Origin of the sequence: Nocardia transvalensis, from assembly GCF_015477765.1 — a bacterium.
Lineage (GTDB): Bacteria > Actinomycetota > Actinomycetes > Mycobacteriales > Mycobacteriaceae > Nocardia > Nocardia transvalensis_A.
Genome location: NZ_JADLQQ010000014.1, coordinates 114851 through 170618, shown reverse-complemented (window position 1 = coordinate 170618; position 55768 = coordinate 114851). Strand labels below are relative to the sequence as shown.

Here is a 55768-nt window from a genome sequence, read left to right as displayed (position 1 = left end):
CCGAAAAACGGGCCGAGGGCACCGGCGAGCGCCGGGCCCTGCGCGCCGACGCCCGCCGCAATCGCGAGCGGGTTCTCGCCGCCGCGCGGGAAGCCTTTGCCGCCGAAGGTATTTCGGTCCCCCTCGATGAGATCGCGCGGCGGGCGGGAGTCGGCCCGGGGACCGTCTACCGCCACTTTCCCACGAAGGAAGCGCTGTTCCACGCGGCCATCGTGGACAACATCGAGCGCATGATCACCTACGCCCGCGAGCTGACCACCGCCCCCGACCCAGGCGCGGCCTTCTTCGACTTCCTGGACCACACGGTCACCGAGGGCGCCGTCAAACGCGACCTGGCCGAGGCCCTCGCAAGCCACCACACCCTCGAAATCTCCACGCCCACAAAGCAATTACACGCGGAGATCGAAACCCTCCTACGCCGCGCCCAACAGTGCTCCGCGGTTCGCCCCGACATCGACATCGAGGACCTCCTCCGCATCCTCAAGGGCGTCATGCTCACCACCCACACCCCCGACATCGACGACCGACAACGCCGCCGCACCTTCGCCATCGTCTTCGACGGCCTGCGCCCGGTGATCCGGCAATGACGCAATCCGAAACGACAAGGCCGCCCGATCCATGCGGATCGAGCGGCCACCGTCATCCCGGTGTGCCTCCACCGTCATCGGGCGTGCTTCCACCGTCATCCCGGCGTGCTTTTGGCCGGGATCAGTTGTTCAGCAGGACCTCGGCGATCTGGATCGTGTTGAGCGCCGCGCCCTTTCGGAGGTTGTCGCCCGAGACGAACAGGGCCAGGCCGCGGCCCTCGGGGGCGCCCGGGTCCTGGCGGATGCGGCCGACGAGGGAGTCGTCGATGCCTGCGGCCGCCAGGGGGGTGGGGACGTCGGCGAGCTTCACACCGGGGGCTCCGGCCAGGATCTGCTGGGCTCGCTCGACCGAAAGGGGTTGGGCGAATTCGGCATTGATCGACAGCGAGTGGCCGGTGAAGACCGGGACGCGGACGCAGGTGCCGCTCACCAGCAGGTCGGGGAGGCCGAGGATCTTGCGGCTCTCGTTGCGCAGCTTCTGATCCTCGTCGGTCTCGCCGGAGCCGTCGTCGACCAGCGAACCGGCCAACGGCAGCACGTTGAACGCGATCGGCGCGACGTACTTGTTCGGCGCGGGGAAGGTGGCGGCCGACCCGTCGTGGGTCAGCTTCTCCATCTCGGGAGCCACCGCGCGGACCTGCGACGCCAGCTCCTCCACCCCGGCCAGCCCGCTCCCCGACACCGCCTGGTAGCTGGACACGATCAACCGGCGCAGGCCCGCCTCGTCGTGCAGCGGCTTGAGCACCGGCATCGCGGCCATGGTGGTGCAGTTCGGATTGGCGATGATGCCCTTGGGCAGGTTGCGGGCCTGCTCCGGATTGACCTCGGACACGATCAGCGGGACCTCGGGGTCCTTGCGCCACGCCGAGGAGTTGTCGATGACGGTGACACCGGCGGCGGCGAACCGCGGCGCCTGCACCCGCGACATGGTGGCGCCGGCGGAGAACAGCGCGATGTCCAGCCCGCTCGGATCGGCGGTCTCGGCATCCTCCACCACGACCTCGCCGCCGCGCCACGGCAGCGTCTTGCCGGCCGACCGCGCCGAGGCGAAGAACCGCACCTCATCGGCGGGGAAGTTGCGCTCCTCCAGCAGTTTCCGCATCACGGCGCCGACCTGTCCGGTCGCGCCGACAACGCCTACGCGTACACCCATGACTCAACGCCCCGATCCGGCGTGCACGACCGCCACCTCGTCGCCGCCCAGGTCGAAGGCCTTGTGCAGCACCTGCACCGCCTCGTCCAGTTCGGTGTCCTTGACCAGCACCGAGATCCGGATCTCGGAGGTGGAGATCAGATCGATGTTGATGCCCGCGTTCGCCAGCGCCTCACAGAAGGTCGCGGTGACGCCCGGGTGGCTCTTCATGCCCGCGCCCACCAGCGACACCTTGCCGATGTGGTCGTCGAACAGCACCTGCGAGAAGCCGATCTCGTCCTGACGCTTGGTCAGGAACTCCACGGCCTTGGGGCCGTCGGTCTTGGGCAGGGTGAAGGTGATGTCGGTCTTGCCGGTCTCGACCTTGGAGATGTTCTGCAGCACCATGTCGATGTTGATCTCGGCATCCGCGATGGCGCGGAACACCTTGGCGGCGTAGCCCGGGGAGTCCGGCAGACCCACCACGGTCACCTTGGCCTCGCTGCGATCGTGCGCGACGCCGGTGAGGATTGCTTTCTCCAAGGGGATGTCCTCCATCGATCCGTAAACGTAGGTGCCCTTCTTGTCGGTATACGAGGAGCGCACATGCACGGGCACGTTGTAGCGGCGCGCGTACTCCACACAGCGCAGCATGAGCACCTTGGACCCGCAGGCCGCCATCTCCAGCATCTCCTCGAAGGAGATCTGATCCAGCTTCTGCGCATCCGGGACGATCCGCGGGTCGGAGGTGAAGACGCCGTCGACGTCGGTGTAGATCTCGCAGACGTCGGCACCGAGCGCCGCGGCCAGTGCGACCGCGGTGGTGTCTGAGCCGCCGCGACCCAGCGTGGTGACGTTCTTGCTGTCCTGCGACACGCCCTGGAAACCGGCGACCAGCACGATCGTGCCCTCGTCCAGGGCCTGCTGCACACGCGACGGCGTGACGTCGATGATCCGGGCGTTACCGTGCGCCTCGGTCGTGAGCACCCCGGCCTGCGAGCCGGTGAACGAGCGCGCCTCCGCACCCAGGGAATGGATGGCCATGGCGACCAGCGCATTCGAGATCCGCTCACCCGCGGTCAGCAACATGTCCAGCTCACGGGCGGGCGGCGCGGGGGCCACCTGCTGGGCCAGATCCAGCAATTCGTCGGTGGTGTCGCCCATCGCGGAGCAGACGACCACCACATCGTGGCCCTGCTTCTTCGTCTCCACGATCCGTTCAGCGACGCGACGGATACGCTCGGCTGATTCGAGCGAGGATCCTCCGTACTTCTGAACGACGAGAGCCACGACGGGGTCCTCCAAGATCGACTAGCTGCTATTACCGGTTCCCAAGCGTACCGACCGTCGTCCGGCCTTATCGATGCACCTCCTACCGCCGCTCAGTTCTGTGACATCGGTGATAAACAGGTTTGAAATCAGGCCAGCGGCTTCGGATCATGCCGAGTGGTCAGCGCGGTCAGCAACCAGTTCTGCTTGGTGTTGTGAAAGGCCGCGAACCTCCATTCGCCGTCCTGCCGGACGGCCACATGGAGAGTGACCTTGGTGTTGAAGCGGTTGCGGCGCTTGCGCCCCTTCACCACCGCGCCCCGGCCGTGCACGAGCGCGACATCGGGTGTGAGGAACCGCAGCGAGACGATCTCGCCGTCGAGATGCGACCCCTTCTGCCACTTCTCGAACAACGGCCGATGGACGGCCTCGATGTCCGCCCGGCCCTTGTAATGCGGGCCGAAGAAGGTCACGTAGTCGGCGTCCTCGGTGAACGCGGACGCGAAGGCATGAGCGTCCGCATCGGCCCAGGCCCGGCTGGTCCGGTCGAACAACGCGCGGATAGCGGCCTCGTCAGTGAGCTGGTGAGTGGTCACGACATCCTCCAATAATCTGATCTACTCATTATCTGCATGATCTAATAGTTGCTTGAGTAAGATATTGAGGGAGTGAGATAGGCTTGTCAAGACGATGAGCGAGGTGACCATGGACGACAAGGCGGACCTGGGGGAACGACTCACCCTGGCCGCGCAGCGCAATGCGACGGACGCGGTGATGATGCATCAGGCCGTCGCCGACAAGCTGGGCCTGCATGTGACGGATCTGCGCTGCCTGAACCTGCTGCGCCTGGGCGGTCCCGCCACGCCGGGCGAGCTGGCCGCGCGCACGGGGCTCACCACCGGAGCGGTCACGCGGATGATCGACCGGCTCCTGAAGGGGGGTTTCGTCCGCCGCGAGCACGACGAACAAGACCGTCGCCGGGTGATCATCACGCCGACCGAGGATCGGGTGGCCGAGATCGGGAAGCTTTACGAGCCGCTGGCCCGCGAGTTCGGCAAGGCTCTGTCCGATTACACGACCGAACAGTTGGAGCTGATCCTCGATCTGTTCAATCGCCTCCACGAGACCTCGCAGAAGGTGACGGTGATGCTGCGCGAGGACGACTGATGCGGGGCACCATGGGGGTATGGAGAGCACGGTTATCGAGGTGAAGACCGGACGCAGCGAAGTCGTGCACGATCTCACCGAAGAGTGTGCGAGCTTCCTGCGCGAGGTCGCAGGCGGACGGGACGGTCTGCTGCACGTGTTCGTACCGCATGCGACAGCGGGCGTGGCGCTGATCGAATTGGGCGCGGGCAGCGACGACGATCTGCTGGCCGCGCTGCGTGATCTACTCCCGGCCGACGACCGCTGGCGCCATGCGCACGGCTCGCGCGGCCACGGGCGCACCCACGTCATGCCCGCATTGATCGCGCCCTACGCCACCGTCCCGGTGCTGGGCGGCGATATGGCGCTGGGCACCTGGCAATCGGTGGCGATGGTCGATCTCAACGTCGACAACCCGGTGCGCAAGGTCCGGTTGTCGTTCCTCGCGGGATAACGACGAGCGCCCCCGAACCCGAGTCCGGGGGCGCTCGAAAGGAAATTCAGGCGCGGGTGAACCAGGTGACCTGAGCGCCGCTGTCGAATTCCTGCCGCTGCGTGGGCCGCAACAGCGTCGGTCGGAAATTGCCGGTGAAGGCCGGGATGCCCGCCCCGGCGATGACCGGATAGCTCTTGACGATCAGCTCATCGATCTCGTCGATCAGCGCGCCGGCCAGCTTTCCGCCGCCACACAGCCAGATGTCCTTGCCTTCTTCCTTCTTCAGCCGCCGCACCAGCTCCACCGGATCTCCGGCGAACACCTCCACCTGCGGATCGTCGACCGGCTCCAGCGTCGTCGACACGACGTACTGCTTCATATGCGCGTACGGGCTGGCCACTTCGACGGCGAGCGCCGGTTCGTAGGTGCCGCGTCCCATCACCAGCGTGTCCCACTGCTTGTTCGGGGTGTCCACCGCCATACCGACATGCGGCCGAATGTGGGTCGGGACCGCCTCGGGGTAGCGCTCACCGATCCACGCCGCCATGTCCTCGGACAGCGGGTAGAAGTCGAACTCACCACCAGGCCCGGCGATATACCCGTCGAGGGAGACACCGACGTAGTAGACGAGCTTTCGCATCTTGTTACCGCCTAACCTGTTGTACTCTGAGCGAAGTGGTTTAAGCGTAGTACTACAGATGGAGTGGTGTCAACATGCGAACCAACCCCGAACGCCGACAGGCCCTGCTCGACGCGGCCATCGAGGTCCTGGCGCGCGACGGCGCGCGCGGCCTGACCTTCCGCGCGGTCGACAAGCAGGCCGAGGTCCCCCCGGGCACCGCCTCCAACTACTTCACCAACCGCGACGACCTGCTCACCCAGGTCGGCATCCGCTTCTACGAGCGCCTGCAGCCGAGCGATGCGGTGATGGCCAGGCTCACCGAGGGCCCACGGACCCGCGAGACCGTCCTCGAACTGCTCACCGAGACCGTCGACCGCGTCGCGGGCTTCCGCACCGGCTACCTCGCCCTGCTGGAACTGCGTCTGGAGGCAACCCGCCGCCCGGAACTGCAGGCCACGCTCACCGAGCGGGTGCGCGCCGATATCGACGCCAACGTGCGCTACCATGTCGAGTCCGGACTGCCGGGCGACGAAACCTCGGTCCTGCTGCTGTATCTGGCCCTGAACTGGCTGATCGTCGAAAGGCTCACCCTGCCCGGCATTTTCGGGGAGGACGACAGCCGCGCCCTGGTGCAAGCGGCGATCGAGCGGATCATTCCGGAGCGGATCCCCGGCTAGCACTCGACCGTCTTGTGATGCAAGTCACTCCCGGCGGATAATTCGGTCATGCGCGCGAATGTTGGTGACCAACTACTCGTCCACACCCATGCGGTAGGACTCCGAGAACGAACCGGGGAGATCCTCGAGGTGCGCGGTGAAGACGGCGCGCCGCCGTACGTGGTCCGGTTCGACGACGGGCACGAAAGCCTGGTCTTCCCCGGTCCGGACTGGGAAGTCCGGCCGCGCTGAATATTTCGGTGGGACAACCCGCGAAATTTTCGGACCGGCACAGTGCCGGGCGAATCGGCTGTCAGACTGCACAATTCGGGGCGGACTGGACGGTACATACACTACTGTGAAACAAACCACACGGTTGACGTGGCGTTGTGACGCTGGAGACAATCGGGCGTGTAACGATTCGGGGGGTGGAGGACACAGCATGCGCACGAAGACCGACCACCGATTTCTTGTCGACGTCCATCCCGAGCAGGTCATGGAGGCGTTGCTAGCGATCGAGCGGATCCCGGAATGGTCACCGTGGCACAAGGATGTGCGCGTCGCGACCCGCGACGACTACGGTCGGCCCAAGCGGGTGTACGCGACGGTGACCCCGATGGGCAACTCGGATCGGCAGGTCCTCGAATACGACTGCGGCACCTACCGTATCGCCTGGGAGGTCGTCGAAAGCGGCGCCGGCGGGGGCGGCAAGGGCTGGTTCGAGATCGAGGAAACCGACGACGGCACCGAGGTCTGGTACCACACGGAAGTGCATTTACCGATCCCGGTTCCGGGGATTCTGATGAAGCGCACGCTCAATCGCGTCAATGACGAGGCGGTGCAGAATCTCATCGAGTTCATCGAGAAATTTCGGTTCGAAAACTACAACGTAGGCTGACACCCCGGCCGCATGACGCGCCAGTGGCGCCGACTGCTGTCACGATGTGTCCATGACCGGTGTCGGACGTTCGCGCCTGCAGGCCGTTTCCGAGAACGCTTCGGTGACGCAGCTCGAACTGTTCTTCGATCTCGTGCTGGTGTTCGCCTTCACGCAGGTCACCGATCTGGCCGCGCACGAGACCACCGCAGCGAATCTGCTCCGCGCGTTCCTGGTGCTCGCGGTCATGTGGTGGGTGTGGATCGCCTATGCGTGGCTGGGCAATGTGATCAAGGCCGACGAGGGCATCGCGCGGGTGGCCTTGTTCGTGGCCATGGGCGCGGCGCTGATCATGGCCCTCGCCATTCCCGAGGCATTCCACGACCTGCCCGGTGGCTGGTATGCGCCGCTGGTGTTCGCGATCGGATATCTGGTGATCCGGATCGTGCATCTGATCGTGTTCTGGCTGGCGAGTACCGAGGACACCCAGTTGCGCGGGCAGGTGACCCGGTGGGCCGCGGGGTCGATCACGATCGGGACGGTGCTGCTGATCATCGCGGCGCTGAACTCCGGCACGGCCCAGATCTGGTTGTGGATCGCCGCCATTGCCGGTGACATGGTGTGGACGCTGTTCGCGGGCAACGACTGGCGGCTGAACTCGGCCGGGCACTTCGCCGAGCGGCACGGGCTGATCGTGATAGTGGCGCTGGGCGAATCCATCGTCTCCATCGGTGTCGGCGTCGCCGGTCTGCCCATCTCCTGGCCGATCGCCGTGGGAGCGCTGCTGGCCCTGGCGGTTTCGGCACTGCTGTGGTGGGCGTACTTCGATGTGGGCGCGACGGTGGTGGAACACGCGCTACAGCAGGCCCGCGGGGAGCGGCGCGTCCAGATCGCGCGGAACTGCTACACCTACTGGCATTTCCCGATGGTCGTCGGCATCATCGCGCTGTCGCTGGGCCTGAAGAAGGTGTTGAACTATCTGGGCGGCGGCGCCGACCACACCCTGCACGACCGATTGCAGGGGATTCCGCTGTTCGCGCTGTACGGCGGCGTGGTGCTGTATCTGATCGCGCTGGTGGGATTCCGGCAGTACGCCACCGGGGTGCTGCTGTGGCCGCGGGTGCTCACGGCCGTGGTCCTGGTCGCGCTGATCCCCGTCGCATCGAATCTGCCCGCGATGGCCGCGCTGGCACTGCTGTGCGCGGTGCTGCTCGCGCTGATCGTCTGGGAGGTGGTGCGCTACGCCGAGCCGCGCGAGGCCATCAGGCACGGCGAGGCTCACTGATCGGCGGAACCTCCTTGTGGTCCACCGACTCCGGGACCCGCACGCCGTCGCGCATGGCGATGCGCATCTGATTGACGTTCTCCCGCAGGACGTCACCGATGAGTTCGTCGATGCGCGGGTCGGCGAGGGCCTGGAAGAGGATGCGGAAGCTGGTGTTGGCGATTCCGCGGATGACGTCCTCGTGGAACGGCAGGTAGCGCACCCGGCCCATCTGCGGATCGTTCTTGATCAGCTCCACGATCATCGCGTCGAGTTCGTCCCGGTTCTCCTCCAGCGCGGCCGCGATATTGCGGGTGTAGTGGCCGGTGCGCAGCACCTGCGCCACCTCTTCCAGCACGGCCATCGTCACCGGGCGCTTGATGGTCTCCACGACCGTGCCGATCGATCGGTTCAACACCGCCGCGGTCACCCGGTCGCCGAAGGCGCGGTCGGCGACGCGGGCCAGCCGCACGATGATGACCACCATCCGCAGCAGCCGGAATCCGCGGAAGAACGGGCTGGTCACGGGGATCATGCCCAGGACCTCGTACCAGTACACGAACGGGAACGACCACGACCAGTCCGATCGCCGCCACCGCCACAGGAACTCCGCGGCGAAGACCGCGCAGATCGTGTAGTCGGCGATGACGATCCACCGCATCGCCGTCGGCCCGACCGGAAAGAACGTGATCCAGACCAGCAGCACCACCGACGCCACCGCCAGCGCCAGCATCACGAAATCGGTCCACAACGCCGGTGGCTTGCGCGGATACTCCTCGACCTCCGGCGCCGCCACACTGCGGTACTCCGACACGGCCATCCCTTTCACCTCGAACGATTCCGCCGAGGGTAATAGGTCCCCGTCGCCCCGGCCTGGGGGCCGTGGCGACGGGGAATGGGGAGCCCTCTGATCCCGGCATGCCCCGACCTCTGATCCCGGCATGCTGTTGGCCGGGATCAGTGGCCCGCGCGGATGATCGCCTCGATATTCCGCTCGGCCAGGGCGGTGATGGTCAGCGAGGGGTTCACCGCGCCGGTGCTGCCGGGGATCGCGGCGCCGTCCATGACGTAGAGGCCGGGGTGGCCGATGACCCGGCCGTAGTTGTCGGTGGCCCGGCCGAGGACCGCGCCGCCCAGGGGATGGGCGGTGAAGACGGCGTTGGCGTCGTAGCCCAGCGGGGCGTAGTCGAACAGGGACCCAGCTCGCTCGGCGATGCGGCGATCGACCGCACGGCAGGCCGCGACAACCCGATCCTGGGCCTGCCTCGGCCAGGTCAGTGTCGCGCCCTTGCGGGCCGGGTCGTAGGTGAAGCGGGCCCGGGTCGGGTCGAGGACCATGCCCAGCGACGCCAGCGCACCGGTTTCGAACGGGAATCCCGGGAGGTACCAGCTCTCCAGGGTCAGCGGCATGCCGGAGTCGTCGAAGATGCGGCTGGCACTGGGGACGCCCTGCCCCAGACCGGCCAGCGCACTCTCCCCGCGGCCGAGCACCACATCGCCGTTGGTGCCCCAGCCGTCGCCGACGTGCTCGTTGAGATGCGGCAGCGCGCCGGTGGCCTGCGCGGTGACCAGCAGATCGGAGGTGCCGACCGATCCCGCGCCGAGGAATAGCTTGTCGCAGGTCAGGGTCCGCGTGGCCAGGACCGCGCCGGTCGGATCGAGCTTGGTCACCGAGACCACGTAGCGGCCGCTCGAATCCTGCCCGATCGCATCCACCCGATGCCCCGGGTATATCCGCGACTTGCCGGTGGCCTCGGCGTATTTCAGATAGTTCTGGTTGAGATCGAATTTCGCGCCGTTGGAGTTGCCCAGATTGCTGCGCCCGACGGTGGCCGACGGCCTGGTGGCACCGGCCAATTCGCCGCGCACGACATCCCAGTTGAAGATGGAATCGTTGGCCTGCGGCTGGTATCCGGCCCTGCGCACCTGCTCGTCCCACATCCGGGAGTGGGTGAACGGCGCCGAGCCGTAGACGTCGGGCGGCATCGGGCTCAGCCGCAGCATCTGCCGTACCCGCGGATAGTAGATGCGGTCCAGTTCATCGAAATCGACTGTGCCGCGGAAGATTTCGTCGAAGAACCGGCGTTCGGGAACGGGCATGGCGCCGGTGAAGACGATCGATCCCCCGCCCACCGCCGCCGCACGCCAGACATCGATGCCGCGCAGTTCGGTGACGTCGAGGACGCCGCCGAAGTCGGCGAAATGCATGGGCACCTTGGTGACACCGGTGAAGCTGGTGCGATGCCAGAAGCCGCGCCCGTCGGGCAGATCGTCGCCGGTGAAGATCTCCCGCCACGGATCGTTGGGCCAGCGCGACCCGCGCTCCAGGACGGTATTCGGCACGCCCGCCTCGGCCAGCCGCAGCGCGGTCACCGCCGCGCCGAAACCCGACCCGACGATGACGGCCTCGGTGTGCTCCGGAGGATCCGGCAGCGGCGCGAAGATCTCGGGCACCCAGTTCCGGAACAACTCATTCCACACGATGTCGGCCGAGGCCGACCCGCGGCCGAATCCCGTGCTCGCCGCACCCAACAGCGCCGCCGCTCCGGCGGCCTTCAGCAAGGCGCGTCTGCGCACCGGCCACCTCCCTCATCCACGCATGGCCGCGCGCGAGACTACCGGCCCGCACCCCACCCCCTCAACAGATCCGCCACACCTGTCACATCTCACGAATAGCGTTCTGCTATAAGACGAGCCAGAGGGTCTCCCCCTCCCCCCGTTCCCGACGTCTCCCCCTCTTCTTTTGTTCCCGGCACCTCCCCCCTCATTTGTTCCGGCGTCTCCCCCTCATTTGTTCCCGGCATGTTTTCGCCGGGATCACGCGCGCAGGCGTTCGCGGCGGAGTTGGTCGACCTCGGGGAGGTGCAGGGGGGACAGTTCATCGACGCCGAGGGCGCGCTGGAGCAAGTAGTCGGCGAGTTCGGGATTGCGGGCCAGGGCGGGGCCGTGCATGTAGGTGCCGATCGCCGAACCCTGCACGACGCCTTCCAGTCCGTCGCCGACGCCGTTGCCGACGCCGCGGGTCACCTTGGCCAGGCCGGTGGCATCTCCGCCGAGTTTCGTTCCGCCGCGGTGGTTTTCGAAACCCGTGAGGGCCTGGGACAGGCCGGGGATGAGCGGAGTCGTGGCGACCTCGCCGATGGCGCGCTTGGCCTGCGGGGAGGTGGTGACGTCGATGAGTCCGACACCGTCGACGCGTTCGCCGCCGGAGGTCTCGTACCAGTGCCCGAGCACCTGGATCGCGGCGCAGATCGCCAGCACCGGAGCGCCTTTCGCGGCCGCGCGCTGCATACCGGGATACCGCTGCAGGTGCCGGGTGGCCAGCCGCTGCGCCGAATCCTCCGCACCGCCGAGGGTGTAGATGTCCAGCGACTCCGGCACCGGATCGCTCAGCGTGATCTCGACGATCTCGGCGTCGTAGCCGCGCAGGCGCAGCCGCTGCCGCAGCACCACCGCGTTGCCGCCGTCACCGTAGGTGCCCATGACGTCGGGCAGCACCAGCCCGATCCGCACGGTCGACTCGCTCATGCCTGCACACTCTCCAGATCGCGGTTCAGGTCCCGGAATGCGGTGTAGTTGGCCAGCACCTCCACCCGGCCGGGGGGACAGGAGGCGATGGCGCGCAACGGGTTCGCCACCGTGGTGTGGTCGACGCCGGCGTAGGTCAGGCGCACGGCCAGATCGGTGGCGCGCTCACCGGAGGCGACCACCTGGGTGCCCTCGAAATGCTCGAATCGCACATCCCACAGCCACGACAGGTCCTCGCCGTCGGGCACCTGACCGTTCACCGCGATCACCAAACCCGTTGCGGCCGGGTCGATCATCGACAGCGCCTCCTGCCAGCCCGCCGGATTCTTCGCCAGCAGCAGCCGCGCCGAATGCTCACCCACCTGGACCGTCCGGTACCGGCCCGCGATCTCGCGGACCGTCCCCGCCGCATCCACGGCCGCCTGCGGCTCGGCACCCAAGGCCACCGCCGCCGCCACCGCCTGCGCCGCGTTGCCGCGGTTGGCCCGCCCCGGAAGGGCAAGGTGCAGCGGCAGTTTCGCCCCGTCGGGCCCGTACAGGAATTCCTCGTCCACCCACCAGTCCGGTTCCGGGCGCTGGAAGTCCGCGCCCGTACTGCGCCAGTGCGCCCCGTCCCACACGATCGGTTCGCCGCTGCGCGGGCAGCTGGTGGCGTCCAGCGACCAGCCGCTCCCGGCGGCCACCCACACGACATTGGGGTGGTCGTAGGCGATGGAGGTGACCAGCACGTCGTCGCAGTTGGCGATCAGCACGGTATCGGGATGGCGGGCCATGCCCGCGCGCAGCTTGCGTTCGATCATGTTGATCTCGCCGACCCGGTCCAGCTGGTCGCGGCTCAGATTCAGCAGCACCACCGCCGCGGGATTCAGCGCGTCGCTGACGTGGGGCAGATGCAGTTCGTCGACCTCGATGGCGGCCAGCGGCGCGGCCCGGTGCGCGCTGAGCGCGGCGACGATACCCGCGTCCATATTGGCGCCGTCGGCCTGGGTCGCGACCCGCCCCAGCGTGCCGAGGGCGGCGGCGGTCATTCGGGTGGTGGTGGATTTGCCGTTGGTGCCGGTCACCAGCACGGTGCGCCGGTCGCGGCCCAGCTGGGTCATGATCGTGGGATCGATCCGCAGCGCGATCAGCCCGCCGATCATCGACCCCTTACCGCGCCCCGCCTTCTGCGAGGCCCACGACGCTGCTGCCGCCGCTCGCAGCGCCAGCCGCCCACGCACCGAGATGTCTGCCACGACGCGAGTTTATGTGGTCGCCCGATCGCCCACTCCCCCCGCTCGTGCGGCGCACACCACATCAATAGAGCATCTTCTGATAATTCTCCGGAGCGCAGTAGGCCTCCAGCTGCTCCACCGACTCGGTGACCTTGGTCTGCACCTCTTTGACCAGGCAGGCAGTGCTGGGCAGGCGGTCCTCGGGCCAGCGTTCCGGCCGCCAGAGATCGCTGCGCAGGAACGCCTTGGCGCATAGCCGTCGGCACGCCTGTTGCCCGGGCGCTCCGGGATGGCGATGGTCGTATCGTCGAGCACCTTCACGAAACCGGCGGGATCGCCCTTCGGCGAGGCATCGCAATTGCCGTCGGCGTCGCTGGTGGCAGGCCAAACGTCTTACTTCCTCAGACCGGAACGTCGAAGACGTTCGGTTGTCCGGCGGCGTAGCGGGCCGCGTCCAGCTGGCGCAGCGGCTCCAGCTGCGGCGCTCGATACAGCGGGAACAGCCGACAGCGTTCGGCATTCGACCCCGCGACGTCCAGCACCGCATTCACCGCCGTGCGCGCCGATTCGCTGGCGCCCTCCATGGTGGCCAGATCCACGTTGGTGCGCACGTAATCGCCGGCCAGGAAGAGATTTTCCAGCGCGCCGTGCGCCTGCGGGCGGGCCGCCCAGGAACCGGCGGTGTTGATCAGCAGCGGATCGGCATTGGTATTGCGCCGCCGGGCGGCGTCCCAGCCGATGCCGGAGTCCAGGAACCAGGAATGCAGATCCGCCTCGCGCAGCGCGGCCTGCCCGTCGAGATGGGCCCGCAACTGCGCCCACACCTCCCGGGCGATCTCGTCGTGGGTGCATTCCTTGGCCGGTTTACCGAACAGGATGCCGGGGACGTTCCAATCGGAGATGTCGACCGACAGGCAGTCCTGCACGGTGCCGTCACCGTACGCGGAAAGCTTTGCGCGAGACCAGAATTGGTTCTGCGCAATGGAGGTGAGCGACCACGGCGAATCCACATAGGCGGTGTGGCCGCGCGCAATGGCGGCCGGGCGGCGCAGGTAGAACTGGATGCCGGTCATCCAATTGGTCACCAGCTGGTCCATCGCCGCCAATTCCGGTTGGACGGCAAGGATTTCCGGTGTCCACAGACTCCGTGCGACCTCCATGGGAACGGCCAGCACGAAATAGTCGGCCTCGACCGACCGTGCGGCGCCGCTGCCGTCCACCAGGTGTCCGGCCGCAATTCGGCGGTCCCGCACCTGCAAACCGCGCAGTTCGGCACTGTCGAATCGAACGCCCAACTGTCGCAGGCGGTTCACCCACGGATCGATCCAGGCCTCGTTGGTGGGTCCGTTCAGCAGCCGATCCAGCGGTCCGTCGTTACCCGTCTCGAGCGGGTTGCCGAGGAACTGCTCACCCATGTTGCCGATGGTGCGGGTGCTGGCGTGGTCGTCCTTGGCGGCGACCAGCAGGGTGGTCAGGGTGCGCGACATCAGCGCGCGGAACTCCGCGGAACGGCCGCGGGCGCCGACGAAATCGCGCCAGGACATGTTCTCCCACTGCCCGAGGCGGCGGGCGTCGCAGCTGGTGTTGAACACCAGCAGCCGGTTCGCGAAGTACAGGGCCTCGGTCATCGGCATCCTGGTCGACGTCGCGATCATCGAACCGACGGTCTGGCGGAAATCATCGGCGCTCGACCAGGTCGCACCGGCCCGGCCCATGGGCAATACGACGTCCTCGCTGCCGCTGCGGGAGAACCGCGCCTCGGCGGCCGGAACGAGGTTGTCCCAGACGCCATTGGCATTGCCCGGAAAAGGGATTCGCCGCATGGTGTCCGGAATGTGTTTGTAGAAACCGGGAAAGAAGCGGAAACCGTGCTCGCCGGGCAGGTCCGGTCGGCCGTCGCGGCCCGAACCGGGGACGGGAATGCTGCGCGCCTTACCGCCCAGCGCCCGCCGCTCGTAGACCGTCACGTCGAAACCGCGTTCGGCCAGTTCATGGGCGGCGGTCAGGCCCGCCACCCCGCCACCGAACACCGCGACACGGCGGCCCGGATCGGCCGCCGCCCGCACCGGGCGCAATGTCAGTGCGCCCGCGGTCATTACACCCGCGACCGCCACCCCACGGAGCACGGTTCTCCGGGAAACGGCCGTTTGCTGTTCTGCCATCTTTCGGGACCTCCACGCCGCGGCTTACTGTAAGCGGTGGATCCCACTTCGGGTTCCCGGGGCCCGAAATTCCCGGCCGGAGGCGATAATTCGGGCTACTTGCCGACAGCGAGTTCCGGCTGCGCCGCTGCGGTCTTCTCCTCGGACACGGAGCCGGTCCGCCGCGCGGACGTGGCCGCGAACGCACCGGCGATCACGACGACCGCGCCCGCCAGCGACAGCATCGTCGGCCGCTCGCCGAGGAAGGCCCAGGCGGCGCCGATGCCCACCACCGGCACCAGCAGCGTCAGCGGAGCCACCGCACCGGCCGGGTAGCGTCCCATCAGATATGTCCACAGTCCCGCCCCGACGACGGTCGCGAGGATTGCGGTGTAGCCGAGCGCGGCCAGGGCGGGCCATCCGTCGATGGTGAACGATTCCAACAGGGCCCGCGGCCCGGTGCCCGGCCCTTCGACCAGCGCGGACAGCACGAACATCGGCAGCGGCGGCACGACCGCCATCCACAGGGTCAGGTGCAGGGGGTCCACCCGACTCTCGGTGCTCCCGGCCGCGGCCAGGCGCGAGCCGATATTGCCGAAGGCCCAACCCAATCCGGCCGCGAGGGTCAACAGCACCGGCAGCACCGAGGCGTGCTGGGCGCGATCCCACCCGATGACCACCATCCCCAGCACCGCGACCGCCAAACCCAGAAGCTGTGTGCGCCGCAGCCTTTCACGCAACAGCAGCCCACCCAACACCACCGTGAACGGTGCCGAACTCTGCAGCACCAGCGACGACAGTCCGGTCGGCATCCCCGCCCGCATCGCCGTGAACAGGAATGCGAACTGGGCAATCCCGAACCCACCCCCGTACAGCAACAGCCACCGCACCGGCACCTGCGGCCGCGGCACCAGCAGCACCACCGGAACCGCCAACACCGCAAACCGCAACCCCACGAAGAACAACGGCGGAAAGTGCTCGACCCCAACGTGCAACGCCAGAAAGTTCAACCCCCACAGCACGACAACGCCCAACCCGAGCAAACGATCACGGTAACTCACCCCGCGAATCATGGAGCCGCCAATTAGTTAGCACTATCGAATAAATAAACACTAACGATGTAGTAGAACTGAACTATGACCCCCGCTCCACGCCCGGGAACCCCATCCACCCACCCCACACCGAGCCCGAGGACGGGCCCATCAGCCGCCGACCCCTCAATCTCGAGGAACCGAACAGCGAGGGCGGCTGCACCGCGACCCGACACGGCGACAGGCGTTTACCGCGCGGATGGCGACCGGCTCGGCGGGGAGGCTCGCGAAGGTCATGGTGCGGGGGCGGGGCTCATGGCGGTGGAGCGGTTGCGGGTGTTGCGGGAGTTTGCCGATCGGGGGACGGTGGCGGCCGTGGCCGAGGCGTTGGGGATGACGTCGTCGGCGGTGTCGCAGCAGTTGAAGGTGTTGGCGCGGGAGGCGGGGGTGGCGCTGCTGGAGCCGGATGGGCGGCGGGTGCGGTTGACCGATGCGGGGCGGGCGCTGGTGGTGCGGGCCGACGAGGTGCTGGCTGCGATGGATCGGGCGGCGAACGAGATGGCGCTGTATCGAGGCTCGGCGCGGGGGCAGGTGCGGGTGGCGCTGTTTCCGTCGGGCGCGGCCTTGTTGCTGGCGCACGTGCTGGCGAGGTTGGCCCACAGTGGCGTGGACGTGGTGGCGAGCGACGAGGACGTACCACCCAGCGAGGTGCCGCGGCTGCTCGCCGACTACGACGTGGTGCTGACCCACCGCGACGAACGGGCGCCGTCGCTGTCCGGCCCGCGCGTCACGTCCCGGGTCTTGATGCGTGAGCCCATCGATGTCGTGGTCGCCCCCGATCACCGCCTCGCCCAGCGGGGCGCCGTCGTCCCCGCCGAATTGGCCGACGAGACCTGGCTGGGCGTGCGCGGCGGCTTCCCCGTCGACGACGTACTCCGCTCGATCGCCACGGTCACCGGCGTACAGCCGCGAATAGCTCAGCGCCTCAACGACTTCAACGCCATCGAGGAACTGGTTGCCTCCGGCTACGGCGTGGCCCTCATGCCCCGCTTCTCCGTCCGCCACCCCGACCTGGTCGTCCTCCGCCTCGCCGGCGTCCGCGCCGCCCGCCTCTTCGAACTGGCCACCCGCCCCCACGGCCCTTCCCGCCCCGCCATAGCCACGGTCCTCGAGGCCTTCGAATCCGCCGCCCACAAGGTCACGTCCGCCGACCCCGGCCCACGCCGCCGCTGAGGATCCTCGCCCGGTGCACAGGCGATGACCTCTTCGTCATCGATACCGCTGCTCTCGGCGAATGTGATGGTGCCGAACTCGTCCAGCCTGACTTGCGGGGCGGCGATCGATTACTCCGTGCGCTCCGATTGCCGAATCGGTAGGCCGAAAGCTTCCATCATGATCAGCGGATTGTGATAGCTGACGTAATCGGCGATCTTGCCGTCCCGCATGCGGATCAGGACTACATAGTGGTTGCGATACGGTTTGCCGGTGTGTTCGACCAGGCAGTCTCCGTCGACTTGGACCAGCCACCGACCGGCCTCGAGAAGCGGCTGAATATCAACTCTTTCGGCGCATCTACCGTCGAAATGTCCGGAGAGTCAACGATGTACCAGAGTTGCCGTTGCGGCCATGAGGTCTCCGGTATTCAGGCGATGTTCGGTTGCTGAACCTTCTACCGGAGACCTCACGCGCGGCGGTGCTTACCACCCACTACTTCGAAACACGGCCTAGTGGGCCGAGTACGGGTTGCCCGGGTAGGGGCCCTGGTGGCCCGGGTAGTGGGTTTGCGGGCTGGGGAAGGGAGGTTGGGGGACGTGGTAGCCGAAGTCGTCGGCGACCATGGCGGCCAGCTCCAGGAGGGCCCGGCGGGTGGGCTTGCCCACCAGTTCCAGGTCGATTTCGGCGCCCTCGGCGAGGTGGTCGTCGAACGGCACGACCTGGACGGCGCGGGTGCGGTCGAGGAACAGCTTGCGCAGCTGGTCCAGGTCGACCGTGGAGGCGCCGCGGCGGGAGGCGTTGACCACCACCACGGTTCGCTCGACGAGCTTGCCGTAGCCGTGGTGTTCCAGCCAGTCCAGGGTGGCCGAGGCGCTGCGGGCGCCGTCGATGGCCGGGGACGTCACCAGGATGAGCGAGCTGGCCATGTCCAGCACGCCCTTCATCGCCGAATGCATCAGTCCCGTACCGCAGTCGGTGAGGATGATGTTGTAGAACTGCTGCAGGATGGCGATGGCGCGGCGGTAGTCGTCCTCGCTGAACGCCTCCGAGACCGCCGGATCCTGTTCGCTGGCGAGCACTTCCAACCGGCTCGGGGCCTGCGAGGTATGGGCCCGCACGTCCGAGTAGCGGCTGATGTGCTGATCTTCCAACAGGTTCCGCACCGTGGAGCGGGTCTGCCGCGGCACCCGGTGCGCGAGCGTTCCGAGGTCGGGGTTGGCGTCTATGGCGATGACGCGGTCGCCGCGCAGCGAGGAGAAGGTGGAGCCCAGACCGACCGTGGTCGTGGTCTTTCCGACGCCGCCCTTGAGCGAGAGGATCGCGATGCGGTAGTCGCCGCGCACGGGCTGATTCACGCGCTCGACGAGTTCGCGATGGACCACATCCGCGGGCGACTCACCCGGGTTGATCGCACCGCCGGTCACCTTGTGCACGGCACGGCGCCATCCGCTGCGCGGGGCCTTGCGGGCACGCTTGAGCAGATTCAGATCGCTGACCGAATGCGGCTGTCCCGGCTGCATCGCATGCTGCGGCTGGAACGACGAATGCGGCTGCGGCGGCTGCGGATTCGGCCCGCCCCAGCCGGGCGGGCCCGGCTGCTGCATCGGCGGCGGCGAATACATCTGCTGCTGTGGCTGGGGTGTGGGCGGCAGCGGCGGCGGGGCCCAGCTGTACTGCTCCCCCGGCTGTTCCGGTTGCGGGGCGGGCTGCCCACCGTCTTCGGGGAAGACGCGGCGCACCATGCCGTCGGGGCCGATCTCTTGGCGGATCTCCCCGTAGGGAGTCTCCTGGCGCACCTCGCCGAAACCGGGTCCGAAGGAATTCTGTTCCCCGGGACCTCCCGCCCCGAAGGCATTCGGATCACCCGAGCCACCGGGCCCGAAGGAATTGGGATCACCGGAGCCTCGCGGCCCGAAGGAATTCGGCTCCCCAGGACCGCCAGGGGCGAAGGAGTTCGGATCGCCGGGACCACCGGATCCGAAGGAGTTCGGATCGCCAGGGCCGCCTGGTCCGAAGGAATTCGGGTCACCCGGACCACCGGGCGGCGGACCACCCCAGGGACCGGGCTGATCCGGCGCCGGGAAACCACCGGGCTGCGGCGCGAAGGGCCCGGAACCTGCGAACGGACCGGAGGTGGGAGGCGGTCCCGGGGGTGCGAAGCCCGGCGGAGGCGCGAACGGGCCGGGCTGGAAGGTCGTCTGTTCGATCGAATCGGGTACCGGCGGGAAGATTCCCGACGCACCCTGCTCATCGTCGTCGAGGGTGTCGCGCTCGGCGTCGCCGCCAGTCGCCGAATCCTCCGCTTGGTCGTCGTGCGCCGGCTTCGAGGTCGAGTCGTCCTTCTCGGCGGCCAGGTCCACCGCGTGATTCTGCAACCACGGTGGTGAGGTCGAGTTGTCGTCAGTCGTCACGTTTCCCCCATCTGCTCGGGTCAGCGAGCAGAGAGCTCGGCGCTAGTGCAGCTCCAAAGCTAGCACGCTGTCCGAATGCTCGTGTCCTCGCAGACCAGGTCTATACCCCTTATCGCACAGACTTATCCACATGTGATCCACAGGAGGGTTCCCGTTGTCATCCCCGCGAAGAGCATGCGGGGATGACAACGGGAGACGTGTGCACCGACGGCGGGAGACATGTGCGCCGAGGGCGGGAGACGTGTGCACCGACGGCAGGAGACGGGCTTTTCGCCGGCCTACCGCAGCGCCCGGTTCACCGCCGATACGACGGCGCGCAGCGATGCGGTGGTGATGGAGGTGGCGATGCCGACGCCCCAGGTCACCTTGTCGCCGATGGCGCATTCGACGTAGGCCGCGGCCTGGGCGTCGTCGCCGGAGGACATGGCGTGCTCGGAGTAGTCCAGCACCCGCACCTCGTAGCCGATGGTGCCCAGCGCATCCACGAACGCCGCGAGCGGGCCGTTGCCCTCGCCGGAGATCTCCTGCTCGACACCGCTCACCTTCACCACGGCATCGATGTGGTCGGTGCCGCCGTCGGTCTCCGACGCGGTGACCTTCTGCCGAATCCGCTCGAGCGGCAGGATCGGGTTCAGGTATTCGTCGGCGAAGACGTCCCACATCTCCTTCGGGGTGACCTCGCCGCCCTCCCCGTCGGTGATCTTCTGGATCGCCTGCGAGAACTCGATCTGCAGCCGCCGCGGCAGCACCAGACCGTGATCGGTCTTCATGATGTAGGCGACGCCGCCCTTACCGGACTGCGAGTTGACCCGGATGACGGCCTCGTAGGTGCGGCCCACATCCTTCGGGTCGATCGGCAGGTAGGGAACCTCCCAGGTGATGTCGTCGACATCGGAGTCGGCGGAATCCGCGGCGGCCTTCATGGCGTCCAGGCCCTTGTTGATCGCGTCCTGGTGGCTGCCGGAGAACGCGGTGTAGACCAGGTCACCGCCGTACGGGTGGCGCTCGTGCACGGGCAGCTGGTTGCAGTATTCGACGGTCCGGCGGATCTCGTCGATATCGGAGAAGTCGATCTGCGGATCCACACCCCGGGAGAACAGGTTCATCCCCAGGGTGACCAGGCAGACATTGCCGGTGCGCTCACCGTTGCCGAACAGACAGCCCTCGATGCGATCCGCACCGGCCTGATACCCCAGCTCGGCGGCGGCCACGGCGGTACCGCGGTCGTTGTGCGGGTGCAGCGACAGCACGATGGAATCGCGGCGCGCCAGGTTGCGGCTCATCCACTCGATCGAGTCGGCGTAGACGTTCGGTGTCGCCATCTCGACGGTCGCGGGCAGGTTGATGATCATCGGCTTGTCGGGGGTCGGCGCGATGATCTCCGAGACCGCATCGCACACCTCGCGGGCGTACTCCAGCTCGGTGCCGGTGTAGGACTCCGGGCTGTACTCGTAGCGCCAGTCGGTGTCCGGATACTTCCTCTCGGTCTCCAGGCACAGCCGAGCGGCATCGGTGGCGATCTTCTTCACGGCCTCGCGGTCGGCGCGGAACACCACGCGACGCTGCAGGATCGAGGTCGAGTTGTAGAAGTGCACGATCACGTGCTGCGCGCCCCGGCACGCCTCGAAGGTGCGTTCGATCAGCTCCGGACGGCACTGGGTCAGCACCTGGATGGTGACGTCGTCCGGGATGGCGCCGTCCTCGATGATCTCGCGGACGAAGTCGAAATCGGTCTGGCTGGCCGAGGGGAAGCCGACCTCGATCTCCTTGTAGCCCATCCGCACCAGCAGGTCGAACATGCGGCGCTTGCGGGCCGGGCTCATCGGGTCTATCAGGGCCTGGTTGCCGTCGCGCAGGTCGACCGCGCACCACGCCGGGGCCCGGTCCACGACCTTGTTCGGCCAGGTGCGATCGGGCAGCGTGATCGGCTCGACTTCCTCGGCGAACGGCCGATACCGGAAGGTCGGCATCGACGAGTTCTTCTGCTTGTTCCACGCGGGCTGATCGGCCGGGGCCGGCTTGGACGGTGCGGTGATCGTGCGCGTGGCGGATACGAAGGCGTCAGCGGGTGACATGCGATGTTCTCCGTGGGTGTGGGTGGGATCCCAGATACGTCTTGGGTCGACCGGCACAGCTGAACCCCGCGACGGGAGCCGGTCCGTGTCAGACCCCGTCGCGGCGGCCGAGGAGGAGTGCCCGCTGCATGATGATCGCGAGTTTACCGCTTCGCAATCCAACCGGGAAAGGCAGGTCGACAAGAATCATGACCTGGGTAGAACAGCTGGTCGTCTTCGGCGCGGGCATCGCGGCCGGCTGCATCAACACGATCGTGGGCTCGGGGACCCTGATCACCTTCCCGGTGTTGCTGGCGCTGGGCTATCCGCCCGTGACCGCCAACGTCTCGAACACGATCGGCCTGGTTCCCGGGGGAGTGAGCGGCGTGCTGGGGTATCGGCGCGAGCTCGCGGGCCAGCGGGCCCGGCTGTTGCGGCTCGGCTCCGCGACCCTGCTGGGCGCCGCGGCGGGGGCGATCCTGCTGCTGACCCTGCCGCCCGGGGCGTTCAAGGCGATCGTGCCGGTGCTGATCATCGCGGCGCTGGTGTTGGTGGTGGTGCAGCCGCGGCTGTCGCGGTGGGTGAAGCGGCGTCGTGAGCAGGACGGCGACGCACCCGAGCACGGCGGACCGCTGCTGTGGCCGTCCGTGCTCGGAACCGGTGTCTACGGTGGGTATTTCGGTGCGGCGCAAGGGGTCCTGCTGATGGGCCTGCTCGGGGTGTTCGTGCACGAGGACATCCAGCGGCTCAATGCGGTGAAGAACTACCTGGCGCTGCTGGCCAATACCGTGTCCGCCCTGATCTTCGTATTCGTCGCCGAGGTGTCGTGGCAGGCGGCGGGACTGATCGCGGTCGGGTCGATCATCGGCGGGCAGTTGGGCGCGACGGTGGGTCGGCGATTGCCGCCGACCATACTTCGCGGGGTCATCGTGGTGGTGGGGACCATCGCGGTCGTGCGGCTTCTGATGGATTAGATTCCGGCCGACAGCAAGCAGGACCGACGAGTGCCGATACGCCCGCCTCTCACAACCGCCCCGACTTCAGGAACTCCCGCAGCCGGATACGGTAGGGCTCGATGTCGATCCCTTGTGCCGCAAGCCAATCCGCCGAGTAGTACTTGTCGATGTAGCGGTCACCCGGATCGCAGAGCAGGCCGACCACGCTGCCGCGGCGGCCCGCACCGGCCATCTCGGACATGATGTGGAAGGCGGCCCACAGCCCGGTTCCGGTGGAGGCGCCCGCTTTTCGGCCGATGAGCTCCTCGAGCACATGCACGGACGCGATGGCGGCGGCGTCGGGCACATGGATCATGCGGTCGATGGCCGAGGAGACGAAGCTGGGCTCGACGCGCTGGCGGCCGATGCCCTCGATGCGGGAACAGATGTCGGTGGTGACGGTCGGGTCGCTGTCGCGCCAGCCGGGGAAGAATGCCGAATTGTCCGGGTCGGCAACGCACAGGCCGGTCGAGCGGCCGGTGTAGCGGATGTAGCGGGCGATGGTCGCCGACGTGCCGCCGGTACCCGCGGTGGCCACGATCCACGTCGGTTCCGGATGCGGCTCCTCGGCCAGCTGTTCGAAGATCGACTCGGCGATATTGTTGTTGCCCCGCCAGTCGGTGGCGCGCTCGGCATAGGTGAACTGATCCATGTAATGGCCGCCGGTTTCGCGCGCCAGACACGCGGCCACCTCGTACACCTCGTTGGCATTGTCGACGAAATGGCATTGCCCGCCCTGGAATTCGATCAGCCGCACCTTCTCCCTACTGGTGCTGCGCGCCATCACGGCGATGAACGGCACACCGATCAGGCGGGCGAAGTAGGCCTCGGAGACCGCGGTCGAGCCGCTGGAAGCCTCGATCACCGGGCGGTCGGGCCGAATCCACCCGCTGCACAAGGAATGCAGGAACAGCGAACGCGCCAGCCGATGCTTCAGTGAGCCCGTGGGATGGGTGGACTCGTCCTTCAGATACAGATCCACACCCGGGACCGCCGGAATCGGCACGCGCAGCAGATGGGTATCCGAGGAGCGGCGCGCATCCGCACGCACCTTGGCGATCGCCTCGGCCAGCCACTGCCGGTGCACGGGATCGTATCTGTTGATGTCGATCACATCGTCGGCCACGGTCGTGGTCATGCGCTCTCCTCGCCCTCGAGCTCGTTGAGGTAGTTATAGATGGTGAATCGGGTGACGCCGATCGCCTCGGCCACGGTCTCGATCGCATCCTTGACGGCGAACACACCCTGCTCGCGCAGCCGCGCGACCACCTGAATCTTGTGCTGCTTCTTCATCAGTTCCACCGGGACGCCGGTATCGGCGACGGCCTCGGCGATCATCCGCTCGGTCAGTTCACCGACACTGCGCGGGAATGTCTCACGCGGACTTTCGCTTTCGCGCGCGGTCCCGTTGAGCAGCTCACCGAGCAGGCGATGCGCCTCCGCAAGATCGGTGACGTCGATGTTCAAACACAGTGCCGCAACTGGCATCCCGTCGGCGGAGCGCACGACGATCGTGCTGGAGCGCCCCCGCCGGTGGTGTGGCAGCTCGGTCGGATAGTCGATGAGATTCCCACTCGCCCCGGTCTGCAGATGCCGCAGTAGCAGATCGGTTGCCGGTGCACCCACCGAACGCCCGGTGAGCCCACCGGCAATCGCACGCACGGAATCGGGCAGATGGGTCAGATCGTGCAGGACCACTTCGGCCCGCAACGCCTCCGACAGCGGCTCCACCAGCTGCGCGAGCACATCCAAGGTCACCCGGACCTCGTCGGTACACGCCTGCTGGGCCATCACACCTCCGAGCACATTTCAACTGACGATTGAGATCGTACACAATCAGTTGATTTGCCGCCCGATCGCCCCCCTGCGGCTCAGGCCGATGGCCGCGCCGATCGGACGGCACCGGTAATGCGAGAGGCACAGCGCGTCAGGTGATCGAGAACCTCGGGATCGGCATCGAGGGTGTAGTCCGCATCGAGGCCGACGAGTATGGCCGCGATCCGAGCCGGACTGTCGTCGGAAATCTCTACGGCACAGGCGCTTTCGTCCACCGGCGTAATTCGACCCGGCAGCGCTCCCCCGACCCGGGAGCGCACAGCCTCGGCGGGAGCCGCCACGGTCGCGACCGCACGATGCCGAGTCGGCGCGCGCACGATCTTGCTCGCGACGAATGCCGCCGGGTCGCCGCCGGGCAGCTCACGCGCGGGTACCCGCCGACCGGTGGGCAAGAGATCGCGCAGCCGGTCGAGCCGATAGATCCGCCAGTCCTCCGCCTCGACGTCGTAGGCGACCAGGTACCACAGGCCGGTGAAGGCGACCAGGGCATGCGGTTGCACGCGGCGCCGCCCGCCGGTGCCGTGCCGGGTGGTGTAGTCGAAGGCCACTATCTCGTGGTCGCGGCATGCGGCGGCGGCCGTCGCCAGGATCGCCGGGTCGGTGGACGGACCGCTGCCGACGGCGAGCGGCGCGACGCTCTGCTGCAATGCCCCGGCCCGCCCACGCAGCCGGGCGGGCAGCACCTGCTCCAGCTTGGCCAGCGCCCGCAGCGCCTGCTCGGCCAGGCCCGTATCGGTGGCCGTCCGCAACGCCACCGCGACCGCGACGGCTTCGTCGTCGTCCAGCAGCAGCGGCGGCAGATCCGTCCCGGACGCCATGCGGTATCCACCCGCGTGGCCGGGCCCGGAGTCCACGGGATAGCCGAGCCCGCGCAGCCTGTCGACATCCCGGCGCACCGTACGCACGGTGACGCCGAGCCGGTCGGCCAACTCCGCGCCGGACCATTCGCGCCGAGTCTGCAGCAGCGACAGCAGGCGCAGCATCCGAGCGGGCATGTCGTTCGTCACGGTCCCACTATGCCCTGCTTTGAGGACAACTCCTGTCCTCGAAGGGACCTAGCGTGGACACGTCACAGCAGAAAGGAGCTCGGGAATGAAGATCGCATTGCTGGGAACCGGATTCGGCCAGGCCCACGCGGCGGTGTACGCGCGGCGCTCGGACGTGGACGAGGTGGTCGTATTCGGCCGCACCCCAGCCAAACTCGCCGCATTCGAGGAACAGTTCGGATTCGCCACCACCACCGACCTGGATACGCTGCTCACCGACCCCTCGGTGGATCTGGTCGACGTCTGCTTCCCCACGCCGCTGCACGCCCGGACGGTGCTGCGGGCCCTGGACGCCGGCAAGCATGTGCTGACCGAACTGCCGCTGGCCGACACACTCGCCGATGCGAACCGCGTGGCCGAGGCCGCCGAACGCAGCGATCGGCAGGTGTTCGTGGACATGTTCGAGCGGTTCATTCCCGCCAACCAGGCCCTCGTCGACGCCGTGCGCGATGGCATCTACGGGCGCCTGGAGGGGTTGACGCTGTGGATGGCCACCGCACCGCTGTGGCCGGGCGCCTCGCTGGGCCTGCGGACGCTGCCGCTGGAGGCCATGCACAGCGACCTCGACATCATCGTGCGTACCCTCGGCTTGCCCGAGCGCCTCGACGTCGCCGCCGTCGCCCGCGATGCGGACACCGCCGCCGTCGAGGCGGTTATGACCTTCGACGGCGCGATCGCGCGCAGTTCGGTGTCGGCGCTGATGCCGATGCCGTGGGGCGCTCGCGGCGGTTACACCGCCACCTTCGACTGCGGCGTCCTCGAGTCGACGTCCACGATCGGCTCCGACGGCACGACCGAGGCCAGGGTCACCGCCTACACACCCGACGGCGTCCACCAGCTGGACCTACCCGCCGCCGACCAGTACACCGCCATGATCGATCACGTATTGGCCTGTCTGCGAGGCGAAGCCGACAACAGGATCGGCCCGGACACCGTGCTCGACACCCTTCGGCTCACCCTCGACATCGACCGGGCCGTCCGAGCCGAGGCCTGACGCACCCGGATCGGTGCTTCGACGGCCGATAGGGTGGGCCGAATCGACCCTTCTGAATGGGCATATTCGAAAGGGTCAACTCGACAGGAAGATTCAACGATGACTGCAGTGCACGGTATGTCGGTCGACATCGAGACGCCCGATGGTGTCGCCGACGCGTATGTTGCCTACCCCGACGATGGCGCCGCCCATCCGGGAGTGCTGGTGCTTCAGGACGGTTTCGGGCTGCGGCCCAGCCTGCGGTCGCTGGCCGATCGTATTGCCGCCCACGGCTACACGGTGCTGCTTCCGAACGCCTATTACCGGCACGGGCGCGCGCCGGTGGTCGAGCTGCCGGATCTCATCGACCCGGCGGAGCGGCCGGAAATCATCCAGCAGGTCATCCCGATGATCGTCGAGCTGACACCCGAGGTCCTGCGTTCCGATGTCGGCGCCTACCTCGCGTGGCTGGCAACGTCGCCGCAGGTGGCCGCGGGGAAGGTCGGCCTCACCGGCTACTGCATGGGTGCGCGGCTGGCGGTGCTGGCCGCCGCCATGTTCCCCGATCGGGTCGGCGCGGTGGCCGGATTCCATGGTGGACCGCTCGTCACCGACACCCCGGACAGTCCGCACCTGACCGTCGGAGACATCACGGCGGAGCTGTACTTCGCCCACGCGGGCGAGGATCACCACATGACCCCGGAACACATTGCCCAGTTCGACAAGGCACTCGAGGCCGCCGGAGTCCGCCACCGCACCGAGGTCTATGAGGGCGCCGAACACGGCTACACCCAAGCCGATACGTCCGCCTACGACCCCGAGTCCGACGAACGGCACTACCGCGAACTGCTGGCCCTGTTCGATCGAACTGTGCGCCGGTAGCCACCAACCGATGGCTACGACACGGACTAGTCGTCCTCGGCGTAGTCGTGGGGCGGGGGTTGGAGGCTGAGGCGGTCGGCCAGGGCGTCCACGGAGGCGGCGTCGGCGTAGGCCTCGGTGGTCAGTTCTATGAAGCTGGCCCAGCGGGCCACGCGGGGGGTCCAGCGTTGGATGTAGGCGCGGGCATGGATGGCCTCGGCCAAGTCGCCCTTGGCTTTTGCATCCTTCTCCGCGGAGCGGGCGGCGGCGACGGTGTTTTCGGCCAGCGTCAGTTGTTCCCGGCAGTGATCGATGTCGGGAACCTCCTCGCGGACGGTGTCGGCCTCCACCCGCAGGTTGAGCACCACACCGCGCAGCCGGGGGTCGGCCACCTCGAGGCAGGGAACGTCACCGTTTCGCGGGAGCTTGCGACCGGCGGCGGCGATCGCCCGCAGCCGCCGCTGGTACCGCTGCTTCTCGCGTTTCTCCCACAGTGCCAACTGTTTTCGGTAATCGTCGACGTCCTTGCCGCTGACCTCGCGGTAGCGCAGCTCCGCCGTGGAGGTCATCCGCTCGACGCCGTCGTGATCGCACACGGCGATGCTCGCTCGCCATACGTCGGGTACCGGATCGTCACGGCCTTCGATCCGGGCATCGAGGACCGCGGCCCGATGCTCCTCGACGAGTTCGTAACAGACGCGATCGAATACGGCCGTTCCCACCTGGATGAAGTCCTGGCACACGCGAGCGGTAGTGGCATCGGCCGTGCCGAACTTCCCCTCCCCCGACTCCAATGTCCGGCGCTTCCCGTCGGCACCGATACTCGTCACCGTCCAGCGATAGAGCCCGGTGTCGCGGACTTGCACGGCAGACTCGGTGTTCATCGTGCCCTCCCAAGCGATTCGGTCCACATGGCCTGTCGTCATCGGGCACTGCCCACCGGAGGGCAGCATGCAGAGCGTATGCGCACCGGGGCGCCGACGGTGCGAAAGCACAAAAATCCGGCCGTAGCCCCAGGGCAGGATTCACAGGGGCGAGAACTGAACCGCAGTTGATCAACACGGACACGCTCGAGCGACACGCGGTCGAGATCTCGAGGTTGTCGGGCGGCGGTGGTAAGACCGAATGCGGACGTTCTCACAGGAGGTCTTATGCGCACGAGGGTCTGTCTGTCCTGCGATGCAGCGCTCGACCACTGTCACGGCACGTTGATCGTGCACACCGACCGATCGGTGGAGTGCACGGATACGGACTGCTTCGACAGCGACCACTCCCGGCACACCTTCATCGTCGACTGCTTCGACGTGGCCGGCGGGTGCGGGTGCGCGGTCACCGAGACGTGCAGCGGGCCGCGTAGCCTGGCCGGGTGAGTTACGACCACGTACTGCTGCCCTCCGGCGTCGCGGCGACACCCGCCGAGGTCGACGCGTATCTGACCGCCCAGCAGGGGCGGCCCGAATCCGAGACGGTGGCGGCGATCGCGGCCGAGCTGAACCGGCGCAACGAGCGGTTGCCCGAACAGGACTCCTTTCTGGCCGAACCTCCGGTCGGCGGCACGGAAACCGGTGCTGCACTGTATGTTTCGAGCGACTACGACGCCATCGGGCATCTGCGCGGGCTGTTGTTCGAACTCGCCACCCCGCGCGACTACGCGGTCTACGATCCCCAGCTGACCTGGTTGATCGACCCCGCCGGGCATATCCCCGTCACCGTCACCCACGGCGGTGCAGGCGAATTCCCGTATCTCACCCGCGCACTGCTCGACCAGTGGATCCCCACCCTGTCCGACCCGAACCCCTACCTGATCGTCGAGCGCGAACCCCAGGTCTACATCCAGACCTTCCGCGACGACTCGGGCCGCTACACCCTCGAATACCGCGACGGCTCCCCCGACCGCCACTTCGGCACCCACACCACCGACGCCGAGTTGGTCACCGCCCTGATCTGGGCCTGGGCCAACAACGACCGCACCCACTTCGACTCCCTCGACTGGAAACCGGTCGACCTCTGACTCCGCACTCCCCCGCCTCTCCGCGCTCCAGGCCATACAAGTTGGTTGCCTCGACCGTTGAATACAGGTCCTGCGTTGGGTGCCGCTCGGGTTTTGGGCGTCCCCGACGAGTTACCGATGTTCTTGCGAAATCAGTTGTCACGAAACGTAGAACCCCTGGCACCCAGCTCGGGCCCCACTCATATGTGATGGAACGCAGAGGAGCGCGGGGCCTGGCTGTTACTGGTTGGTGAAGGCTAGGCGGCCGGCGAGGGCTATGAAGGAGGCGCCGAAGACCCTGCGGAGCCAGGTGGTGATGGAGGGGCGGTTGATGACGTGGGTGCGGACGGCGGCGGCGAAGATGCCGTAGGCGCCGAAGACCACGAGGGTCACCAGCATGAAGATGCCGCTTAGTTCCAGCATGCGCAGCAGGGCGTGCGGTTCGGTGGTGCTCACGAACTGCGGCAGGAAGGCGAAGAAGAAGATGGTCAGCTTCGGATTGAGAACATTCAGCAGGATCGCCGAGATGATCACCCGCAGCGCCGAGGGGGCGGGACCGATCGTCCGCTCGTCGTCGACCGCGAGAGTTCCCTTGTCCCGGAACGTGGTCCACGCCATGTACAGCAGATAGAGGACGCCCAGATACTTCAATGTCTGGAAGGCGATCGCGCTGGTATTCAACAGCGCCGCCAACCCGGTGATCGCGGCCACCATATGCGGCACGATCCCGAGCGTGCACCCGAAGGCCGCCACCAGGCTGGCCCGGGTACCCCGATTGAGCCCCGCCGCCACGGTATACAACGCCCCGACCCCGGGTGTGGCCACGATGACCAGTGTCGTCAGCAAAAACGCAATGCTCATCCCCCGCACAGTAACCGGTGAAGCCCCCTCCGCCTACCCCGAATTTTCTCGTGTTGCGGGAAACGAGAGGCCACCGGGCCCGGCTACAGCGCGCGGCGGCCGGAGAGGGCCCGGCCGAGGGTCAGTTCGTCGGCGAATTCCAGGTCACCGCCCATGGGGAGGCCGGAGGCCAGGCGGGTGACGGTGAGGCCGGGGAAGTCTCGGAGCATGCGGACGAGATAGGTGGCGGTGGCCTCGCCCTCGGTGTTCGGGTCGGTGGCGATGATCACCTCGGTGACGTCGACGCCGTCCTCCTGATTGCCGATGCGGGACAACAGCTCCCGGATGCGCAGCTGATCGGGGCCGATGCCCGACAGCGGGTCCAGCGCGCCGCCGAGCACGTGGTAGCGGCCGCGGAATTCGCGGGTGCGCTCGATGGCCTGCACATCCTTCGGCTCCTCGACCACACAGATCAGGGTGCGGTCGCGGCGCGGATCGGCGCAGATGCGGCACAGCTCCCCATCGGAGACCGTGCCGCACACCGCGCAGAACCGCACCCCGTCACGCACCTTCTGCAATGCCGCCTGCAGCCGGTCGATCTCCGGCGGCTCGACCGACAACAGATGAAAGGCGATGCGCTGGGCGCTCTTCGGACCGACGCCGGGCAGCTTGCCCAACTCGTCGATCAGATCCTGAACCGGCCCCTCGTACAACAGCTCCGTCCTCTATCCGAGACCCGGAATTCCGGGCAGACCACCGCCGCCGGCCAGCGGCCCGAGCTTGTCCGCGGCCAGCTGCTGCGCATTGGCCATCGCGGTGTTGACGGCGCCGACGATCAGATCCTGCAGCGTCTCCACATCATCGGGATCGACCACCTTGGGATCGATCTGCAGCGACACCACCTCGCCGGTGGCCTTGATGGTCACCTTCACCAGGCCGCCACCGGATTCACCTTCGACCTCGGCCGCCGCGATCTCGGCCTGCGCCTCCATGACGGCCTGCTGCATCTGCTGTGCCTGGGCGAGCAGTGCGCCCATATCGAACTGTCCACCTGGCTGCACGGGCCTGTCCTCTCTGAAGGGAAGGGGTTGGGTACCAGCGTAGTCACGGTTGTGTTTACCACCGTATCCGGCCGGTTATAGCGATTTACCATCAAAAGTGGGTCGGGCGATCCGGTGGAGGCAGTAATGCATGCAAACCGTGACCTTTTCCGCAAATCCCTTGTGCGCCTGGCAGCGTCGGCCGGACTGGCCGCGCTGTTCGCCGTGACACCCGCGGTGCTCCAAGCACCGACAGCCAGAGCCGACATCAACTACGGCGGCGGTTGTGTGATCTACACCAACAATCCGGCCGCGACAGTCGACGCACTGCGCAACAGATGCTCCCCGGAGCAGCAGGACCGGATCTTCCGCGACGCGCCTCGCGGCAACGTTCCGTCGGGCGTGACGAACGGCTGGGTGGCGCGACCACTGCTGATCCAGGTTGTCTCACCGCCGTTCTGGACCGGTAAGACCTTCTACACCGGCCCCGCCGGTGGTCGCCTGATGAACCGCATCTCCCCTGCGGGGATCGAGGGATTCCCGGCGCATGTGTACTCCGCCCCGTCGCGCATGGACGGACGGCAGGCGTGGGCGCTGGATTACGCCCCCTCGATCACCCCGCAGATCTGGGACGAGATCCGTGAGGTCGCCCCGGGCGTGTGGTTCGGGTACTCGTATTGGCGCGGGTTCTTCCAGACGCCGTTGATGTTGACGTTCGTGCTGACGTACTGAGTGAGGGTCCTTGACTCTCCCATCACTGGAGGGTGTTCGCTGATGGCATGACTGCGACGGTCTCCATCGGTGAATTCGCTCGGCTGACGCACCTGAGCGTCAAGACCCTGCGGTATTACCACGAGGTCGAGCTGCTGGAACCGGTGGCGGTGGATCCGGCCTCCGGCTATCGGCGCTATTCGACCGGACAGGTCGCGCAGGCGCATCTCATCCGGCGCCTGCGCGAGCTGGATATGCCGCTGCCCGAGGTCCGGGCGGTGTTGGCCGCCCCGGATCAGGCCGCCCGCGACGCCGCCCTGCGCGCCCATCTGGAACGAATGGAAGCGCAACTGCTGCGGACCCGCGACATGGTGGCGTCGCTGCGCGCCCTACTCCTGCCGACGACGGGAATCGAGGTCGAATACCGTTCCGTCGCAGCGTTTTCCGCGCTCGCCGTGCGGGACGTCGTGGCGCACGAGCGGATCGGCGAGTGGTGCGGGGAGACCTTCCCGAGGCTGTACGAGACGCTGGCCGCCCGCGGTGTGGCGGCCGACGGCCCGGGCGGGGCCACCTACTCGACCGACTTCTTCGAGAACGCCCTCGGCGAGGTGATGGCGTTCGTCCCGATCGCCGCGTCCGATCGAGACGCCTTCGACGCCGACGCGGTGGCGCAGCTCGAGGCCCGCCGCTTCGCCGTAGCCGTCCACACGGGCCCCTTCGTCGACTTCGACCGCACCTACGGGGCGCTGGGAAGCCATGTGGCCGAGCACGATTCGGCGCTACCCGAACCCATCCGCGAGATCTACCTCGTCGGCCCGCCCGAGACCGACGAAAGCACCTACCGCACCGAAATCTGCTGGCCGATCGGCCGGCTGTAGGAAGAGAAGGAACACCATGGCACCCACCCTCGAGAACATCGCCTTCGACTGCACGGATGCGGCCGCGCTGGCCGGTTTCTGGTCACAACTGCTGGACAAACCGGTCGACCCGGACGCCACCGAGTTCTTTGCGAGCATCGGCCGCGGGACCATGTCGCCCACCCTGATGTTCCTGAAGGTGCCCGAACGCAATCCGGGCAAGAACGTCGTCCACCTCGATCTGGTCGCCCCCGACTGGCGCGAACAGATCGAGCGGGCAGTGTCATTGGGCGCCAAGCACGTCGACGACCACGACGAATACGGCATTCAGTGGGCGACGCTGGCCGATCCCGAAGGCAACCTCTTCGATATCGCGAAGGCGGAGAGGGCCTAGGACAGCTCCCGCTTCAGATTCTCCAGCACCTCGGCCTGAATCTTCTTCAGTCCCAAGGGTGCGAAGATGCCCTCGAAGAATCCGGCGACGCCGCCGGCGCCCTTCCAGCTGGTGCGGATCGTGACCAGCGAACCGGTGCCCGACGGCGTCACCGTCCAGGTCGTCACCATGGTGGAATTCGAATCACGTTCGGTCACCATGGAATCCGATACCGACACCACCGCGTGCACGTCGCGGGACCGCTTCTGGGTGGCCTGCAGCGTCCACTCGGCCACCGTGCCCGCACCCTTACCGCCCCCGAGCACCTTGTAGTCGCGGTAGTGCGAGGTGAGGATGCGCGGGCGCACCGTCTCGTAATCGGCGATCGCCTCGAGCGCGCGCTGCGAATCCGCCGGAACGACGATCGAACTGGAGGCGCTGACCTGTCCCACTGTGAACTCCTTGTTTGAGTCGGCGAGGTGCACGTTGACTGCCGCCGGGCTATGCTACGCCCCGATCCGGGGGATTCGGATCATCAGCGTTGCCGGAATCACCCCCCGGGGGGCGAATCATCGTGTCGGAGGTCAGCGATCGCTGGTACCTCCTGCACGGCGGCCGGACGACCTCCCGGACGAACTCGATGGATTCGGAGACGGCCGAGCTCGAGAGGGCCTTCGTGCTCGCGCATGCCCGGGGCGGAGGTGGCCGCCGCCTGCTGGTCGCTGCTGCGGATACAACAACGACGCCTATGCCGAGCACTGGTTCGCCAAGACATTGACGACCGGGGCCGGGTCGGCCCGAATATCGGTGTAGCGAATTTCCCGAGGTTTCCATTCCCGTTTCGGGGCGTGACGACTCTCCCAGTACGCCCGCGCCCGGAATATTCGCTCGGGCCCGGGCCGGCTGCCGGGGCCGGGGCGCTCGCGACCGGCTCGTCCTTCCGGTCGGAAACAGTGCCTCGACCAGGGGAATCAGCTGTGTCGCGGCGAGCGATGCGGGTACCCGAACGCCATGCAACATGTGGGTGAAGAATGCTGCCGCTAGGTACCCTCACGGTGGTAGCTCACTTCGGTGCGAGATAGCGTCAGGGAGTGGCAGTGAGTCTGTTGGGGAAGGTCGGGCGCGCACCGGCCGCACACGAATCAGGATTTGCCGCGCATCGGGCGGGGGTGGATCGCCTATTGGCCAGTTACCGCGCCATTCCGCGGGACGCCACCGTGCGGCTGGCCAAGAAGACCTCCAATCTATTCCGGGCCCGGGCCAAGAACCCGGCTCCCGGTCTGGACGTGTCCGGTCTGACCAAGGTCATCGCCGTCGATCCGCAGGTCAAGACGGCCGATGTGGCCGGGATGACGACCTATGAGGACCTGGTCGCCGCGACCCTGCCGTACGGGCTGGCCCCGCTGGTGGTGCCGCAGCTCAAGACCATCACCCTCGGAGGCGCGGTCACGGGCCTGGGCATCGAGTCCACCTCCTTCCGCAACGGCCTGCCGCACGAATCGGTGCTGGAGATCGACGTGCTGACCGGCTCGGGCGAGATCATCACCGCGACCCCCGACGGCGAACATGCGGATCTGTTCCGCGGCTTCCCCAACTCCTATGGCACCCTCGGCTATTCGACACGGCTGAAGATCGAGCTGGAGTCCGTGCAGCCGTATGTGGCCCTGCGGCACGTGCGCTTCCACGATCTGCGCGAACTCGAGACGGTGATGGCACAGATCGTCCTCGACCGCGCCTACGACGGCGAGCGGGTCGACTATATCGACGGCGTGGTGTTCACCGCCGACGAGAGCTATCTGGTGCTGGGCCGCCAGACCGACGAGCCCGGCCCGGTCAGCGACTACACCGGGATGGATATCTTCTACCGCTCCATCCAGCACGATTCGACGCGGCCCAAACGCGACCGGCTCACCATTCACGACTATCTGTGGCGCTGGGACACCGACTGGTTCTGGTGCTCACGGGCTTTCGGCACCCAGAACCCGAAGATCCGCCGGTTCTGGCCCAAGCAGTATCGGCGCTCGAGCTTCTACTGGAAACTCATCGCGCTCGACCACAAATACAATGTCGGCGACAAGATCGAGGCCCGCAAGGGCAATCCGCCGCGCGAGCGGGTGGTGCAGGATATCGAGGTGCCGATCGAGCGCACCGCCGAGTTCCTGCGGTGGTTCCTGGACGAGATCCCGATCGAGCCGATCTGGCTGTGCCCACTTCGGTTGCGAGACAACGGCTCCACCACGAACGGAAGGCCCTGGCCGCTGTACCCGCTGGAGCCCGATCGCACCTATGTCAATGTCGGCTTCTGGTCGGCCGTGCCGACCGTCCCGGGTCAGCCGGAAGGGGCGGCGAACCGGGCCATCGAGCGCAAGGTGAGCGAGCTCGACGGGCACAAATCGCTGTACTCGGATGCGTATTACGACAAAGATGAATTCGCGCAGTTGTACGGCGGCGACGTCTACCCCGAACTGAAGAAACGCTACGACCCCGATCATCGTTTGCTGGATTTGTATTCGAAGGCGGTGCAACGCAAGTGACCACGTTCAAAGATCGTTCCGACGTATTTGCGGAGCTGGGAACAAAACTCACCATCGCCGAGATCTTCGAGACACTCGTCGACGGCGAGGTGCCGATCCGGTTCTCCGCCTACGACGGCAGCGCCACCGGCCCGGCCGACTCCAAATACAAGCTGGACATCCGCAACCCCCGCGGCATCAACTACATCGCCACCGCCCCGGGCGATCTGGGCATGGCCCGCGCCTACATCTCCGGCGATATGACCGCCGAGGGGGTGCACCCGGGCGACCCGTACGAATTCCTCAAGGCGATGAGCGACCTGAAGTTCCGCCGCCCGTCGGCGCTGGCCCTGGTCACCATCGCGCGCTCGCTCGGCTGGGAGGCGCTCAAGCCCATCGCGCCGCCGCCGCAGGAGACGCTGCCGCGCTGGCGCCGGATCGCGCTGGAGGGTCTGCGGCATTCGAAGGCCCGCGACGCCGAGGCGATTCACCACCACTACGACGTCTCCAACGCCTTCTACGAGAAGGTGCTCGGCCCGTCGATGACCTACACCTGCGCGTGTTACGAGGACGAGAGCTGGACCCTCGAGCAGGCGCAGGAGAACAAGTACCGCCTGGTGTTCGACAAGCTGCACCTGAAGCCGGGCGATCGGCTGCTCGACATCGGCTGCGGCTGGGGCGGCATGGTCCGCTACGCGGCCAAGCGCGGCGTGCACGTGATCGGCGCGACCCTGTCGAAGGAACAGGCCGAGTGGGCGCAGCAGAAGATCGCCGAGGAGGGCCTGCAGGAATTCGCCGAGGTGCGCCACTCCGACTACCGCGACGTTCCCGAATCCAATTTCGACGCGGTGTCGTCGATCGGTCTCACCGAGCACATCGGCGTGCACAACTACCCGACCTACTTCACCTACATCAAGAGCAAGCTGCGCGACGGCGGCCTGTTCCTCAACCACTGCATCACCCGCCCGGACAACACCCGCACCACCAAGGCCGGTGACTTCATCGACCGCTACGTGTTCCCGGACGGCGAGCTGATCGGTTCGGGCCGCATCATCTCCGATATCCAGAACGTCGGCCTCGAGGTGCTGCACGAGGAGAACCTGCGCCCGCACTACGCCCTCACCCTCGCCGAATGGTGCAAGAACCTGGTCGCCAACTGGGACGCCTGCGTCGCCGAGGTCGGCGAGGGCACCGCGAAGGTCTGGGGCCTGTACATGGCCGGCTGCCGACTCGGCTTCCAGCGCAATGTCGTTCAGCTGCACCAGGTCCTGGGCATGAAGCTGGGCCCGAACGAAACCTGGGACGTCCCGCTGCGCCCCTGGTGGAAGGCCTGACCCACCGCCCGACCCACCCCCCCGTCAACCCGCTCGATCCAGGTGTGTAAAGTGGTATCCACACCGACGCGGGGTGGAGCAGCTCGGTAGCTCGCTGGGCTCATAACCCAGAGGTCGCAGGTTCAAATCCTGTCCCCGCTACTAGCGGCCCAGGCCAGAGAAGTTTTCAGCTTCTCTGGCCTGGGCCATTTTTGAACCTGGTGGATGTTTACTGGATGTTTTGGCTTGGGAAGACGGCGTTCTGGATAGCGTTGGCCATCGCTCCGGTGGGTCGGCGTCGTCGGGAGGCGTAGGTGTTCAGGGTCTCGGTCGGGTTGACATGTCCGACCTGGTCGGCCACCAATGCCGCCGACAGCTTCGCGTCGAGCCCGACATCGACGACGAACTTGCGGAACGAGTGCCCGGTGATGTTGTCGGGCAATCCCAGAGCGGTTCGCACCCGCCGCCACTGGTCGTTGTAGTTCGTCGGGTCGCGCAGCGTCCCGGCCGCGGACTGGAACAGCGGGGTGGTGCCGTCCTCGATGGGCTTCAGGGTCGGGATCCGTCTATCCAGCATCGCGACCGCGTACGGGGCCAGTTGGATGGCTCGGCGGAGGTTCTTGGGATTGTTCGGGTTGTCCTCGTTGGATTCTCGGATCAGCCCGACACCCGGGACTCTGATCACGTGCCCGGTGACGAGGATGATTCCGGTCTTCGGGTCGTAGTCCTCGAGCAGGAACGCCATCAGCTCGGAGGCGCGGCTGCCGGTGGCGGAGAACATGGTGATCGGGTCGGCGAGATCACCTCGAGCGCAGAACTGGGCGATGGTCGGCACCCTGTACTTGGGGTTCGTTGGGACGAGCTGTCCGTCGGTCATCTTCGGCAGCGGCGGGCACGGTACCGAGCTGGTGCGGACATCCAGGAGCAGTTGCCGCACCTGCTCGGGTTCCAGTGCTGCCGCGCCCTTGGCGGGTTTGGTCTTGATCGGCTCGGTCTCTCGTATGGGATTGCTAGGCCATACGTCGTATCGAACCGCCAGCGCGCACATGCCGTTGAGAACGATGCGCACACCCTTGACGTCGGAGCCGCCGTGTTGCTCGTACTCGGTGAGGAACCGATCGAACCGCTGAGTCGTGCCTTCCCGAAGGCGAACCCTGCGCATGGCGTTGACGATCGCTTTCCCGGCGCGGTCGTACCGGTCGAGGGTGTTGTGGCTGACCTTCTTCTTCTCGACGAGGTATTTGCGGTACGCCTTCCACAAATCCTCGATGGTCGTCTCGCCGTTGATTTCGTCGCCGCCAGCATGTGTGCGGTCGCGGAGATGTTCGAGTAGTCGGCGTTCGGCGGCTGCGCCGTTGCGGTCTTTGACTCCTCGAGGAGTCCATCTGCGGGCGCGGCGGGTGACTCCGTCATGGTCGCGGACATAGCAGTAGGCGTACCAGCGGTTGGGACCCACCGGTATTCGCGAGATTTTGCCCCAGGTTCCGATGGGCAGAGGTGGGCGTGCCATCAGCACGCACCCGCTCTCGGGGCGCATAGATATTCCATTGTCTCTCCTGCGGATGTTTCCACCAGGTGCTAGCTGGTTTGTGAAACACCAATTCTACAGAGAGACAAGTAATTACACCGCATACAACGCCATCTCTGTGGTCGAGTCCGGTGGAATACGCTGGTATGGAATATGTTTGATTACTCGCCGGATACGACCACGACGCCTGTCGTCTGAATCTTCAACGGGGGCCTGGGGTGTCGGTTGGTGGAGGCGAGTGCGCGGATGAGGTCGGTGACGAGGTTGCGTTGTTCTCTGTTGAGCAGCGCCGCTTCGGGGGGTGGGGTGTAGGGCTCGTCGAGTTCGAGGGCGATGCCCGACCAGTGGGCGACATCGCGCACGTCCAGCTTCAGCGCCTTGGCGACAGCGCGGATGGTGTCGATCGACGAGGGGTGGCCCGGGTCGTCGATCAACCGGCCGACGGTGGTCGGGTGCACGCCTGCGATATCGGCGAGCTCGTTGCGGCTGCGGATGTTGACTGCGGCCATCGCGGAAGCCCACGGCTCGGGTATGTGACGCGTGCGTGGCATGTCCACAAGCGTAGGGCATATACCTATACCGAGCGAACCGACGATGCAGATCACCCCCTAGATGTGCAACAAAATCCCGTCAATGTTTGCATCTAGCTGCACAAATAAGCGCCATTGTTGCGATAGACAGTGATGTGTTCTGCTGTTACTGTCTGGGTGAGGGGAGTTGAGCAGGAGGGAAATCCGGATGGAACGTCGGGCACGGCTGAGATCCCGGACCGCGTTGCGGGACGTCATGCAGGCACGGCAGATGTCGGTGCGGACGCTGGCTCATCGGGCCGGATGCGGCAAAAGCATGATCGGGCTGCTGCGTTCGGGAGCGCGGACCTCGTGCAGCGCCGATCTCGCGGTGCGGATCACGACGGCATTGAGCATGCCCGCCGACGACGTGTTCATCCTCGACCCGGAAGGAGCCGAGGCGCTGACCAGGCGTTGATCGAGAACGTCCACAGGAGACATGAAATGACCCGACGGGCTAGCACCCCGCCGGGTCGATGCACATCCACAGGAGATGTAAATATGCGATTCGAGTATAGCCCCGCCACCACTGTGGCGGGGCGTTCACCCATCGGTACGCCAGCTCGGCGGTGGTGGTGATGGCGATCGAGTTCAAGCCCGCGGTCCGGCGAAAGAGCAAGGCGCGCATGGCGTTGTCCGGGCCCGCAGGGTCGGGCAAGACCTATACCGCCCTCGCGCTGGCCTGGGAATGGGCCAAGCGCGAGGGCGGTGTCGTCGGCATGGTCGACACCGAGCACGGCAGCGCCAAGAAGTATCAGGGCCTCAACGGATGGGAGTGGCAGACCTTCGAGCCGGACCGGTTCTCACCGGCGAGCCTGGTCGAGATCCTCGGTGTTGCAGCAGGGCACGGCTTCGCCGTGATGATCATCGACTCTTGGTCGCACTACTGGATGGGCTTGGACGGGATGCTCGAACAGGTCGACCGCCGCAAGCTCGGCAGCAACTCGTTCTCCGGCTGGAAGGAAGCCAACCCGGACGAACGCCGCATGGTGGATGCGATGCTCACCTATCCGGGGCATCTGATCGTGACCATGCGGGCCAAGACCGAATATGTCATCGAGGAAGACTCCAAGGGCCGTGCGGTGCCGCGCAAGGTCGGCACCCGCCCGGTGCAGAGGGAAGGGCTCGAGCACGAGTTCGACATCGTCGGCGACCTGGATCTGAAGAACAACCTGCACATCTCCAAGACCCGGTTGCCGTTCTTGGCCAATCAGGTGATCGCCGAACCGGGGGCGGAGCTGGCCGCCCAGATCGCGGACTGGCTCGACGGTGGCGAAGAGACTCCGACGGTCGCGCAGTTCCGGCAGCGAATCCTCGATGCAGAGGTGATGGAGGATCTGCGGGAGATCTGGAAGGAGATCGACTCGTATCGGATGCTCGGCGCACCCACGGTCGACCTCGAAGGTGCGCCGACCACGCTGCGGGATCTGATCATCGCCATCAAGGCGGCGATGGAAGCGGTCGACCGGAAAACCGGTCATGGTTCGTCGGCCGAGACCGACGCTCGTGAGGGGAGGGGGTGAGAACGTATGGGCGACAACACGTGTACGGCGATCAGGTGCCAGCATGGGGTCCTGGCGATCGAGGACATCGCGGGACGGCTGCGGGTCACTGCGCAGTTGGTCCGGCAGTGGCGCTCGCAGCCCAAGCCGCACCCGCTGGCGGACAAAGGCTTTCGCCTCAACGGTGATTCCGGTCCGCTGCGCTGGATCGAGTGCGACTACTGGCGCTACCTGGAGGATCTGAACAATCAGGCGAGATCGGCATGAACCGGTCGCGCAGGCAGCGCGGCCCCAGCGCGCTCGCCATGGCCGCCGAGGACGCCCGGCGGGTGTTCATCGAGGAGTACACCTTCCTGCGGGAGTCGCTGATGACGCACGAGGCGATCGCTCGCCGCCTCGGGATCAGCCTGATCGCGTTGCAGGCACGGATTCTGCGCTACGACTGCCTGATCCTGTTACCGGCCGAGCAGAAGATCGCCGACCGCTTGGAGAAGCTCATCGCCGCCGGTCGGCCGTTCACCCTGGAACAGGTCTCGGCCCTCGACGACGGCACCACCGCATTGCTGGTGGACATCGCCCGCAGGCGGGGCAGCGTCCGCACCCAGAACACGCGCCGGACAGACGGCCCGACCGTCTATGTGCCCGTCGAGGGCAGTCGGTGAGTACACCGGATCCGAACGGTGCTCGCCCGGCGGCAGCGTGGCTGCTGTCGGGTGACCCGTTCGGGGACGGGCAATCGTGGACGGTCCGCGACCGCGTCCGCGATGATGCCGGCCGAATCGTGCGCGTGCTGTACGAGTGCCGCTACCTCGTCGAAAGCGGCACCGGCCGTGCCCGCGTCATCGAACGGCGCTGGCACGACGGCGTCCACGAGTCGCGCACCGTCACACCGATCGACTGACCCTTTCCCATCCCCTGTTCTTGTTCACGCGCGTTCGGAGAACCATGCCCAGGGACACCCGCCCCTACATCAAACTGACCCTCGATTTCCTCGAGAACCCCAAGACCGCGCCACTGAGTCCGGTCGCGAAGCTGAAGCTGATCGAGGCGTGGATCTTCTGCGCCCGCAACAGGACTGACGGCGTGCTGCTCGCCACCCAAGCCCGCAAAATGATCCCGCTGCGCATCCGCCAGATCTTCGACCAGGCCCAGGTGTGGCACCACACCGACTGCACCGCGAACACACCGTGCGGCGGCGGCGTGTGCACCGCAGCGGCGCCGTGTTTGGACGGGCTGTACCGGATGCACGACTACGGGGCACACCAGACCCTCTACACCACCCCGGGTGTTCGCCGCGACGCCCGTGGCTATATCCGGATCGCGTTGGACTTCCTGGAGAACCCGAAGACCGGGCCGATGACACCGGTAGCGAAGCTGAAGCTGATCGAGTTGTGGATCTTCTGCGCCCGCAACCGAACAGGCGGCATTATCACCGCCGCGCAGGCCCGCGCGATCGTGCCGCACCGCATCCGGGAGGTGTTCACCACGGCGCGATCCTGGCATCACCACGCCTGCACCACAGACGCACCGTGCGGGCATGGCGTGTGCACGATGAACACGCCGTGCCTTCGTGGTGTGTTCATCATGAACGACTTTTGCCATCACCAGAGCACGGTGCGCAGTGAAAAAGCCCAGGCAGCAGGTAGATTGGGAGGGCTGGCCAAGGCCGAGCGACGACGGCCGGTCGCTAGCGTTTCGGCTAGCAACGCGCGTGCGTCTCACAATTCACAAGTAACAAATACCTCTGTAAGAGTTGGTATCAACCCTGCGGAACCTAACGCGCGGGAACGGGAATCACCTCCGCCGGTGCGATTGGTCCCGCGTCGCCGTCATGGCGGTGACGAGGTCGCCGATCGGCTCAACGCCGCCGCCCCGGAGATCCCGGCCACCGAGGCGATGCGCCAGCGGGTGCTGGCCCGGCTGGTGCCCGACGCCGTTGCCGTCCTGGCCGACCCGGACGCCGGTCCTGCTCGGCGGGCTCGCGCCCAGGCCGAGCTGGACCGCGCCAGCGCGGTCATCGACGCCCGCGCCGAGTACCTCGCCACCGGTGACCTCGCCGAAAACCCCGATGTAGACCGGCTTTTCGATCCGCACGGCACCAGCGGCTACGCCCGGCGCATGGCGGCCGCGCAGGCCCCCTTGCCGACGCCGGATCCGGTGACCGCCGGGGAGGTGCGCGCGCTGGCGTACCGGCTGGCCCGCGACCACATCGACGCCATCAGCCGCCAGGGCGGTGCACCCCCGAGTTCGGCGCGGGAGGCCCTGCGCGCGGAGATCGAAGCCCTGCTCGGCGAGGGCACGCACCAGGACGTGTTGCGCGCCGAGCTGGCCGGAATGCGGGATGCCGGGTTGTGGGCGGCGTCGAAACTGCGTGCCCGCCTGCGGGAGAGTGCCGCGTGAGCCGCGACTGGGATCTGCCAGAACTCTGTGACGTCGAGGCCGAGCAGCAGGTCCTCGGCGCGGCCCTGTACGCCGAGGACAACACCGAGGTCGCCCGCATGGTGGCCGACATCCCCACCCAGGCGTTCTACCGCCCGGCGCACCAGCAGATCCACGCCGCCATGCTCGAGGTGCTGCGTGCCGGTCAGCCCGCCGACCCGGTCGTGATCATCGAAAAAGCCAGCCATGGAGGCGATCTCGGCGCAGAACGCACCACCATCCGGTCGGTCACCTTGCGCATGCTCGGCAAGGGCGTACCGGGGTCGGTGCCGTACTTCGCCGACCGCATCATCACCCTGTGGCACGCACGGACCGCCGTCTCCGAGGCCACCCGCATGATCCAGAAACTGCACACCCTCCACATGACCGGGGACCTCGAGTTAACCGGCGAAGTCGTCGCTCACGCGCGCGCGAGCCTGGACCTGGATTTCACCGACCTCGTGGCGGCCGGTGCCGAGGCGCTGCCGCCGTCGGTTGCCGAATTGCTGTCCGGCACGGATTCTTACGATTGGCTGATCCCGCAGCTGTTCGAGTACGGCGACCGCATGATCCTCACCGGCATCGAAGGACTCGGAAAATCGACCCTGCTGGCGCAGATCGCGTGCGCGGTCACCGCTGGTTTGCACCCGTTCCTCGCCGCGCCGATCACCGGCGCGGGTGCGCCGGAGGCGACGTCGCATCGGGTGCTGGTGCTGGATGCGGAGAACCTGCCGGGCCAGTTGCGCCGCCGCTACCGCAACCTCGTCGCCCGCGTCGACGCTGTGTGCGATCAGCAGAACCATCCGCGCCCGGATTGGCGGGACGAGCTGCGCATCGAGGCCCGCCCCGACGGCGTACGGCTGGAGGATCCGCGCGAGCTGCGCCGTATCGAGGCCGCCATCGCCGCACACCGACCCGCCCTCGTCGTCGCCGGACCGCTGTACCGGCTCAGCGCCCTCGACATCGAAGTCGCCGACGGCGCACGAGAACTGGTCCGCATCCTGGATCGGCTGCGCGTGAAGTACCGGTTCGTGCTCATCCTCGAAGGGCACATCCCGCACGCCGCCGACGGCCGCGCCCGCTCGGTCCGCCCGATCGGCTCCTCGCTCCAGCTGCGCTGGCCGGAGTTCGGCTACGGCATCGTCCCGGCCCGCGGCCACGAGGACGAAGACCACCCGACGGCGGTGAACCTGCGGCAGTGGCGCTACGCCCGCGACGAACGCCTGTTCCCCCACGAACTGCACCACTCCACCACCGGACTGCCCTGGACACCCGCCGACAACTATTTCCGATTGTGCCGCAGCAGAGGAATATTCAACGGCTGACAAAACGGTTCCGTCGAAACATGTTCATTGCCAATCGAACTGAATCATTGATAGCAGAGAGCTGAATGAATTAATATATGAGGTAGGGGATTTCATCTGTGGCTAGCACCCACCGAAATCTCCTATCAAATTGAATACCGCATCCACAGGAGAAACGATGAAAATCGTCTTGGAAATGTATTGCCCGGACGCTTCCGCGCACCAGGCGGAGGATTCCGAGCGGTCGATGGCCTCGCGGCTGGTCACCAGCCTGACGCGGCTGATGTCGGGTCACCGCTGCCCCGCCTGCCCTGGTCAAGCCCTCGAACCGGGAATCACGACATTCGACGGAACCGAACGCGAGACCGGGTATTGCCCGTGCTGCCATGCGACATGGCTACCGGGACAACGGCTGCGCCTGCTGGTCGCCGGGCGGCTGATCGGCGTCGCACCAGCAGCCCGCCACGGAGTCCGATCATGAGACAGCGCCCAGAACCCGATATCGCGTTCATGCGCCGCGTGCACACCACTTTGCGAGATCTGCCGAACTGGCGCGAATATCCCGGCCTGTACTGGGACCAAGGGGTTTTCCGGGAGGTGTATGTCGATCGGCTCGTCCGCACCGACACCGGTGAACCGATGTGCGAGACCGCGATGTGCTTCGCGGGGTGGGCAGTGGAGCTGTCCCCGGACATCACGTGGGCACACGACACCATGGCGCTGCGCTCGATGGTCCGCAACACCTCCGACAGCGAACCGGTGGTGCTGCTGCGCGCCGATCTCACCACTGCTCATGACTCCATCACGGGTGAGCAATTGCGGGCCGCCGAGTACGCGCGGCGACGTCTGGGCCTCACCCATATCCAGGCCGACGAACTGTTCGGCTCCGACAACAGCCTCCACGACCTCGCCGAGATCATCGACCGCATCGAAAAAGGTGCCCTATGACACCCACCACCGTCATCACCGCCGCCGACCTGGTGACCCAGGTTCGTGCCCTCGCGGCCGCCGACCCCGACGCCGTCACCCCCACCACACTCGAGCACCCGCACGGGAACCGGTACGTGGTGCGCGGCGACGACGGCCGCTGGCAAGGCTCACGCCTGATCGGGCGCGCTCTGCTGGCCCTCGGCGCCGATCCTGATCGGCTCGCCGAACACGACGCCCACACCACCAGCGCCGCCACCACCGTCATGGCGTTCGCCCACTTCGGCGCATGGGGCCAGGACCTGTTGTGGCTCAACGTCGTCCAACGCCACGAAGACAAAGGACAACCTTGGCAGCGCGCGGTCGAACTGGCCGACCTGCGCATCCCCGGCACCCGAGGGAGGGCATGATGCCCCGGCCGAAACCGCAACCCTTCACGCCCACACGGATCCTCGTCACACGGCGGCTCGGTCGCGGCGGACACCCCCGGCGGTGGTCGGCCCGAACCACCCTCATCGACGCCAACGGCCGTCTCCGCTCCGTCAAGACCCAGCGAGAGGACAGAGACGAAGCGATCGACGCGCTGTTGGACCGCCTCGAGGCCCTCGGCGTCCCCGAGGACGTCCTCGACGCCCTGGTCGACGGATTGGGGGCGCAGGCATGACCGGACCCGAACCCACCCCGGATCGTCGCCTTGTAGACGAAATCGACGCCCTGGTCGACGAACAACTCGCCGCCGGCCCCGACCGCGGCACCGCCGAGACGTGCCCGCACTGCCCCGAGGACTGGCACGCACTACCGATCACCGTGGCCACGCTGATCATGAGAATGTGCGGCTGCGCCGACTGCGAACGAGATCTCGCCCATCACGACTACGACGCCGACACCAGCCAGGTGCTGTGTCCCGGCTCGGAGTTCACCGGACCACCCCGGCCTCCGGATCCCGACCAGGCCGCGGCTGTCGTCGCCGTGGTCACCCTCGCGCTCGGGCTGCCACCGCGACCAGGCCCCGACTGGCCAACCCCGCCGCCCGGCTGCGCGCTGCGAATCCCGTTCACCGAACCCGGATATCGCGGGGAAGTCTTCGCCTACCGGCTGTCGGTGCGATGGCGTGAGGTGGAGTACGTGATCGTCTTGCACCACCTGCGGCCCACCGAGACCGGCGAGGTCCGCCAAACGGTACTGATGCGGTACTGCCCACCCGGCACACCGCACCCGCCCGTCCTCGAGGTCGCCAGCTTCGACGGCCTCACCCTCGCGGTCCTCGACTACGGCGATACCGACGGCTACCGGGCCGGGATCGACGCCAACGGTGTGCTGTTCGAGTTCGACGCCGACCTGCGCTCGCGCTACTACACCGACGGTTGGGTGTCTCCCGATCTGTTCGTGCAGCAGATCACCGGGCAGATGGTCGTCGGAACCGTCGAATGAGGCACTCGGGCGACACGCCGATCTCCAGATTCGTGTCGGGAACCAACGTCATCTTTCACGAACTGTGGCTGGCACCAAGGGGTTTCACTCTCACCTGGGCTTATGAGGGCGGAACCCGTTGGTGCCCTACCCAGTAGGGGCCTTCTCAAAACACGTCACAGGGGGTTATGCAAGCCACAGGTTCTTTTGTGCGGAAGTTCGTCCTGCATAATGGATCTCGCGGTTACAATCCGCGACCCTGAGACCCGGTCCCCGGATCTTCATGCGTGGCCGGATCTCAGCGGCACCGACAGTGCCCGCAGCGCCGACAATTCGGGGGGCTCGTGCGGGTGACCGAGATCGGCCCGATCAGGCCATGGAGGGGGTTGTGTTGCTGTCAGCCTGGAGGTACCCGTGCCCGGCTTGTTAAACCTGCCGCTGGCGACACTGCTGCTGGAAACCTTGCAGGCCAACCCGCACCTGCACGACCGCAACGTATGGGCCGAAGTCCGGCCCGACGGCGTCGCGCACTGCGTCGCAGGATGGACAGTCACCCTCGCCGGTGCCATCTGGGTGCCCACACCCATGCCCGGCATGGTGTCCTGGCGCGGCCAGCTCCGCTCCATCCCCGTCCTGACGCAAGAACTGCTGGGGCTCACCACGTTCCAGGCGCAAACCCTCATCTACCACTCCGACGAACAGCAAGCCGTCGACCTGCTGAAGGGCTGGATCGCCGAGGCGCGCGCCCATCAGCATGCCCAACTGGCCAGGCTGGAAAGAGAACTCGGGAGAGCAGGTTGACCCGGTTATCTACCGTTGCGCGCTACAGTATAGAAATGGTGAATGGTTCCGCTGCCCCAAGGGAATTCGACGCCCACACCGGCCCGCAACCCAGCCACGACCTCCGACACCACCTCGACGACGCCGTCCACGCCCTCATCGGCCTGCGACCGGTCACCTACACCGACCCTGACGGCGAAACCCGCAGCGGCTACCGGCAATCGCTCTACGACGAGATCCGCACAGAACTCGCCGCCCGCCAAGGCGACGGCGTCACCCTCCGGCCACGCAGCCTCCCACCAGCCTGGATCGAAGCACTCGACTGGCTCACCGACATCGACACCACCGTCGCCACCTGGTGCCCAGACCCGAGCTCCGACAACGGCCAACCCGACACCGTCCGCCGACTCAACCAGCTCGCCGCCACCACCTGGACACCCGAGGACCACGACCTCGTCCACGGCTGGATCACCACCCTGCAGCGGTGGACCAGCGCCGGACGCACACTGCTCGAACCCGCCCGCCGCTGGGAACTCGTCGCCGCCTGCCCCGCCTGCGCCACCCGCACCGTCCACCGGCCCGACGCCAGCGGCGAACTCGTCCGCCAAGCCGCACTCCAGATCACCGCCGACGGATGCATCTGCCAAGCCTGCCGAACCAGCTGGGCACCAACGCATTACCGCCTGCTGGCCGCCGCGCTGGGATGCCAGCTACCGGAGGGAGTACTCGAATGAGCGTGGAAGGTCATTTCACGGAATCCCAGCCATCTCGATATTCGGAGTAGAACCTCAGCGCTGGTAACTCCATGACTCGGCCGTGATAGCTGTTGAGGATGTTGGCTAGGTCGCCCTTCGCCTCCGCGAAGTTGATCTCATTCCGGTCGATCAGCGCGATGATGTCCTTGAGACGTCCGTCCGGCCCGAACAGGTAGTCGTAACGAGGATCGTGCTCGACTATGCCATCGCGATCCTGCAGTGCCTTCACCAGGTCGAGGCCCGGCAGCTGGAATCCTGTCCTACGGTAGTCGACATAGGGCTTCTCGTACTTGGCGGGATCAGCGGGGAGGGGATCGCCGAACTTGTCTTGGCTGCGGTCCTCTGCTTCGGCTGCGAGGCCACGATCCAGAATCCGGCACAGGACCCCGTACTCGTAGGCCGAGGCTGGTTTGGGCTGCCGATCCAGCTCACTGCTGACCCAGGTGCTCGCAATGCGGGTAGCAACCGAGAACGTGGCGCGGGCGAAGTGACCAGCGGAATCCTTGTTACTCACCACTACAGCGAAGACATTGATGGCGTTGTGACGTGCGGAGTTCTCACCGTCCGGCGGCGTGAACGCAGTCGCCCCGAGGCCCGCCGCCGTGACACCGGCGAAGTTCGCGATGTAGGGGGTGAGCGCGGTGGCGATTCCTTCAACGGCGCGCGGATTGACCTGTCCGACCGATCGCGTCCGCGGCCCATCGAGGTTCAGCAACTCAGCGGCGTGGCTGCCCAGGTAACGCGCTAGCCCGGTTGCGGATTCTCCGGCGCGCACAGCGGCAGCGGAGTCCGTAGCCTTCGCGTCGGTTTCGATCCAGGAGAACATCGTCCCCACGGCCGCGCCGCCGTCATCCCAGTGGCGGTGCATCAGTCTGTCGAGTACCTGGTCGGTGCTCGCGCCGTCTCTGAGTCCGCGGCCCGTGAGCAAGTCATGGACAGCTGTCTTGTCGGCGCTGCCAGTGGTGGTGACGTGTTCGATCATGTCGTCCGCCACCGACTGCGAGGGGTCGGATTGCTCAGCGCACGCGGACACACCAGCGAGGAGTAGCGCGAATGCAACGATCGTAGCTGCGCCTTTCACTGGATCGACTCCCTGCCCTCTCGCACATAGTCTTTGAGTTGCAGCATGGGTACTGCGAACGAGCCGTCCCGGTAGCTGTTGATGACGTTGGAAAGATCGTCGTTGATCTGTTTCTCGGTGACGCGATCGACAGTGGTCAGGGTTTGATAGTCCTTCAGATGGCCTTGGGGGTCGAACAGGTAGCTATACCTGGGATCGTGTTCCAGCGACCCGTCGCGTGTTTCCAGCGTATGGGCGACCTGATACGCCAGCTGAGCGGGCTCGAAGTTGGTGTGCTTGTCGATCTGGGTCGGCAAGGGGTCCGGTGTTGAATACAGCCCGACGATAGCGTTCCTGGCCCATGGATTGCTGACGTCGATCATGGGGCCGAGGGTGGGGCCGACAACGTCGCCGACGACTGGTACGTACTTGATACCGGTTGTGAGGACCCCTTTGATGGAATCGTAAGCGGCACCCTTGTCCGCGAATCCTTGCGTGTTGCCGCGGACCGCGTCCTGGGTTCGGTCCTTCGCTTCGAGATCGAGTCCGCGATCAACCAGTCCTTGAATCATCCCGGCCGCCGTAGCATTTCGATTCACAGGATTATGCGGGTCGTTGAGGGCCGAGTCCACCCACGCGGATTGCAGCTCCTGTGCGGCGACAAGAGCCTTCGCATTGAATTGTGTGGCAGCTTCTTTATCGGTATCCATCAGCGCGAAGATGTGCTGCGCGCCGAGCCGCACGTTGTCGTTCGCCGGGTCGGGTGGCGTGAAGCCGTGGTGCGTCAGATTCGGCGGCAGGGCACCGGTCATGTCGGCCACGTAGGGAGACAACGCCGACGAAAGAGCTTGCACCGCATGGGGATTGATTTGGCCTAGGGACTCACTGCGTGGACCGTGCAGGTTCATCAGGGTGTCGTAGTTCTTGGTGAGGTAGCTCGACAGACCGCTGGCGGTATCTCCGGCTCGGGTGCTCACCGCTTGGTCAGGTGAGTGCGAGTCGTCTTCGATCCACCGGTACATGTTGCCCAGCGTCTCGCCGTCGTCCTCCCACTTGTGCTTCATCAGGCCGGTGAGGAACTTGTTGGGGTCGTAGGGGTGGTAGTCCTGACCAGGGGTGTTCTTACCGAACAGCTCCTCCGAGCCATGGCCGGTGATCAGGGCCTGGTCGGCTTCTTTGCTGCGCGTCCCGGCGTCGAGCAGATGCTGGATGGTTTCGTCGCTGGGTCGGTCGATGATCTCGGCTCGCCCGCCTGCGCCGATGTAGTCGGAGAGGAAAGCCTGGTGCGCCGCCTGGCGGGACAGTTCGATGCCGAACTTCTGGCCGGGGCTGTACCCCTTGTCCGCGCTGTTGACCAGGTCGGCGAACCGTGCCATGTCCCGGTTGTAGTTGGCTTTTCCGTCCTTGCCACGGTAGTCGTCGGGCAGCTCGCGGGTGTTGGCGTCCGAACCGGCGATGAGGGTGCCGGGCCGGGTGCCGACCAGTTCTCGGATCTCGGGGTGGAGCTTGCTCCAGCCACCGCGGTCTTGGATCGCGCCGGAAGAGTTGCGGGTAACGGCGTGATCATTGGACAACATCACCAACCCGTCGCCCAGCTTGCGCTGCAGCGCAAGAGATTCCGGAGAACCACTGGTATGGAGCTGGTCGGACAACGTGAGCAGCCCGTCGCGGCCCGCACCGTTGTAGAACGACTGCAGGTAGGCCATCGCGGGCTGGGTGACCGTCACGTCCTGGCCGTTGGCCATCGCCGCCAGCTGATCGGGACTGAGATTGGTGCTCTGAGCCAAGCGATCGGCGATCCGCTCCAGGTCTTCCGGGGTGGCCTTCCCGTCGGCGACGAGCTTGCCGTCATCGGCGCCGTCTTTGGCGGTGAGATCGGTGTGTGTCGTGCCGGGGTGTTTCAGCGGTGCGTCGACACCGTCTCCGAAGTTGCTCCCGGCATCGCGGATGTCTTGGGCAGCTTCACGAATCAGCTTATCGGCTTGATGCGCGGCATCGCGCAGGCTGTACCAGGCGGTGTTGATCAATCCCTGCTGGCCTTCGGCACGCTCGAGGATCTCCGCCTTCTTGCCTTCCTCGACCTTCGCTGGATACGTGATGGTGACCTGCCAATTGTCACCAACCTTCAGCGTTTCACCGGCGACCGCCTTAGCGGGGTCCTCGGTATCGGCCACCTTGCCGAGCAGGTTCGCGCGCTCGGAAACCAAGCGACTCCCCGCTTGTCGTAGGATCGCAACCAGATCGGAGACCCCCTCCTTGACCTTCAGCGACTGCCGGTGGTCCTGGCCCACGCGGTCGTAGGCAGCATCGTGCGACTGTCCGGCCCAGCTGCCGCCCAGGTCCTGGAAGTGCCGCGGCATCCGACCGACCTCGGACTCGTAATTCCCGTTCTGGGCTTCGACGGTGGCCGCCAAGTCGGTCAACAGCGAAGCGTTCCAACTGGTTACGTTGGCTCTGGTCAGCGCCCACCCAGTCATCAGCGGCCACCGCCCTGCGGAGCGTGGAAGTTGAGATCTTCGAGGCGCTTTTTGAAGTCCGCATCGGTCGCCGACAACGACTCCGCGGTCTGCTTCATCGTCGAGGACACCTGCCCGATCCTTTGCGACACTCGCAGCCATGCGCCTTCGGTGTACTCGGTGGCCTGATCGCACGCCGCCCCCAGCGGCGTGCCCGGCAAGGCTCCGGTGACGCCCTTCGCGGGAGTACGCACATCCAACGCATCGACCTTCGCCGCCACATCGTCCAGAGTGCCGGCAAGTGCCTTGATCTGATCAACATCGGCCTTCAACAGGGCCACGAGTCCCCCTCGGTGTCATCGACGTATTCGACTCGAAACGATATCCAGGCCAGAGCCTCCGGAGCCAACCCGCCAGCGTGCGCCCCGGCTGGTAGCCTCCCACACCAGGACACTCTCGAGGGGGCAGCAGTGGCGCAGCAGGTGAACATCGACTACGGACAAGCTGAGATCGCCGCCTTCAAGCAGCAGGCGGAGGCCGCAGCGCAAAGCGGACACTTCCTGTTCGACTCGCAGGTTGTCGATGATCTCGTGAGGTTGTACGACCACCTTATCGAGGACTTGAACTCGGAATTGAAACGTATCCAAGCAGTTTACGATGTGACGAGCTTCGGCGGTTTCCCGTCCACCCAGCAACTTGCCAATGGGTTCAATAACAAGGCAAGAGATTTCGGCACTACGCTGGCACAGCTCATTGAGGGAGCAATGCGCATGCAGGAGGCAGTCTTGCTTGCTGGAGGCAAGACGACGGAAGCCGAGGCGAAGAACACCCAAGCGATACAGTTCTCAGCACAGGCGCTAGGGACGGAGAAGTCGGCATAGTGAGAACCGCGCGCATAGTCATCGCCGCATCGACAGCACTCCTCCTGAGTGCCTGCGGTGACGATACGACCCCGGGGTCATCGGGAGACACAACAACAACGAGTGCGCATCCCAGCATCGCCGTTTCAGTTCCACCTGCCCCCGCACAGCGCAACAACACAGGCCGACCAGCAGTCACGTTCGACCCGTGTCGAGACATCGGCGACTCCACTGTCAAGAACCTGGGGTTCGATCCAGCGACTCGTGAGAGGGATGATCTCGCTGCTGATCAGTACACCTTCCTAGGGTGCAAATTCGATCAGAAAACCGCCGAGGGCTTCAATGCGCGATCGCTGGAAATCAAAGCAACAAACCTCGGCCTCCAGGATTTCCGCAGCCGTAGCACAGAATCTTTGAAGAACACCACCGTCGCTGGACGAGATGCAGCTATCTACACCCTGGCAGGGTCAACTGCGTCAGGAACTTGTTTTCTGGCAATGGACTCGCCGGTCGGCGTCATAGATCTCCAGCTCGGCCTAAACCTGGCGCGAGTTACAGGCAATCCATGCGACGAGTTGCCGTCCCTTGCCGAAACCCTGCAACGAGAATTGTCTAAGAAGTAGGTTCCTTTCGACAGATTTCTACATCGAGGTAGTCGTCCAAACAGAGCTATGTTACCGTCGGACCAGTTGCTCAAGGGGGTTGTGATGGGTCACGCCAGGCACCGCAGGATGGACGGGGGAACGCGGGTTGGCTTCTGGCACAACACAGTTCCCCTAAGGGGCGCAGATGACCAATGACGACAGCCCTCAGAACCCCGCGGCCATTCCGCAGCTGTTTGCTGGTGCGATCGACGCTGTCCAGCAGAAGGCGGTCACGTCGCAGCGCAACGCAGCCGAACACGATCGGGACCTCGGACGCGGTGAGGTGGACCCACCGTATGTGACGAATCCGGAGCCTCCGCCGGAGACGATGACTCATCAACAGATCTCGGATGCCGCCAAGAGTATCGATCAGGCGGCGTTGTCCAAGCTGACCCAAGCCTGGGCACGGTCCTCGGTCACGATCACGAGCATGTTCCAACTGCACCGGATGGGCGTGGCCCGCGTATTACAAGGCCGCTGGGAAGGCGCCAGTGGTGAGGCCGCCCACGCGGCCGCTATGAGGCTCGCCCATGCTGGCGAGCAGATGGGTAAGGTCGCCGAGTCGGCGGCGTTCCGCCTGGATGCGATGTACAACGCGGCGGTGGCCTTCGCCGCGGCGGTGCCGCCCGTGCCCGCGGCGAGCGCGCCCAACCCGGACAACCCGCGTGAATCAGTGCTGCCGAATCTGACAAGCGGGGAGAAAGACCGTGCCGACAACGAGGCCGCGATCGCCGCGCGCAAGATGGCCATCGACGCGGTCAACAGGATCTATCTCCCGATCTGTCCTCCCTCTGGAGAGAACGTGCCCGCGTTCGTGCCGCCACCCCAGATCGGTGGTGGAGACGGCGGCACAGGCGGTGGTGGCCAAGGGATTTCCTCGGGTGGTCTCGGCTCCGGCGCGGGCGGCACTGGCGGCGGGCAAGGAGATCCGTCGCGGCAAGGCTCCGGGACTCAGCCCGGCTCGCAGGATCCTCGGCAGAACCAGACGACACCCGCCGGTGTCGATCCCGCCATCACGACGCCCTCCAGCGCCGGCACGGGCGGGCCCGGTGCACCTGGTGCCGCAACGCCCGGCCAGCCGGGGTCAACTGGCATATCGACGACCCCGGCTGGCGTTTCCTCGGCCGGGCTCGCAGGCCCCGGCGTCGGTGGAGGCATCGGAGGCAAGTCCCCGGGAATCGGTGGTCGCGGCGGATCAGGATCGGGTACAGGCCCAGGTGGCCCTGGATCCTCACGGCCGGGTACGCCTGGGCAGACAGGCCCGGGGGCCGGACAAGCAGCTGCGGCCGCTCGTGCAGCCGGTGTGGGGCCGGGCGGGCCGATGGGCCCGATGGCTCCCGGCGCGCATGGCCAGCGCAAGGGCGAGGACGAAGACCGGACGAAGCCGATTCCGGACTACCTCAAGCGGGTCCAACCCGAACTGGCGGACCTGCCGCCCGCGCCCACGGGCGCGATCGGGGGCGACTACGCCACCTGGCAAGCCCCGGACTCGAATACTCCGCCACCGCGAACCAGCCCCGCCGCAACCAGTCCCGCTCCAGGTGCACCACCTGTCAGCAATGCTGGGTACGAGCCGCCACGCACGGGGACGGGTGTGCCGATCCGATACGACGATCCGGCTCCCGCTCCGCCGCCTCCGGCCGCCCCCGGGCACGCCCCTGCGGTGAGCTATCAGGCACCGGCCGCGTGGCCGGATCCCAATGCGGCGTCGACACGGCCTTCTCCGCCAGGAACGAATCCGGCTGCGGCGCAGGATAACCCGCCGAGGGTCCAGCCGGCCGCGGCACCGGGCGAGTCGAGCGCTGGCGGTGGGGCCGAGCCGCGGACGGAGACGGTTTCACTGCAAGGTCCGATGATGGACGACGGTCCCGCGCGGGAGACAGGGCGCTGAGTGCGGACGCAAACGGTGTGGGACTTCACTCCCGACGAATTCGCGTGGGTGTGGGCAGAGACCGGGCTGGCGGGGGAATATCCCTATCCGATCAGCATTCTCGAAACATCTGCTCCCCCTGACGAGTACGCGCGGCGGCGAGCGGAGATCAGTGCCCGTTACCCGCATCGCGGTGACCCGGACCTCACCTGGCCGCTGCGTGTGCTGGTCAAACCGGATCTGCGGCTGATCTGCACCGGCAAGTTCCACGACTCGGTGAAACGAGTGCGGTCGCTGGCCGCCGCCCACGCCGATCTCGGGGTGATCCTGTTCCAGAAATCCGGTCCCTCAGCCGATTTCGGCGGCGATATCAAGCTTGTGGTCACCCAGCGCCGCAACCTCGGTCGGCACCTGGCGGCGACGATGCCGCCCGCGCAGCCCGGCGCAGCCGGACAAATGGTCGGTTACACCCCGCGCGTACGCGGCGAGCAACCACCTGCATCGTGGCGTCCCGATGATGAGGGCCGCCGACCGGTCGAGGAGCGGATCCGCCTGCTACTGCGGGCGCCGCGCGTCGCCGAGGGGCACCTGTGCATCGAGCGCTACCTACACGACCGCAACACGGCCCCGCCGGTCTACCTGAACTGGATCGACATCCGCGACGACCACTCGGCGGGCGGACGTTACCTGATCGCGGTGGACGACAACGACACCGTGGTCACGCCCGCGACCGAAGAAGTGATCGCCCGAGAAC

Annotated in this window: 61 protein-coding genes, 1 tRNA gene and 1 pseudogene (2 of these 63 cut by a window edge); 37 read left to right on the top strand and 26 right to left on the bottom strand. The window is 66.5% G+C overall.

Annotated features, from left to right (window positions below; genetic code table 11):
* On the top strand, positions 1-587 hold the 3' portion of the coding sequence (locus IU452_RS33485) for a helix-turn-helix domain-containing protein (RefSeq protein ID WP_324192982.1). The gene continues 4 nt to the left of window position 1, outside the view; only the last 587 of its 591 coding nucleotides appear in the window; the start codon falls outside the window, past its left edge; the stop codon is at positions 585-587.
* Positions 588-708: 121 nt separating this feature from the next.
* On the opposite strand, the gene IU452_RS33480 is transcribed toward IU452_RS33485, so the two are convergent.
* The 3 genes from IU452_RS33480 to IU452_RS33470 form a co-directional block, all read right to left on the bottom strand.
* A complete protein-coding gene (locus IU452_RS33480; protein WP_195113241.1) occupies positions 709-1740 on the bottom strand; it encodes an aspartate-semialdehyde dehydrogenase in 1032 nt (343 codons plus the stop codon).
* A 3-nt stretch (positions 1741-1743) separates the two neighbouring features.
* Positions 1744-3009 (bottom strand): aspartate kinase, encoded by a 1266-nt coding sequence (locus IU452_RS33475; RefSeq protein ID WP_195113240.1) that lies wholly within the window; start codon positions 3007-3009, stop codon positions 1744-1746.
* A 128-nt stretch (positions 3010-3137) separates the two neighbouring features.
* Positions 3138-3584: an SgcJ/EcaC family oxidoreductase gene (locus IU452_RS33470; RefSeq protein ID WP_195113239.1), complete on the bottom strand. Its 447-nt coding sequence runs from the start codon at positions 3582-3584 to the stop codon at positions 3138-3140.
* Between the two features lie 94 nt (positions 3585-3678).
* Here IU452_RS33470 and IU452_RS33465 point away from each other — a divergent pair, with 94 nt between their 5' ends.
* Positions 3679-4155, top strand: coding sequence for a MarR family winged helix-turn-helix transcriptional regulator (locus IU452_RS33465; RefSeq protein ID WP_195113238.1), 477 nt, complete (start codon positions 3679-3681; stop codon positions 4153-4155).
* A gap of 19 nt (positions 4156-4174) precedes the next feature.
* Entirely contained in the window at positions 4175-4588 is a 414-nt protein-coding gene (locus IU452_RS33460) for a secondary thiamine-phosphate synthase enzyme YjbQ (protein ID WP_195113237.1), read from the top strand.
* A gap of 46 nt (positions 4589-4634) precedes the next feature.
* Here IU452_RS33460 and IU452_RS33455 read toward each other — a convergent pair whose 3' ends face one another.
* Complete coding sequence (locus IU452_RS33455; RefSeq protein WP_195113236.1) at positions 4635-5210, bottom strand: dihydrofolate reductase family protein; 576 nt, start codon at positions 5208-5210, stop codon at positions 4635-4637.
* 74 nt (positions 5211-5284) lie between these two features.
* On the opposite strand from IU452_RS33455, the gene IU452_RS33450 reads away from it, so the two are divergent.
* The 4 genes from IU452_RS33450 (at position 5285) to IU452_RS33435 (ending at position 8010) form a co-directional block, all read left to right on the top strand.
* Entirely contained in the window at positions 5285-5869 is a 585-nt protein-coding gene (locus IU452_RS33450; protein ID WP_195113235.1) for a TetR/AcrR family transcriptional regulator, read from the top strand.
* Positions 5870-5917: 48 nt separating this feature from the next.
* Positions 5918-6100, top strand: coding sequence for a DUF1918 domain-containing protein (locus tag IU452_RS33445; protein WP_195113234.1), 183 nt, complete (start codon positions 5918-5920; stop codon positions 6098-6100).
* Between the two features lie 190 nt (positions 6101-6290).
* Complete coding sequence (locus IU452_RS33440; RefSeq protein WP_195113233.1) at positions 6291-6746, top strand: SRPBCC family protein; 456 nt, start codon at positions 6291-6293, stop codon at positions 6744-6746.
* A gap of 52 nt (positions 6747-6798) precedes the next feature.
* A complete protein-coding gene (locus IU452_RS33435) occupies positions 6799-8010 on the top strand; it encodes a low temperature requirement protein A (RefSeq protein ID WP_195113232.1) in 1212 nt (403 codons plus the stop codon).
* Here IU452_RS33435 and IU452_RS33430 read toward each other — a convergent pair.
* The 7 genes and pseudogenes from IU452_RS33430 to IU452_RS33400 form a co-directional block, all read right to left on the bottom strand.
* Positions 7988-8809, bottom strand: coding sequence for an ion transporter (locus tag IU452_RS33430; protein ID WP_195113231.1), 822 nt, complete (start codon positions 8807-8809; stop codon positions 7988-7990). The genes IU452_RS33435 and IU452_RS33430 overlap by 23 nt on opposite strands.
* Positions 8810-8946: 137 nt before the next feature.
* Positions 8947-10566 carry a GMC oxidoreductase gene (locus IU452_RS33425; RefSeq protein WP_195113230.1) on the bottom strand — a complete coding sequence of 540 codons (1620 nt, stop codon included), beginning with the start codon at positions 10564-10566 and terminating at the stop codon, positions 8947-8949.
* Positions 10567-10806: 240 nt separating this feature from the next.
* Positions 10807-11517 (bottom strand): type 1 glutamine amidotransferase, encoded by a 711-nt coding sequence (locus IU452_RS33420; protein ID WP_195113229.1) that lies wholly within the window; start codon positions 11515-11517, stop codon positions 10807-10809.
* Entirely contained in the window at positions 11514-12752 is a 1239-nt protein-coding gene (locus tag IU452_RS33415; RefSeq protein ID WP_195113228.1) for a Mur ligase family protein, read from the bottom strand. The genes IU452_RS33420 and IU452_RS33415 overlap by 4 nt, the downstream gene beginning before the upstream one ends.
* A 61-nt stretch (positions 12753-12813) precedes the next feature.
* A pseudogene (locus IU452_RS33410) lies at positions 12814-13112 on the bottom strand (pyridoxamine 5'-phosphate oxidase family protein); the annotation flags it as partial.
* A 20-nt stretch (positions 13113-13132) separates the two neighbouring features.
* Positions 13133-14827, bottom strand: coding sequence for a hydroxysqualene dehydroxylase (locus tag IU452_RS33405; protein WP_195113227.1), 1695 nt, complete (start codon positions 14825-14827; stop codon positions 13133-13135).
* Positions 14828-14988: 161 nt separating this feature from the next.
* A complete protein-coding gene (locus IU452_RS33400; RefSeq protein ID WP_195113226.1) occupies positions 14989-15933 on the bottom strand; it encodes an EamA family transporter in 945 nt (314 codons plus the stop codon).
* Between the two features lie 285 nt (positions 15934-16218).
* Between IU452_RS33400 and IU452_RS33395 the strand changes: the two genes are divergently transcribed.
* Positions 16219-17136, top strand: a complete 918-nt coding sequence (locus IU452_RS33395) for a LysR family transcriptional regulator (protein ID WP_195113225.1) — start codon at positions 16219-16221, stop codon at positions 17134-17136.
* A gap of 491 nt (positions 17137-17627) precedes the next feature.
* Here the strand turns inward: IU452_RS33395 and IU452_RS33385 are convergent, their stop codons facing one another.
* Positions 17628-19529, bottom strand: coding sequence for an AAA family ATPase (locus tag IU452_RS33385; protein ID WP_195113224.1), 1902 nt, complete (start codon positions 19527-19529; stop codon positions 17628-17630).
* Positions 19530-19807: 278 nt separating this feature from the next.
* Positions 19808-21604, bottom strand: a complete 1797-nt coding sequence (gene leuA, locus IU452_RS33380; protein WP_195113223.1) for a 2-isopropylmalate synthase — start codon at positions 21602-21604, stop codon at positions 19808-19810.
* A 188-nt stretch (positions 21605-21792) separates the two neighbouring features.
* On the opposite strand from leuA, the gene IU452_RS33375 reads away from it, so the two are divergent.
* Positions 21793-22557: a sulfite exporter TauE/SafE family protein gene (locus IU452_RS33375; RefSeq protein ID WP_195113222.1), complete on the top strand. Its 765-nt coding sequence runs from the start codon at positions 21793-21795 to the stop codon at positions 22555-22557.
* A gap of 49 nt (positions 22558-22606) precedes the next feature.
* On the opposite strand, the gene IU452_RS33370 is transcribed toward IU452_RS33375, so the two are convergent.
* The 3 genes from IU452_RS33370 to IU452_RS33360 form a co-directional block, all read right to left on the bottom strand.
* Positions 22607-23716 (bottom strand): PLP-dependent cysteine synthase family protein, encoded by a 1110-nt coding sequence (locus IU452_RS33370; protein ID WP_195113221.1) that lies wholly within the window; start codon positions 23714-23716, stop codon positions 22607-22609.
* Positions 23713-24369 (bottom strand): helix-turn-helix transcriptional regulator, encoded by a 657-nt coding sequence (locus IU452_RS33365; RefSeq protein ID WP_195113220.1) that lies wholly within the window; start codon positions 24367-24369, stop codon positions 23713-23715. The genes IU452_RS33370 and IU452_RS33365 overlap by 4 nt, the downstream gene beginning before the upstream one ends.
* An 80-nt stretch (positions 24370-24449) precedes the next feature.
* Complete coding sequence (locus IU452_RS33360) at positions 24450-25421, bottom strand: helix-turn-helix transcriptional regulator (protein ID WP_324192980.1); 972 nt, start codon at positions 25419-25421, stop codon at positions 24450-24452.
* 85 nt (positions 25422-25506) lie between these two features.
* Between IU452_RS33360 and IU452_RS33355 the strand changes: the two genes are divergently transcribed.
* Positions 25507-26454, top strand: a complete 948-nt coding sequence (locus tag IU452_RS33355) for a Gfo/Idh/MocA family protein (RefSeq protein WP_195113219.1) — start codon at positions 25507-25509, stop codon at positions 26452-26454.
* A gap of 99 nt (positions 26455-26553) precedes the next feature.
* Positions 26554-27315 (top strand): dienelactone hydrolase family protein, encoded by a 762-nt coding sequence (locus IU452_RS33350; protein ID WP_195113218.1) that lies wholly within the window; start codon positions 26554-26556, stop codon positions 27313-27315.
* A 26-nt stretch (positions 27316-27341) separates the two neighbouring features.
* Here the strand turns inward: IU452_RS33350 and IU452_RS33345 are convergent, their stop codons facing one another.
* A complete protein-coding gene (locus tag IU452_RS33345) occupies positions 27342-28178 on the bottom strand; it encodes a hypothetical protein (protein ID WP_195113217.1) in 837 nt (278 codons plus the stop codon).
* Positions 28179-28445: 267 nt separating this feature from the next.
* Here IU452_RS33345 and IU452_RS33340 point away from each other — a divergent pair, with 267 nt between their 5' ends.
* Together IU452_RS33340 and IU452_RS33335 are read left to right on the top strand one after the other, a co-directional pair.
* The gene (locus IU452_RS33340; RefSeq protein WP_195113216.1) at positions 28446-28664 is read left to right on the top strand and encodes a hypothetical protein; all 219 of its coding nucleotides are present in this window, start codon (positions 28446-28448) and stop codon (positions 28662-28664) included.
* Positions 28661-29305: a hypothetical protein gene (locus IU452_RS33335; RefSeq protein ID WP_195113215.1), complete on the top strand. Its 645-nt coding sequence runs from the start codon at positions 28661-28663 to the stop codon at positions 29303-29305. Before IU452_RS33340 ends, IU452_RS33335 begins: the two co-directional genes overlap by 4 nt.
* Before the next feature lie 219 nt (positions 29306-29524).
* Here IU452_RS33335 and IU452_RS33330 read toward each other — a convergent pair whose 3' ends face one another.
* The 3 genes from IU452_RS33330 to IU452_RS33320 form a co-directional block, all read right to left on the bottom strand.
* Positions 29525-30145, bottom strand: coding sequence for a LysE family translocator (locus IU452_RS33330; protein ID WP_195113214.1), 621 nt, complete (start codon positions 30143-30145; stop codon positions 29525-29527).
* A gap of 83 nt (positions 30146-30228) precedes the next feature.
* Positions 30229-30837, bottom strand: coding sequence for a recombination mediator RecR (gene recR, locus IU452_RS33325; protein ID WP_195113213.1), 609 nt, complete (start codon positions 30835-30837; stop codon positions 30229-30231).
* Between the two features lie 12 nt (positions 30838-30849).
* Positions 30850-31185 carry a YbaB/EbfC family nucleoid-associated protein gene (locus IU452_RS33320; RefSeq protein WP_195113212.1) on the bottom strand — a complete coding sequence of 112 codons (336 nt, stop codon included), beginning with the start codon at positions 31183-31185 and terminating at the stop codon, positions 30850-30852.
* 126 nt (positions 31186-31311) lie between these two features.
* On the opposite strand from IU452_RS33320, the gene IU452_RS33315 reads away from it, so the two are divergent.
* Genes IU452_RS33315 through IU452_RS33305 form a run of 3 tightly spaced genes read left to right on the top strand, consistent with a single transcriptional unit; the run spans position 31312 to position 33126 of the window.
* Positions 31312-31896 (top strand): hypothetical protein, encoded by a 585-nt coding sequence (locus IU452_RS33315; protein WP_195113211.1) that lies wholly within the window; start codon positions 31312-31314, stop codon positions 31894-31896.
* Between the two features lie 47 nt (positions 31897-31943).
* Positions 31944-32753 (top strand): MerR family transcriptional regulator, encoded by an 810-nt coding sequence (locus IU452_RS33310; protein WP_195113210.1) that lies wholly within the window; start codon positions 31944-31946, stop codon positions 32751-32753.
* A gap of 16 nt (positions 32754-32769) precedes the next feature.
* On the top strand, positions 32770-33126 hold the full coding sequence (locus tag IU452_RS33305; RefSeq protein ID WP_195113209.1) for a VOC family protein: 357 nt from the start codon (positions 32770-32772) through the stop codon (positions 33124-33126).
* Here the strand turns inward: IU452_RS33305 and IU452_RS33300 are convergent.
* Positions 33123-33557, bottom strand: coding sequence for an SRPBCC family protein (locus IU452_RS33300; RefSeq protein ID WP_195113208.1), 435 nt, complete (start codon positions 33555-33557; stop codon positions 33123-33125). The genes IU452_RS33305 and IU452_RS33300 overlap by 4 nt on opposite strands.
* A 645-nt stretch (positions 33558-34202) precedes the next feature.
* Between IU452_RS33300 and IU452_RS33295 the strand changes: the two genes are divergently transcribed.
* The 3 genes from IU452_RS33295 to IU452_RS33285 all read left to right on the top strand — a co-directional run bounded on the left by IU452_RS33295 (position 34203) and on the right by IU452_RS33285 (position 37093).
* Positions 34203-35639, top strand: a complete 1437-nt coding sequence (locus IU452_RS33295) for an FAD-binding oxidoreductase (protein WP_195113207.1) — start codon at positions 34203-34205, stop codon at positions 35637-35639.
* Positions 35636-36952 carry a class I SAM-dependent methyltransferase gene (locus IU452_RS33290; RefSeq protein ID WP_195113206.1) on the top strand — a complete coding sequence of 439 codons (1317 nt, stop codon included), beginning with the start codon at positions 35636-35638 and terminating at the stop codon, positions 36950-36952. Before IU452_RS33295 ends, IU452_RS33290 begins: the two co-directional genes overlap by 4 nt.
* A gap of 67 nt (positions 36953-37019) precedes the next feature.
* Positions 37020-37093: transfer RNA gene (locus IU452_RS33285), tRNA-Met, on the top strand.
* 67 nt (positions 37094-37160) lie between these two features.
* On the opposite strand, the gene IU452_RS33280 is transcribed toward IU452_RS33285, so the two are convergent.
* Positions 37161-38441, bottom strand: coding sequence for a site-specific integrase (locus IU452_RS33280; protein ID WP_195113205.1), 1281 nt, complete (start codon positions 38439-38441; stop codon positions 37161-37163).
* A 179-nt stretch (positions 38442-38620) separates the two neighbouring features.
* A complete protein-coding gene (locus tag IU452_RS33275) occupies positions 38621-39010 on the bottom strand; it encodes a helix-turn-helix domain-containing protein (RefSeq protein ID WP_195113204.1) in 390 nt (129 codons plus the stop codon).
* 187 nt (positions 39011-39197) lie between these two features.
* Between IU452_RS33275 and IU452_RS33270 the strand changes: the two genes are divergently transcribed.
* The 14 genes from IU452_RS33270 (at position 39198) to IU452_RS33205 (ending at position 48103) form a co-directional block, all read left to right on the top strand.
* Positions 39198-39446, top strand: a complete 249-nt coding sequence (locus tag IU452_RS33270) for a helix-turn-helix domain-containing protein (RefSeq protein WP_195113203.1) — start codon at positions 39198-39200, stop codon at positions 39444-39446.
* A gap of 160 nt (positions 39447-39606) precedes the next feature.
* Positions 39607-40551 (top strand): AAA family ATPase, encoded by a 945-nt coding sequence (locus tag IU452_RS33265; protein WP_195113202.1) that lies wholly within the window; start codon positions 39607-39609, stop codon positions 40549-40551.
* Positions 40552-40557: 6 nt separating this feature from the next.
* Positions 40558-40797: a hypothetical protein gene (locus tag IU452_RS33260; RefSeq protein ID WP_195113201.1), complete on the top strand. Its 240-nt coding sequence runs from the start codon at positions 40558-40560 to the stop codon at positions 40795-40797.
* Positions 40794-41192 (top strand): hypothetical protein, encoded by a 399-nt coding sequence (locus IU452_RS33255; protein ID WP_195113200.1) that lies wholly within the window; start codon positions 40794-40796, stop codon positions 41190-41192. The genes IU452_RS33260 and IU452_RS33255 overlap by 4 nt, the downstream gene beginning before the upstream one ends.
* A complete protein-coding gene (locus IU452_RS33250; RefSeq protein ID WP_195113199.1) occupies positions 41189-41431 on the top strand; it encodes a hypothetical protein in 243 nt (80 codons plus the stop codon). The genes IU452_RS33255 and IU452_RS33250 overlap by 4 nt, the downstream gene beginning before the upstream one ends.
* A 44-nt stretch (positions 41432-41475) precedes the next feature.
* Complete coding sequence (locus tag IU452_RS33245) at positions 41476-42930, top strand: hypothetical protein (RefSeq protein WP_195113198.1); 1455 nt, start codon at positions 41476-41478, stop codon at positions 42928-42930.
* Positions 42927-44273 (top strand): AAA family ATPase, encoded by a 1347-nt coding sequence (locus IU452_RS33240; RefSeq protein WP_195113197.1) that lies wholly within the window; start codon positions 42927-42929, stop codon positions 44271-44273. The genes IU452_RS33245 and IU452_RS33240 overlap by 4 nt, the downstream gene beginning before the upstream one ends.
* A 157-nt stretch (positions 44274-44430) precedes the next feature.
* Positions 44431-44733 (top strand): hypothetical protein, encoded by a 303-nt coding sequence (locus tag IU452_RS33235; RefSeq protein ID WP_195113196.1) that lies wholly within the window; start codon positions 44431-44433, stop codon positions 44731-44733.
* Positions 44730-45200, top strand: coding sequence for a hypothetical protein (locus IU452_RS33230; RefSeq protein WP_195113195.1), 471 nt, complete (start codon positions 44730-44732; stop codon positions 45198-45200). Before IU452_RS33235 ends, IU452_RS33230 begins: the two co-directional genes overlap by 4 nt.
* Positions 45197-45589: a hypothetical protein gene (locus tag IU452_RS33225; protein ID WP_195113194.1), complete on the top strand. Its 393-nt coding sequence runs from the start codon at positions 45197-45199 to the stop codon at positions 45587-45589. Before IU452_RS33230 ends, IU452_RS33225 begins: the two co-directional genes overlap by 4 nt.
* Positions 45589-45843, top strand: coding sequence for a hypothetical protein (locus tag IU452_RS33220; protein ID WP_195113193.1), 255 nt, complete (start codon positions 45589-45591; stop codon positions 45841-45843). Before IU452_RS33225 ends, IU452_RS33220 begins: the two co-directional genes overlap by 1 nt.
* Positions 45840-46610 (top strand): hypothetical protein, encoded by a 771-nt coding sequence (locus IU452_RS33215; RefSeq protein ID WP_195113192.1) that lies wholly within the window; start codon positions 45840-45842, stop codon positions 46608-46610. Before IU452_RS33220 ends, IU452_RS33215 begins: the two co-directional genes overlap by 4 nt.
* Positions 46611-47003: 393 nt before the next feature.
* A complete protein-coding gene (locus IU452_RS33210; RefSeq protein ID WP_195113191.1) occupies positions 47004-47390 on the top strand; it encodes a hypothetical protein in 387 nt (128 codons plus the stop codon).
* A 35-nt stretch (positions 47391-47425) separates the two neighbouring features.
* A complete protein-coding gene (locus IU452_RS33205) occupies positions 47426-48103 on the top strand; it encodes a DUF7341 domain-containing protein (RefSeq protein WP_195113190.1) in 678 nt (225 codons plus the stop codon).
* A gap of 10 nt (positions 48104-48113) precedes the next feature.
* Here the strand turns inward: IU452_RS33205 and IU452_RS33200 are convergent, their stop codons facing one another.
* The 3 genes from IU452_RS33200 to IU452_RS33190 form a co-directional block, all read right to left on the bottom strand.
* Positions 48114-49106: a hypothetical protein gene (locus IU452_RS33200; protein ID WP_195113189.1), complete on the bottom strand. Its 993-nt coding sequence runs from the start codon at positions 49104-49106 to the stop codon at positions 48114-48116.
* A 95-nt stretch (positions 49107-49201) separates the two neighbouring features.
* Positions 49202-51607, bottom strand: coding sequence for a WXG100 family type VII secretion target (locus IU452_RS33195; RefSeq protein ID WP_195113188.1), 2406 nt, complete (start codon positions 51605-51607; stop codon positions 49202-49204).
* Positions 51608-51660: 53 nt separating this feature from the next.
* Positions 51661-51981: a hypothetical protein gene (locus IU452_RS33190; protein WP_195113187.1), complete on the bottom strand. Its 321-nt coding sequence runs from the start codon at positions 51979-51981 to the stop codon at positions 51661-51663.
* Between the two features lie 129 nt (positions 51982-52110).
* Here IU452_RS33190 and IU452_RS33185 point away from each other — a divergent pair, with 129 nt between their 5' ends.
* The 4 genes from IU452_RS33185 to IU452_RS33170 all read left to right on the top strand — a co-directional run.
* On the top strand, positions 52111-52521 hold the full coding sequence (locus IU452_RS33185; protein ID WP_195113186.1) for a hypothetical protein: 411 nt from the start codon (positions 52111-52113) through the stop codon (positions 52519-52521).
* Entirely contained in the window at positions 52521-53123 is a 603-nt protein-coding gene (locus IU452_RS33180; protein WP_195113185.1) for a DUF3558 domain-containing protein, read from the top strand. The genes IU452_RS33185 and IU452_RS33180 overlap by 1 nt, the downstream gene beginning before the upstream one ends.
* A 166-nt stretch (positions 53124-53289) precedes the next feature.
* Positions 53290-55035, top strand: coding sequence for a hypothetical protein (locus IU452_RS33175; protein ID WP_195113184.1), 1746 nt, complete (start codon positions 53290-53292; stop codon positions 55033-55035).
* Positions 55036-55768 carry the 5' portion of a hypothetical protein gene (locus tag IU452_RS33170; RefSeq protein WP_195113183.1) on the top strand. It continues 32 nt past the right edge of the window, so the window shows 733 of its 765 coding nt (coding positions 1-733); the start codon lies at positions 55036-55038; its stop codon lies beyond the right edge, outside the window.

Coding starts and splice junctions, on each gene's coding strand:
- IU452_RS33220 (WP_195113193.1), top strand. CDS start 45,589: ATGCCCCGGCCGAAACCGCAACCCTTCACGCCCACACGGATCCTCGTC.
- IU452_RS33350 (WP_195113218.1), top strand. CDS start 26,554: ATGACTGCAGTGCACGGTATGTCGGTCGACATCGAGACGCCCGATGGT.
- IU452_RS33455 (WP_195113236.1), bottom strand. CDS start 5,210: ATGCGAAAGCTCGTCTACTACGTCGGTGTCTCCCTCGACGGGTATATC.
- IU452_RS33205 (WP_195113190.1), top strand. CDS start 47,426: ATGGTGAATGGTTCCGCTGCCCCAAGGGAATTCGACGCCCACACCGGC.
- IU452_RS33450 (WP_195113235.1), top strand. CDS start 5,285: ATGCGAACCAACCCCGAACGCCGACAGGCCCTGCTCGACGCGGCCATC.
- IU452_RS33405 (WP_195113227.1), bottom strand. CDS start 14,827: ATGACCGCGGGCGCACTGACATTGCGCCCGGTGCGGGCGGCGGCCGAT.
- IU452_RS33480 (WP_195113241.1), bottom strand. CDS start 1,740: ATGGGTGTACGCGTAGGCGTTGTCGGCGCGACCGGACAGGTCGGCGCC.
- IU452_RS33430 (WP_195113231.1), bottom strand. CDS start 8,809: ATGGCCGTGTCGGAGTACCGCAGTGTGGCGGCGCCGGAGGTCGAGGAG.
- IU452_RS33260 (WP_195113201.1), top strand. CDS start 40,558: ATGGGCGACAACACGTGTACGGCGATCAGGTGCCAGCATGGGGTCCTG.
- IU452_RS33440 (WP_195113233.1), top strand. CDS start 6,291: ATGCGCACGAAGACCGACCACCGATTTCTTGTCGACGTCCATCCCGAG.
- IU452_RS33255 (WP_195113200.1), top strand. CDS start 40,794: ATGAACCGGTCGCGCAGGCAGCGCGGCCCCAGCGCGCTCGCCATGGCC.
- IU452_RS33305 (WP_195113209.1), top strand. CDS start 32,770: ATGGCACCCACCCTCGAGAACATCGCCTTCGACTGCACGGATGCGGCC.
- IU452_RS33345 (WP_195113217.1), bottom strand. CDS start 28,178: ATGAACACCGAGTCTGCCGTGCAAGTCCGCGACACCGGGCTCTATCGC.
- IU452_RS33275 (WP_195113204.1), bottom strand. CDS start 39,010: ATGCCACGCACGCGTCACATACCCGAGCCGTGGGCTTCCGCGATGGCC.
- IU452_RS33200 (WP_195113189.1), bottom strand. CDS start 49,106: ATGATCGAACACGTCACCACCACTGGCAGCGCCGACAAGACAGCTGTC.
- IU452_RS33330 (WP_195113214.1), bottom strand. CDS start 30,145: ATGAGCATTGCGTTTTTGCTGACGACACTGGTCATCGTGGCCACACCC.
- IU452_RS33280 (WP_195113205.1), bottom strand. CDS start 38,441: ATGGCACGCCCACCTCTGCCCATCGGAACCTGGGGCAAAATCTCGCGA.
- IU452_RS33460 (WP_195113237.1), top strand. CDS start 4,175: ATGGAGAGCACGGTTATCGAGGTGAAGACCGGACGCAGCGAAGTCGTG.
- IU452_RS33355 (WP_195113219.1), top strand. CDS start 25,507: ATGAAGATCGCATTGCTGGGAACCGGATTCGGCCAGGCCCACGCGGCG.
- IU452_RS33340 (WP_195113216.1), top strand. CDS start 28,446: ATGCGCACGAGGGTCTGTCTGTCCTGCGATGCAGCGCTCGACCACTGT.
- IU452_RS33315 (WP_195113211.1), top strand. CDS start 31,312: ATGCATGCAAACCGTGACCTTTTCCGCAAATCCCTTGTGCGCCTGGCA.
- IU452_RS33375 (WP_195113222.1), top strand. CDS start 21,793: ATGACCTGGGTAGAACAGCTGGTCGTCTTCGGCGCGGGCATCGCGGCC.
- IU452_RS33235 (WP_195113196.1), top strand. CDS start 44,431: ATGAAAATCGTCTTGGAAATGTATTGCCCGGACGCTTCCGCGCACCAG.
- IU452_RS33215 (WP_195113192.1), top strand. CDS start 45,840: ATGACCGGACCCGAACCCACCCCGGATCGTCGCCTTGTAGACGAAATC.
- IU452_RS33270 (WP_195113203.1), top strand. CDS start 39,198: ATGGAACGTCGGGCACGGCTGAGATCCCGGACCGCGTTGCGGGACGTC.
- IU452_RS33265 (WP_195113202.1), top strand. CDS start 39,607: ATGGCGATCGAGTTCAAGCCCGCGGTCCGGCGAAAGAGCAAGGCGCGC.
- IU452_RS33245 (WP_195113198.1), top strand. CDS start 41,476: ATGCCCAGGGACACCCGCCCCTACATCAAACTGACCCTCGATTTCCTC.
- IU452_RS33370 (WP_195113221.1), bottom strand. CDS start 23,716: ATGACCACGACCGTGGCCGACGATGTGATCGACATCAACAGATACGAT.
- IU452_RS33395 (WP_195113225.1), top strand. CDS start 16,219: ATGGCGGTGGAGCGGTTGCGGGTGTTGCGGGAGTTTGCCGATCGGGGG.
- IU452_RS33225 (WP_195113194.1), top strand. CDS start 45,197: ATGACACCCACCACCGTCATCACCGCCGCCGACCTGGTGACCCAGGTT.
- IU452_RS33420 (WP_195113229.1), bottom strand. CDS start 11,517: ATGAGCGAGTCGACCGTGCGGATCGGGCTGGTGCTGCCCGACGTCATG.
- IU452_RS33365 (WP_195113220.1), bottom strand. CDS start 24,369: ATGGCCCAGCAGGCGTGTACCGACGAGGTCCGGGTGACCTTGGATGTG.
- leuA (WP_195113223.1), bottom strand. CDS start 21,604: ATGTCACCCGCTGACGCCTTCGTATCCGCCACGCGCACGATCACCGCA.
- IU452_RS33175 (WP_195113184.1), top strand. CDS start 53,290: ATGACCAATGACGACAGCCCTCAGAACCCCGCGGCCATTCCGCAGCTG.
- IU452_RS33465 (WP_195113238.1), top strand. CDS start 3,679: ATGAGCGAGGTGACCATGGACGACAAGGCGGACCTGGGGGAACGACTC.
- IU452_RS33230 (WP_195113195.1), top strand. CDS start 44,730: ATGAGACAGCGCCCAGAACCCGATATCGCGTTCATGCGCCGCGTGCAC.
- IU452_RS33310 (WP_195113210.1), top strand. CDS start 31,944: ATGACTGCGACGGTCTCCATCGGTGAATTCGCTCGGCTGACGCACCTG.
- IU452_RS33435 (WP_195113232.1), top strand. CDS start 6,799: ATGACCGGTGTCGGACGTTCGCGCCTGCAGGCCGTTTCCGAGAACGCT.
- IU452_RS33445 (WP_195113234.1), top strand. CDS start 5,918: ATGCGCGCGAATGTTGGTGACCAACTACTCGTCCACACCCATGCGGTA.